At 54.9% G+C, this 41,460-nt stretch carries 39 protein-coding genes; 27 read left to right on the top strand and 12 right to left on the bottom strand.

What is annotated here, in order from left to right:
• Positions 1-51: 51 nt before the first annotated feature.
• Positions 52-1,089 carry an AraC family transcriptional regulator gene (locus tag CQ007_RS18075; RefSeq protein ID WP_105647237.1) on the bottom strand — a complete coding sequence of 346 codons (1,038 nt, stop codon included), beginning with the start codon at positions 1,087-1,089 and terminating at the stop codon, positions 52-54.
• An 81-nt stretch (positions 1,090-1,170) separates the two neighbouring features.
• Positions 1,171-1,719 (bottom strand): hypothetical protein, encoded by a 549-nt coding sequence (locus CQ007_RS19265; protein ID WP_256582333.1) that lies wholly within the window; start codon positions 1,717-1,719, stop codon positions 1,171-1,173.
• On the opposite strand from CQ007_RS19265, the gene CQ007_RS18070 reads away from it, so the two are divergent.
• The 5 genes from CQ007_RS18070 (at position 1,607) to CQ007_RS18050 (ending at position 6,888) form a co-directional block, all read left to right on the top strand.
• The gene (locus CQ007_RS18070; RefSeq protein ID WP_371919843.1) at positions 1,607-3,376 is read left to right on the top strand and encodes a DUF1302 domain-containing protein; all 1,770 of its coding nucleotides are present in this window, start codon (positions 1,607-1,609) and stop codon (positions 3,374-3,376) included. The genes CQ007_RS19265 and CQ007_RS18070 overlap by 113 nt on opposite strands.
• 27 nt (positions 3,377-3,403) lie before the next feature.
• A complete protein-coding gene (locus CQ007_RS18065; RefSeq protein WP_105647239.1) occupies positions 3,404-4,768 on the top strand; it encodes a DUF1329 domain-containing protein in 1,365 nt (454 codons plus the stop codon).
• 176 nt (positions 4,769-4,944) lie between these two features.
• A complete protein-coding gene (locus CQ007_RS18060; RefSeq protein WP_105647235.1) occupies positions 4,945-5,874 on the top strand; it encodes a ZIP family metal transporter in 930 nt (309 codons plus the stop codon).
• Between the two features lie 78 nt (positions 5,875-5,952).
• Complete coding sequence (locus CQ007_RS18055; protein WP_218278916.1) at positions 5,953-6,309, top strand: helix-turn-helix transcriptional regulator; 357 nt, start codon at positions 5,953-5,955, stop codon at positions 6,307-6,309.
• Positions 6,310-6,363: 54 nt separating this feature from the next.
• Complete coding sequence (locus CQ007_RS18050) at positions 6,364-6,888, top strand: type II toxin-antitoxin system HipA family toxin (protein ID WP_218278915.1); 525 nt, start codon at positions 6,364-6,366, stop codon at positions 6,886-6,888.
• A 275-nt stretch (positions 6,889-7,163) separates the two neighbouring features.
• Here CQ007_RS18050 and CQ007_RS18045 read toward each other — a convergent pair whose 3' ends face one another.
• Complete coding sequence (locus tag CQ007_RS18045) at positions 7,164-7,574, bottom strand: PA2817 family protein (protein ID WP_105647233.1); 411 nt, start codon at positions 7,572-7,574, stop codon at positions 7,164-7,166.
• 225 nt (positions 7,575-7,799) lie between these two features.
• Between CQ007_RS18045 and CQ007_RS18040 the strand changes: the two genes are divergently transcribed.
• Together CQ007_RS18040 and CQ007_RS18035 are read left to right on the top strand one after the other, a co-directional pair.
• Positions 7,800-8,081 carry a type II toxin-antitoxin system Phd/YefM family antitoxin gene (locus tag CQ007_RS18040; RefSeq protein WP_105647232.1) on the top strand — a complete coding sequence of 94 codons (282 nt, stop codon included), beginning with the start codon at positions 7,800-7,802 and terminating at the stop codon, positions 8,079-8,081.
• Positions 8,078-8,380: a type II toxin-antitoxin system RelE/ParE family toxin gene (locus CQ007_RS18035; protein ID WP_105647231.1), complete on the top strand. Its 303-nt coding sequence runs from the start codon at positions 8,078-8,080 to the stop codon at positions 8,378-8,380. The genes CQ007_RS18040 and CQ007_RS18035 overlap by 4 nt, the downstream gene beginning before the upstream one ends.
• Positions 8,381-8,489: 109 nt before the next feature.
• Here CQ007_RS18035 and CQ007_RS18030 read toward each other — a convergent pair whose 3' ends face one another.
• From CQ007_RS18030 to CQ007_RS17995, 8 genes are all read right to left on the bottom strand, one after another.
• The gene (locus CQ007_RS18030) at positions 8,490-8,870 is read right to left on the bottom strand and encodes a VanZ family protein (protein ID WP_105647230.1); all 381 of its coding nucleotides are present in this window, start codon (positions 8,868-8,870) and stop codon (positions 8,490-8,492) included.
• Positions 8,870-11,002: a YjbH domain-containing protein gene (locus CQ007_RS18025; RefSeq protein WP_105647229.1), complete on the bottom strand. Its 2,133-nt coding sequence runs from the start codon at positions 11,000-11,002 to the stop codon at positions 8,870-8,872. Before CQ007_RS18025 ends, CQ007_RS18030 begins: the two co-directional genes overlap by 1 nt.
• Positions 10,992-11,774, bottom strand: a complete 783-nt coding sequence (locus tag CQ007_RS18020; protein ID WP_105647228.1) for a capsule biosynthesis GfcC family protein — start codon at positions 11,772-11,774, stop codon at positions 10,992-10,994. Before CQ007_RS18020 ends, CQ007_RS18025 begins: the two co-directional genes overlap by 11 nt.
• Positions 11,771-12,424 (bottom strand): YjbF family lipoprotein, encoded by a 654-nt coding sequence (locus CQ007_RS18015; protein ID WP_105647227.1) that lies wholly within the window; start codon positions 12,422-12,424, stop codon positions 11,771-11,773. Before CQ007_RS18015 ends, CQ007_RS18020 begins: the two co-directional genes overlap by 4 nt.
• Before the next feature lie 10 nt (positions 12,425-12,434).
• Complete coding sequence (locus CQ007_RS18010; RefSeq protein ID WP_371919842.1) at positions 12,435-13,466, bottom strand: polysaccharide biosynthesis/export family protein; 1,032 nt, start codon at positions 13,464-13,466, stop codon at positions 12,435-12,437.
• 161 nt (positions 13,467-13,627) lie between these two features.
• A complete protein-coding gene (locus CQ007_RS18005) occupies positions 13,628-13,888 on the bottom strand; it encodes a hypothetical protein (RefSeq protein WP_105647225.1) in 261 nt (86 codons plus the stop codon).
• 95 nt (positions 13,889-13,983) lie between these two features.
• Positions 13,984-16,203: a polysaccharide biosynthesis tyrosine autokinase gene (locus CQ007_RS18000; RefSeq protein WP_105647224.1), complete on the bottom strand. Its 2,220-nt coding sequence runs from the start codon at positions 16,201-16,203 to the stop codon at positions 13,984-13,986.
• Positions 16,204-16,230: 27 nt separating this feature from the next.
• Positions 16,231-16,668 carry a low molecular weight protein-tyrosine-phosphatase gene (locus CQ007_RS17995; protein ID WP_105647223.1) on the bottom strand — a complete coding sequence of 146 codons (438 nt, stop codon included), beginning with the start codon at positions 16,666-16,668 and terminating at the stop codon, positions 16,231-16,233.
• Positions 16,669-16,907: 239 nt separating this feature from the next.
• Between CQ007_RS17995 and CQ007_RS17990 the strand changes: the two genes are divergently transcribed.
• From CQ007_RS17990 to CQ007_RS17920, 15 genes are all read left to right on the top strand, one after another.
• Complete coding sequence (locus tag CQ007_RS17990) at positions 16,908-18,308, top strand: MBL fold metallo-hydrolase RNA specificity domain-containing protein (RefSeq protein ID WP_105647222.1); 1,401 nt, start codon at positions 16,908-16,910, stop codon at positions 18,306-18,308.
• 187 nt (positions 18,309-18,495) lie between these two features.
• Positions 18,496-19,029, top strand: a complete 534-nt coding sequence (gene rfaH, locus CQ007_RS17985) for a transcription/translation regulatory transformer protein RfaH (RefSeq protein WP_256582331.1) — start codon at positions 18,496-18,498, stop codon at positions 19,027-19,029.
• A 267-nt stretch (positions 19,030-19,296) separates the two neighbouring features.
• Positions 19,297-21,126, top strand: coding sequence for a glutamine--fructose-6-phosphate transaminase (isomerizing) (gene glmS / locus CQ007_RS17980; protein WP_105647220.1), 1,830 nt, complete (start codon positions 19,297-19,299; stop codon positions 21,124-21,126).
• A 456-nt stretch (positions 21,127-21,582) separates the two neighbouring features.
• Positions 21,583-23,100: a lipopolysaccharide biosynthesis protein gene (locus tag CQ007_RS17975; protein ID WP_105647219.1), complete on the top strand. Its 1,518-nt coding sequence runs from the start codon at positions 21,583-21,585 to the stop codon at positions 23,098-23,100.
• A gap of 63 nt (positions 23,101-23,163) precedes the next feature.
• Positions 23,164-24,150: a polysaccharide pyruvyl transferase family protein gene (locus tag CQ007_RS17970; RefSeq protein WP_105647218.1), complete on the top strand. Its 987-nt coding sequence runs from the start codon at positions 23,164-23,166 to the stop codon at positions 24,148-24,150.
• A 334-nt stretch (positions 24,151-24,484) separates the two neighbouring features.
• Positions 24,485-25,252, top strand: a complete 768-nt coding sequence (locus CQ007_RS17965) for a glycosyltransferase family 2 protein (RefSeq protein ID WP_105647217.1) — start codon at positions 24,485-24,487, stop codon at positions 25,250-25,252.
• The gene (locus tag CQ007_RS17960; protein ID WP_105647216.1) at positions 25,252-26,508 is read left to right on the top strand and encodes a hypothetical protein; all 1,257 of its coding nucleotides are present in this window, start codon (positions 25,252-25,254) and stop codon (positions 26,506-26,508) included. The genes CQ007_RS17965 and CQ007_RS17960 overlap by 1 nt, the downstream gene beginning before the upstream one ends.
• A complete protein-coding gene (locus CQ007_RS17955; protein ID WP_105647215.1) occupies positions 26,505-27,665 on the top strand; it encodes a glycosyltransferase in 1,161 nt (386 codons plus the stop codon). Before CQ007_RS17960 ends, CQ007_RS17955 begins: the two co-directional genes overlap by 4 nt.
• Before the next feature lie 50 nt (positions 27,666-27,715).
• Complete coding sequence (locus CQ007_RS17950; protein WP_105647214.1) at positions 27,716-28,825, top strand: EpsG family protein; 1,110 nt, start codon at positions 27,716-27,718, stop codon at positions 28,823-28,825.
• Positions 28,826-29,016: 191 nt separating this feature from the next.
• A complete protein-coding gene (tviB, locus tag CQ007_RS17945; RefSeq protein WP_105647213.1) occupies positions 29,017-30,282 on the top strand; it encodes a Vi polysaccharide biosynthesis UDP-N-acetylglucosamine C-6 dehydrogenase TviB in 1,266 nt (421 codons plus the stop codon).
• Between the two features lie 2 nt (positions 30,283-30,284).
• Entirely contained in the window at positions 30,285-31,319 is a 1,035-nt protein-coding gene (locus CQ007_RS17940; protein WP_105647212.1) for an NAD-dependent epimerase/dehydratase family protein, read from the top strand.
• A gap of 45 nt (positions 31,320-31,364) precedes the next feature.
• A complete protein-coding gene (locus CQ007_RS17935) occupies positions 31,365-32,501 on the top strand; it encodes a glycosyltransferase family 4 protein (protein ID WP_218278914.1) in 1,137 nt (378 codons plus the stop codon).
• Positions 32,491-33,447, top strand: a complete 957-nt coding sequence (locus CQ007_RS17930; RefSeq protein WP_256582330.1) for an SDR family oxidoreductase — start codon at positions 32,491-32,493, stop codon at positions 33,445-33,447. The genes CQ007_RS17935 and CQ007_RS17930 overlap by 11 nt, the downstream gene beginning before the upstream one ends.
• Before the next feature lie 4 nt (positions 33,448-33,451).
• Complete coding sequence (locus CQ007_RS17925; RefSeq protein ID WP_105647209.1) at positions 33,452-34,468, top strand: glycosyltransferase family 4 protein; 1,017 nt, start codon at positions 33,452-33,454, stop codon at positions 34,466-34,468.
• On the top strand, positions 34,468-35,040 hold the full coding sequence (locus tag CQ007_RS17920) for an acetyltransferase (protein ID WP_105647208.1): 573 nt from the start codon (positions 34,468-34,470) through the stop codon (positions 35,038-35,040). Before CQ007_RS17925 ends, CQ007_RS17920 begins: the two co-directional genes overlap by 1 nt.
• A 51-nt stretch (positions 35,041-35,091) precedes the next feature.
• Here CQ007_RS17920 and CQ007_RS17915 read toward each other — a convergent pair whose 3' ends face one another.
• Complete coding sequence (locus CQ007_RS17915; RefSeq protein WP_105647207.1) at positions 35,092-36,363, bottom strand: DUF2235 domain-containing protein; 1,272 nt, start codon at positions 36,361-36,363, stop codon at positions 35,092-35,094.
• A 202-nt stretch (positions 36,364-36,565) separates the two neighbouring features.
• Here CQ007_RS17915 and CQ007_RS17910 point away from each other — a divergent pair, with 202 nt between their 5' ends.
• From CQ007_RS17910 to pgi, 5 genes are all read left to right on the top strand, one after another.
• On the top strand, positions 36,566-36,985 hold the full coding sequence (locus tag CQ007_RS17910; RefSeq protein WP_105647238.1) for a nucleotidyltransferase substrate binding protein: 420 nt from the start codon (positions 36,566-36,568) through the stop codon (positions 36,983-36,985).
• The gene (locus tag CQ007_RS17905) at positions 36,982-37,317 is read left to right on the top strand and encodes a nucleotidyltransferase domain-containing protein (RefSeq protein WP_105647206.1); all 336 of its coding nucleotides are present in this window, start codon (positions 36,982-36,984) and stop codon (positions 37,315-37,317) included. The genes CQ007_RS17910 and CQ007_RS17905 overlap by 4 nt, the downstream gene beginning before the upstream one ends.
• A gap of 201 nt (positions 37,318-37,518) precedes the next feature.
• Positions 37,519-38,406, top strand: a complete 888-nt coding sequence (galU, locus tag CQ007_RS17900) for a UTP--glucose-1-phosphate uridylyltransferase GalU (protein ID WP_105647205.1) — start codon at positions 37,519-37,521, stop codon at positions 38,404-38,406.
• 10 nt (positions 38,407-38,416) lie between these two features.
• Positions 38,417-39,712: a UDP-glucose/GDP-mannose dehydrogenase family protein gene (locus tag CQ007_RS17895; protein WP_105647204.1), complete on the top strand. Its 1,296-nt coding sequence runs from the start codon at positions 38,417-38,419 to the stop codon at positions 39,710-39,712.
• A 115-nt stretch (positions 39,713-39,827) separates the two neighbouring features.
• The gene (gene pgi / locus CQ007_RS17890; protein ID WP_105647203.1) at positions 39,828-41,444 is read left to right on the top strand and encodes a glucose-6-phosphate isomerase; all 1,617 of its coding nucleotides are present in this window, start codon (positions 39,828-39,830) and stop codon (positions 41,442-41,444) included.
• The last annotated feature ends 16 nt before the right edge of the window (positions 41,445-41,460 follow it).

The raw sequence follows: 41,460 nt of genomic DNA, 5'->3' as shown, positions 1-41,460 counted from the left end.
CTCTCCCCTCGCGGGAGAGGGCTGGGGAGAGGGGGAGCTCCACCCAACAATTCAGCTCCCCGCCGCCCCCTCCACCACCTGCTGCCGAAAACTGGTAGGACTCATATTGGTCCAACGCCGAAATGCCCGCGTAAAGCTGCTCGGATCCAGAAAGCCCAGCTCATAAGCAATGCTGGTCAACGACAGCTGACCCTCGCCGATCATGCGTATTGCCGTCTCCCTGCGTACCTCATCGACCAACTGCTCATAAGACGTTCCCTCCTGGCTCAGCTTGCGCCGCAGATGCCGGGGGCTGATGTTCATTGGGCAGGCGATGCGCTCCACGGAGATATCACCGGAGCCCAGCAGCAACTGCACCCGCCGTTTGACCTGCTCGACCAGGTCATGTGACGGCAAGCTGGCCAACATGTCCTGCAGTGTCTCGGTCAGTCGGGTGCATATAAAGGTATCGGCCGTCAGCAGTGGTCTATCCAGCAGCGCCAGGGGCATGGCGATGGAGTAGGGGGCACCGCCGATGATTTCATCGCATTCCAGCAGGCGGCGGCACAATTCCAGGTCACCGGCCGGCCGCTGCAGCGTCGCGCGCTTGAACAGACCCTTGCTGGAGGTATCCAGTTGCCCCAGCAACTGCCCGAGAAAACCCAGCAACGCTTCAACCTGTTGCATATGCGGCTGGCCCGCCGGGGTGAGCTGCAACAGTGCCTCATCCGGCTCGCGGCGCAGCTCCAGTCTGACCTGGGTACTGATGATCGGGAAGAAGCGGATCAACTGATCGATGGCCGCCCCCACCGTAGCGCAGGCGCTGGCCGACAGATTGAGCAGGCTGAAAACCGCTGGCGAAAAAATACGATTGAGCCGCAGCCCGAACAGATCGTCGCCCGCCAGGCGGCTGGCTTCATTCCAGATCAGGTTGCAGTTGGCTTGTTCGATGAACGGGTTGCTGGAAAGGTGGCTGTTGGTCAGGTTGTACGCAAGGCTGGACTGTGCCAATTCGACACCATAGTGCGCTAATGCTCGATCGATGACAGCGATCCAGTGGCCATGCTCGCGAATTCTGGTTTTCGGCTGCTCTCTCAGGCTTTCCAGCATACTGCTCCCTCAAAAGCGTGGAGGTATGACAGTTCAATCTTCTGTCTCACCGGCCTAGGCTATAATGGCGTGACTTGTCAGTCAAATGCTTGAAATCAAGTTTCGCAAGGCGAAATTATAAGGTGCACGGGCTGTGGCGCCAGAAGGGTGGCCACCCGTTCGGGTGATATGGAAGGGTGACTGGCTGCTCGCATCAGATTTCCTTATCCAGCGGTAGGCTATCCCGCGCCGACCTTCAATCCAGAGCATTTGTTGTATCAAACAAATGTTTGATTTGCAAACCTTGAGGGGGGGCTTTTGCAGGGAGGTCAAGCTGACTTCAAATGACTGATGGGTCGGATTCGTTTGGTGAATGGCCGTCCAGGACAAATGATTTGGCCATTTGGGGCAGGTTGTTTTGATGGCGCTCATGACAGACTCGGCAATGTCCTGAACGTGTCTCTTGATACACAGGTTCATGTCACCCAAACGGAGCAGCACAATGACAAAAAAAATGCATGCTTGGTCGCTCGCGGCCTTGCCCCTGGCTATCGGATTGGCCAGTTTCTCAGGTTCTGCAAACGCAGTTAATTTCAATATCGGGGAAATCGAAGCGCAACTGGACTCGCAGCTGTCGATCGGTGCGAGCATGTCGACCGCAGGGCGGGACAAGCGTTTGTACTATCTGCGCACTGAAGGTGGTGAAGCTGCCGCGCGTACCTCTGATGATGGGCGCCTGAACTACAAGAAAGGCGACGTGTTTTCCAAGATTTTCAAGGGTTCCCACGATCTGGAAATGCGCTACGGTAATTCCGGCGCGTTCATTCGTGGCAACTACTGGTACGACTTTGAAACCAAAGACGGCAGCCAGCGCTTCTATGATATCGACGACTCCGGTCGTCACCCGCTGCAGAAGGGCTCCGGTATCCAGCTGCTGGACGCTTTCGTCTACCACAACTATTCCATCGGCGATAACCCCGGCAACGTCCGCCTGGGCCGCCAGGTCGTCAGCTGGGGTGAAGGTGTCTTCATCCAGAACGGCATCAACTCCATCAACCCGATCGATGCTTCTGCCTTCCGCCGTCCTGGCGCCGAGGTAAAGGAAGGTCTGCTGCCGGTTGAGATGCTGTATATCTCCCAGGGCCTGACTGAAAACCTGAGCATGGAAGCTTTCTACCAGCTCAAGTGGCACGGGACTGTGGCGGATAACTGCGGTACTTTCTTCTCCACGGATACTGTAGGCCGCAACTGCGTTGATCGCCTGGTTTGGTCGGGGGAAGACTTCCCGCAAGGTGGAGACTTTGACAATACAGGGCTCGGTACCGTGCCCTATATCGTGCGTGCGCGGAAAGACAGGGAAGCAAGTGATAGCGGTCAGTTCGGTGTGGCCTTCCGCTGGTTTGCACCTGCGTTGAATAATACCGAATTTGGTTTCTACGCGATGAACTACCATAGTCGCAACCCCCTGTACTCCAACGTGAAAGGTGGGGTTGCCCCTGGTGACCTGGTTGAGGGCATAGATGGAGCACTCGGCTCAGCTGGCTACTTCTTCGAGCATCCTGAAGATATCCGTCTGTATGGCATCAGTTTCGGTACCGATATCGGTGGTATGTCTGTTGCCGGTGAACTCAGCTTCCGCCCCAATATGCCGATCCAGATCAATACTGGTGACATGAGCCGTACAGCTTTGCCGGATCACGCCGCCGTTAAACCGGATGGCAACTACGACAATACCTACCGTGAAGGTGTCTACGCTCCGGGCACAGAAATTCGAGGCTACGATCGCAAGAATTTCTGGCAGGCTTCCATGAGCGCCGTGCATTTCATCGACCGCGTGATGGGTGCCAGCCGGCTGTCCTTGATAGGTGAAGTGGGTGCCAACTATATCGGTGGTATCGGTTCGGGTAATGGCAGCACCAAGTACGGTCGTGACTCCCTGTTCGGTCAGAGCCCTGATGCCAACGGTGTCTGCTCGTCCGATACGGCAGCTAACCCACACGGCAGCACCTGGTGTGAAAACAACGGCTTCTTCACCGACTTCTCCTGGGGCTACCGCCTGCGTGCGTCCCTGGATTACAGCAACGTGATCGCCGGTATCAACCTGAGCCCGAACATCGCCTGGTCGCATGACGTTGAGGGTTACAGCCCCAACTTCAACGAAAACGCCAAATCGGTCAGCCTCGGTCTGAACGCCGACTACGCCAACAAGTACAACGCCAGCATCAGCTACACCAACTTCTTTGATGGCAAGTACAACACCCTGGTTGATCGCGACTTCGCCGCCGTCAGCTTCGGCGTAAGCTTCTAAGCAGGTTTTGGAGAGAATAATATGCGTATGCAAAAAACAGTACTGGGTGCATGTGGTCTTGCTCTGAGCATGCTCGCCACCAGCGTAATGGCCCAAAGCCTGACCCAGGCAGAAATTGATTCACTGGGTACCACCCTGACGCCAGTTGGCGCTGAAAAGGCCGGTAACGCGGCTGGCACCATTCCCGAGTGGACTGGCGGCCTGCCGGTTGACGCAGGCAAGAAGCTGGAACGCAACTTCTGGGAAAACCCCTATGAAGGCGAGCAGGCGGAGTTTGTCATCACCGCGCAGAACTACCAGGAGCATAAGGACAACCTGACCCCTGGCCAGGTAGCCATGTTCGAGCGCTATCCGGACAGTTTCCGCATGCCGGTATACAAGACTCACCGCAGCGTCAGCCTGCCCCAGTCGACCTACGACCAGATCAAGCGGAATGCCGGTCAGGCCAAGCTGGTCAATGGTGGTGACGGTATCGACAACTTCACTCATGGCAGCTTTGCCTTCCCGATTCCCAAGGTCGGTGGCGAAGTGGTCTGGAACCACCTGACCCGCTATCGCAAGAACATCCAGCGCTCCTACGTGCAGGCGATGCCGCAGACCAATGGCTCCTACACCCTGATCAAGTTCCAGGAAGATGTAGCCTATCCGCAGTTCATGCCCGACGTGGATCTGGACAAGGCCGCCAACGTCCTGGTGTACTTCAAGCAGCGCGTTAACGCCCCTGCGCGCCTGGCCGGTAACGTTCTGCTGGTTCACGACACCCTGGATCAGCTGAAAGAACCGCGCATGGCGTGGGTATACAACGCTGGTCAGCGTCGTGTGCGTCGTGCTCCGCAGGTAGCCTATGACGGCCCGGGTACCGCCTCCGACGGTATGCGTACTACCGACAACTTCTCCATGTTCAGTGGCGCGCCAGACCGCTACAACTGGAAGCTGGTTGGCAAGAAGGAAGTCTACGTACCGTACAACAGCTACAAGCTGTCCGATCCGAAGCTGAAGTACAGCGATATCCTGAAAGCCGGTCACATCAACCCGGACCACACCCGTTTCGAGCTGCACCGCGTGTGGGAAGTGGAAGGTACCGTGAAGGATGGTCAGCGCCATATCTACGCCAAGCGTAACTTCTTCTTCGACGAAGACTCCTGGATGCTGAACCTGGCTGACCACTACGATGGTCGCGGCACCCTGTGGCGCGTAGCGGAAGGGCACATCGCCCACGGCTACAACGAACAGCTGCCGGGCTATGCCACCGAGACCCTGTACGACCTGCTGGCAGGCCGCTACATCGCTCTGGGCATGTACAACGAAGAGTCTTCCGCACCGACGTTCGGTATGTCGCCTTCGTACAACGAATTCACCCCGGCAGCCCTGCGCTCCTCGGGTGTTCGTTAACAGCTGATCACCTTGGGTGATTGAAGAAGGGAGCCTGCGGGCTCCCTTTTTTTGTCTCTGCACTTTCATCAGCGAGACCGATAGTCATCCTCAATGGTCCGCTTAAAATGAATCTAGCGTCACAGTTCCCTGTCAACTGATAGACTCAGATCATCTCCCTAGGCAAAGCAGCGATCATGGAAAAGACTCCCTCCCTGGCAACCGAATTGCGCGCGGCCTGGATCAGCCAGGCACAACGCAGCCCTTACATCTCCGCCGGACTGATCGGGTCGGTGCTGATCATCCTGTTGTTGATCCTGATCAGTGGCTTCAGCGCCCTGACCGGTGAAAACGCCATCAACGTGCGCTATGCGCTGCTGGGTGGGACCGCAGGGTTTGCCGCCACGTCCCTGGGTGCATTCATGGCACTGGTGCTGACGGACGTCTCCACGCGCCGCCAGGACAGCATGCTCGGCTTTGCGGCGGGCATGATGCTCGCTGCCGCTGCCTTCTCGCTGATCCTGCCTGGCATCGAGGCCGGTCAGGAGATTCTCGGCAACAACATGGCAGCGGCGGCGACCGTGGTTGTCGGCCTGGGGCTCGGCGTGGTGCTCATGCTTGGGCTGGACCACTTTACGCCGCACGAGCACGAAGTCATCGGTCATCAGGGGCCCAGCTTCGAGCGCATCAGTCGCGTCTGGCTGTTCGTGCTGGCGATCACCCTGCACAACATCCCGGAAGGCATGGCAATCGGCGTGGGCTTTGCTACAGGGGACATGAGCGTCGGGATACCCTTGGCCACCGCGATCTCCATCCAGGATATCCCGGAAGGGTTGGCAGTCGCCCTGGCGCTCCGAACCACGGGTCTGTCAGCCTGGGGCTCGGCGCTGGTAGCGGCAGCCACGGGGCTGATGGAGCCACTGGGTGCACTGGTTGGCATCGGCATGTCCAGCGCCTTCGCTATTGCCTACCCCGTGAGCATGGGTCTGGCTGCCGGCGCCATGATCTTCGTGGTCTCCCACGAAGTCATCCCCGAAACCCACCGCAACGGCCACCAGACCCCGGCTACTATCGGTTTGATGGTGGGGTTTGCGGTGATGATGTTTCTGGATACGGCGTTTGGGTGAGAGCTACTTTTTATCTTTCTTGAAAAGAAAATTTTTATGTTCTATAAATAGATCACTGAATGGCTCTGTGCTCTATTAATGGATCATGATGGCTTTATGGCAAAACCTGTTGCACGCACATATTCTCGCTATAGCCGGGATGCTGCCCGACTGCTCGGGTTAATGATACGTAGCGGACGCATTGAGCGTGAGCTGACGATAGCTGAATTGGCAGAGCGTGCAGGTGTATCACGCGGCTTGGTTCATCGCGCTGAACAGGGCGATATGGGGTGTGCAATAGGTACGGTTTTTGAGCTTGCAGCTCTCGTCGGTGTATCACTTTTTGAAGCGGATCAGTCCGTGACAGCCTTGCACATTGCAAACGCAGAAAAAACCCTTTCTCTGTTGCCTCGCAGTGTTCATCCTACCCGAAAGGACGTAAAGGATGACTTCTAGAAAGGTAGTCGGCGAGAACAGACACCTACAATAGCCGGCTGGCAACGTCGGCTGATGGTCTCAGCGCTGACCCTGTTTGGCCTTGATGAAATGATGGCGCGATATGCGAGCTATGAAGAGCTCACGGATATCATTCGTCAACGCTTTGATGAACCAAAAGCGACATTGCGGGAGCTGTATGGCCGTTTGGTCTTCAACATCCTCTGTGGCAATACGGATGATCATGCCCGGAATCATGCTGCATTCTGGGACGGCAAAAGACTGCAACTGACACCAGCCTACGATATCTGTCCGCAGAATCGGACGGGTAATGAGGCAACACAGGCGATGCTGATCACTGGTGAGAACCGAATGAGCAATCTCGCTGTTTGTCTGGATGCGGCCCCCAAATTTTTGCTGAGCAAACCTGAAGCTATCGAAATTATTCAGCATCACATCGAAACCGTTCGTGCGGGCTGGGATAGCGTTTGCGATGAGGTGGGATTGAACGAAGTGGACCGCAAGCTGTTCTGGGGGCGGATGTTCCTCAATCCCTTCATTTTCGAGGGCGCGCCGGCGACCATATCGCGGTTGGCATAGGCTTAGCCAACTGCAATGCACACCAGGCGCCAGCGACTATTGGTTTGATGGTGGGGGCTGCGGTGATGATATTTTTGGATATGGCGTTTGGGTGAGGGCGAACTGCTTCCCCCTCTCCCCAGCCCTCTCCCACGAGGGGAGAGGGGGAAGGCCGTGCGGACTGAGGTTATTCTTTATGAGCCCAATAAATAGGAAAATCAGCCGCAAGCACTAACAAGCTCCCTCTCCCCTCGTGGGAGAGGGCTGGGGAGAGGGGGAAAGCCCCCAATCACCCCTCAACCCACCGGCTTACTCATCAACAACTGCCGAGCCTGCTCCCAATTGAACTCCTCGCCCCGAGCTTCCGCCTCGGCCTGGTGTTCATCCAGCAGCTGATACTGGGCAATCTCCTCGTCAGGCATGTAGTGCAGGCAGTCACCGCCGAAATACCACAGCAGATCGCGTGGGATCATATGGGCTACCTGAGGGTAGCGGCTGATGACCTGGCAGAGGATTTCCTGGCCGGCATACAGCGCCTCCTGGTCGCCCGCTTCCAGCTGGGCTATCAGTTCCTCGAAGCGCTCCAGAAACAGAATGCTGCTTTCCTCAGGCACCTGCGCCATCAACACAGCCTGCGCCCGCAGGGTATCGTACAGGCTGTTCAGCAAAGCCAGATGGTAGCGGTGGTAGGGCAGGTTGGTATTCATGATGGACTCCTGGGCCGGGGTAGTGAGGGCGGCAGTCTAGCAGAGCTGGCGAGAACGGTGGAGTTTGCTCCATGGCCTTGAGCTGGGATTACCACTCATCCAGTGGGAAATTCCGATCAGGCATGCTTGATGAGTAGGTTATGTGCCTGCCGCCTCGCCAGCGATTGCATGTTAAATTTCCTGAGAGTACAGTAGAACGTACTTCTACTTGTACGGTGTATCGCCATGTCAAAGTTTAGAGTTGATGAAGATATTCGCCCTTTGTCGGATTTTCGGGCAGGAATTGCATCATTTGTGAGGCAGATAAACGAGACCCAGCGTCCTATGATACTGACGCAACGTGGCCGTGGAGTGGCGGTGCTGGTCGGTGTGCATGAGTATCAACGCATGCAGGAGCGCTTGGAACTGCTCGAAGATATCCATCGTTCGGAGGCGCAGATTGATGCCGGCGAAGGTGTTCCTCATGCTGAGGCAAAGGATATGATTTTGAGGAATTTGCGTCAGTGAACCTGGAATGGTCTCCGCTTGCACTTGAACGCGTCAGTGAAATCGCCAGCTATATCGCTTTGGATAAGCCTTCAGCGGCAGAGGCGTGGGTGGACGGATTATTCGAATCGGTGGAGCGCTTAAAGTCGCATCCGATGAGTGGGCGTAAGGTTCCTGAGGTTGGTATTGAGCGAATTAGAGAAGTCGTCTACGGTGCCTACCGAGTAATTTACGGCGTTGATGAGCGCACCCGAAAAATTTCTGTGCTTACGGTTCGCCGAGGCAGTGAAATGCTTAGGACGGAAGAGCTCGAAGTGTAAAGTGCAGGTTGGTATTCATGGTGGACTCCTGGGCCGGGGTAGTAAGGGCGGCAGTCTAGCAGAGCCGGCGAGAACGTTGGAGTTTGCATCCCGCCATGTCCGTCGTCCCTTACCTGCGCACCGGCCGACACTGCCAAGCCAGAATCACCAACAGGCCAGCCGCGACACCCACACTATTGGCGTAGATATCGTGAATATCCGCCGAGCGGGTAGGGTGGAAGGACTGCACGAACTCCACCGCCAGGCCCACAGCAAACATCAGCACCCCGCGCAGCCACCACCGCCAGCGCGGAAAGGCCATGTAGCTCAGCAAGGTACAGACGAACAACCCGCCAGCATGATAGAGCGAGTCCACCATGCTGAACTTGAACGGCGTGGGCGGGGGGCCGGGGCGCATACCGAGGTACATGCCCAGAAACAGAACCGAGAAGAACAGGATCCTGTAGAACGGCCGATAGCGAGCCCAGTGACGGAAGAGGGCTAACTGCATCACTCTACCATGCGCCCGAACCCATCATTGAACCACTCGATATCCCGCGCCCCGGTCATGTTATACAGGCTGTACTGCCTGCTCAGCCGCGCGCCACCATCCCGGGTGGTCGGGTTCCAGGCGATGGTGCCGCTGGAAGTGGATGACTTGGCGAAGAAGGCATCGAACGGGAAGGTGAAATAGATACCCTTGTCGAAGCTACCTTCACCGAACTCCTCCGACGAGACATTGGTCTTGGTCGCCCAGGCACCCACGATCACGCCACTGGAGAAACGACGCGACAGATCCAGCGTTGCACCGTAGTCACCGGCCAGGTACCGACCAGCGCTACCCTTGGCCAGGATGTCCCAGAACCTGGTCTGGGAATAACCGGTGATATGCCCGGTCCAGGTCGAATAGTCACGGAAGTCGAAGTCCTGACGGAAACCGCGCTGTTTCACCCAGTTGGCATCCACGCCAATGGCCCAGCCGGCATCGAACGGACGATAGAGAACCTCGCCACCCACGCCGCCGAACATGCTTTCCAGCAGACCACCATAGGCCATGGCATACACATCGCGATCCAGACGCTTGGTGTAGGTGTACTGCAGGTTCTCCAGCACCACGTCGGAGGTCACCAGGTACTCACGGATATAGGTCCGCACCCTGGGCATGTTGCTCGAGCCGCGGTGCTCGAATTTGTCGAAGTTGTTGATCAGGTTCGCACCCAGCGTACCGCGCACCCAGTTGTTGCGGTTGAAGCGGTACTCGGCATTGGCCCGCGCCAGGAACTGATAGAGGATGAACCCGTCCGGCCCACCCATATTCTGCTTGTAGCCCAGTGACAGGCCCCAGTCGAACGGATCCAGCTCGGGGGTATGCACCACGTCCTTACTGACCACGCTGGGCGTCGCATTGACGATACCGCGGCGCAGGCCTTGGACGTCGGTGCTGTTGTCCTCGTAATCACGCAGGCTTTGCGGCTTGATGCTGGTTTCGCTGACCGCCATGCCCCGTGGTTTGTTGACCAGGGTGTACCAGTCGTAGCTGCCTTCGCCCAGGCTGTTGTCCAGAATGCGGGAAGCGCGGGTCACACCCTCGGCCTCGTCACGGAAGGTCCGCTGCTCACCGGTGATGATGACTTCCCGATCCTTGATGGCGATTTCTTCCACCTCGAAACCGGCATTGTCCTTCAGGCGGCTGCTGACATCAGCCCAATCCACGCTCTGGCCGGCAACCCCGGCCGGCAGCTGGGCCCGTGGTTCAGGCGCTGGATCAAGAAACTTCTGCGGCCCGCGTCCGGTCATGAGGTTGGTCTGGAAGGAGATACCGATCATGGCGGTGTTGCCGCGTTCCCAGCCAGCGCTGATATCGATACCGTCTCTGACCTTGAACACCGCGCCCAGGTTGATCCGCGAATCCGCCGCGTCAAAGCTCGGATCACCCGGCTCGGAGCGGTAATCGTTCCCGTCGAATTCCACCTTAAGGCGCAACCGGTCCCAGGGGGTCTGATACTCCACGCCACCGAAGAAGGCGGCAGGGCCACTGAAATAGGTGCTGGTGTTGAAGTTACCACCGCGGTCACCTTCAGCCCGGCCGGCACGCTCCTTATCACGCAGGCCGCCAAAGGGGTTGCTGATATCACCCCGGTTACCGTGATAACCCCAGGCCATACCCAGACTCAAGTCCAGGTCCCAGAAGCGCTTGTTGGCGACCAGGTATTCGCTGGAGAACAGACCGGTACCGGCCATGTCGATAAAACCCACAGCCAGCTGCGGCATCCAGTAGGACTCCTGCCACAGGCGGAACTTGGCATCCATGGCCTTATCCTTCAGGCTCTGGTCGCCGCTGAAGGATTCGTATCGGCTATAACGACGGTTGTTCAGCGTGGTATAGCGCAGTGTACCTTCCAGCCACGGCAATGGCGTGACGGAAATACTGTAGCGGCTATAGGGTGAAACCCGGTTGGCATTGAAGCTGAAATTGCCTTCATCGGCAAAGCGCGCCGTGGGGGTCTGCAACAGGCCTACGCCACCAAAATCACTTTGGGTAGTGCGGTAGCGGTCGGCGTAGGCATTGTGCGGCAGAATGGCCAGGGCGAGCAGAGCTGGGGCAAAGAGCGCCGCCTGCCGGCAAACGAACTTACTCGGCATAGCGGCCTCCCAGCTGATACTGGGTCGCCAGGAAGTTGGCAATATCATCATTCAGGTCGGCGGTATCCGGTGAAATGTCGCGAGGGTTCAACGGCACATACAGAATGCCGCCAACCGCGATGTGGCCCTGCTGCTGGTTCCAATGGGCCATGCCGATCCGTTCTGCAGCGCCATCCGGCTGGATGATATACAGATAGTTGCGATCAGCAGCCGGGTGGGTAGGGCACTCGCGCAGATAGTCCTTGATGCTCAAGCCGGCATCGAAGCTCAACTCGCAGTCACTGGCTACGGCACCCATGACTTTCACCGAGTTTGGGCGGGTCGGGTATAGCAGCTTATCGCCGGCCTCAAGCAGATTGTTCTTGCTCTTGACCAGCAACTGGAAGGGATTGAGCTCAGCCTTGACCCGTCCGGTAACCGGCAGCGGTTCGACAAAGGCTTCCAGCCGTTCGATCAACTCTCGCAACTGTGGGTCGTTTTCCGCCTGGGCATACATCTTGTTGATGCGCAGATCGAACAACACCCCGGCTTTGAGCCGTTGCTGAGGTTCGATGGCGCTCTGGCGCAGCAGGGCAGCGCCGAGCGGCCAGGCATCAGCACGCACCTGGCCGGCTACAGCAGCATCACGCAGGCGAGCACCCTCGTGCCATTGATATTCACCGGGCTTGAGTACAGCGCCGCTGATGGAGATCGACTGGGCATGGGCCGCAGACATCCCCAAACCGGCCAGCACCGTGCCAGCCACGACAAGGCAACGAAATAAGCGGTTCATGGCTGGCCTCCTGCGGTTTTGGCCAGCGTCAGATGCAAGGGCGGCAAATCGGGAGCGATATATTGGGTACTGCGCCGTACCAGCCCAGTGTCTGGTTCAACCCAGTATTGGTTGGTAGCCTTGAAGCCCAGCTCAGGCATGCGTATCACTTCGTCAATACGCAGCAACTGGTGGCTTTCACCCATGAACTCGACCTTCTCCAACCGGCCACGCTTGTAGCGGGCATGCTGGCGCAATCCGGTGCGGTGCAAGGCGGGGTAATCCACAAGGCGCGTCACTTCAAGACCATCGGCTACCGTATGCAGCCCGGCTGCAAATGGATCTGCAGTCACCAGCGGCGCGATGATATCGGCGGGCATACCGGCGGTCTGGGTGACACGGCCGTGGTGGGTGAGCAGCATCTCCGTCACCCCGTGCCACTCCACCAGGCCGCTGTAACCGCCGTTGCTGATCAGCATCGCCTCGGCCACGCCCAACTGAGCCAGCAACACGGGGGCACTCACTGCCCTGACACGCTCCACGGTAATCGGCGACTCAGGTCCGGTAATGGCCAATCTCATGGTTTGCAATGCATCGCCGGTCAGCGAATTGCAGCCGGCGAGGCCAGCCATGGCCATGCCCAGTACTACCGCAGGCAGTATGGTCTTCACTGGGCGCCCCTTAGTTATTGCTTCTTATTTCATCATCAGTTCTGGCACCGGTATAGAGAATGGTGGCAGTGGGCAGCAACTGGCTGATTACACGGTTCCAGCGGGTGATACCGGCGGCGCCAACGAACACCACATCCTGCGGCTGCATCTCGAACCGGTTGGCAAGAATGAATGCCGACGGCGATTGGGCGTTAAGTTGGAATACGGTGGCCTTCTCGGTTTCCAGGTTGTCGATGCCGCGGATGACGTAGATTTCCTTGCCGCTGGAGCTCAATGGCGACGGGCCGCCAACGGTACCCAGCACTTCGCTCAAGGTCATTTTGCTGGTGCGATAGGGGATGGCGCCAGGCCGGGTAATCTCGCCCATCACCAGGATTTTGCGGGCGTCGTTCACCCCCATATGCACCTTGTCGCCTGGCTTGAGATAAACCTCGCCAATGCGACTGGTGTTGCTGGTTAGACGGTCGTAGTCCAATTGATAGGTTTGACCATCGCGGATCAAGGTCAGATTGGACAAGTCAGCGCGCTGAGGGTCGATATCTGCCTGGCCAATGGCCTGTAGCAGCGTCAGACGCTGAGCATTGACCGGCATGATCCCCGCGTTTTGAAAGGCACCACTGAAATAGATCTTCTGGCTGTTGTACTCAAGAACGTTAACATCAACCTGCGGTTGTTCGATATAACGCGCCAAGCGCGTAGCGATGATCTCGCGCAGCTCTTCCAGGGTCTTGCCGGCCACATGCACATTGCCGATAAAGGGATAGAACAGGGTGCCGTCATCGCGCACTACCCGGGCGTTGGCACTGGTAGGCTGCTGCTGACCACCAGGGATGGTCAGTTCGGGATGATCCCATACGGTAATGAACAGCGCATCGTTTGCGCCGATCCGGTAATTTTCAGGTATGTAGTCGAGCAGTTCCTGGGGGATTGTGAGTCCGTTCCTGACGGCCTGATCCTGAGCAATCAGCTTGGGAGTGATCTGGACCATTTCCACCATGCTGTTCTCGGCGGAGTCCTGGCTGATCAGGCGATCAGTATCCATATGCATGCCTGGGGAGAACATGCAGGCCTGGAGGAGAAGCGTGGAGGCGCCCAGAGCGACAAGCGGAAATCGGATCATGATGGTGATTCTTCCGTGGGGTAGGTAAAAAAAAGCCACCTAAAACAAGGTTTCAGGTGGCTCGTTCAGCCGCTACAAACTGGTCAGTTGGTAGTGGTAGAAGTGCTGGTGCTGGTGGAAGTACCGCTGCCGCCGCCACTGTCGGAAGCTGCTGCTGCTGCCAGGCCCACTGCGGCTACGCCCAGTGCAACGCCGCCGTAGCTGCCCAGAGTACCTTCAGCGCCAGTCGGAGTGGTCGCAGCGGTGCCTGCTGCTGCTTCGTTCTGTACTTCTTCCTGCGCGAAAGTCATACCGGAGGCGAGCAGAAGACCACTGGCCACCAGAGCGATTGTTTGTTTTTTCATGTCTCGACTCCTTAAGATTACGTTTACCGGATTATACCGACTTGATTACCCATGGGAACCCTTACGAGTATAATGGTTCCGTATTGCAAATCTATTTATTTGGCATCCGATTTATATTCGTACTGATAATAACCGTAATTGCCATAGCCGTAGGCGGAAGCTTTCTTCTGCACCGCGTTGAAGATCGCGCCCTTGATCTCAATGCCATTATGGCGGAAGCGCTGTACGGTCAGCTCCACTTCCTTGACCGGGTTCAGGCCGAAGCGGGTGACGATCAGGTTGGTCCCTGCCAGGCGGCCAACCAGAGCAGCATCGGTGACTGCAAGAATCGGTGGCGTATCGATGATGACCAGATCATACATACCGCTCAGCTGATTGAGCAGGGTCTGGAAATTAGCGTGCATCAGCAATTCTGAAGGGTTCGGCGGGATCTGCCCGCGGCTGATAAAGTGCAACCCTTCGACCTCGCTCTTGCACACCACGTCAGCGAGGGTATGAGTATTTGCCAGCAGGGCAGACAGGCCCGGCTCCGGCTCGCGCCCAACCAGCTTGTGCAAATAGCCCTTGCGCATATCGCCGTCGATCAGCATGACCTTCTGTCCGGACTGGGCAATGATGGCCGCGAGGTTGACCGAAACAAAGGACTTGCCCACCCCGGGGCTGGGACCGGAGATCATCAGCACGTTGTTCTTGGCTTCCATCATGGCGAAGTGCAGGCTGGTGCGCAGGCTGCGCAGAGCCTCGATGGACAGGTCCGCAGGGTTAGTGGCAGCCAGCAGGTTCGAGCCTTGAATATGATTGGCCTTGCCCTTGAAGCTGCGCTCCATGACTTCCTGATCCTTACTGAAGGGAACAGAGGCATAGACGGGTAGGCCCAGTTGCTCGATCAGCTCGGGATTCTCGATGCCGCGGTTGAGTGCGTGACGGAGCAGAGCGATGGCTATGCCAAGCATGCCGCCGAGCAAGGTAGCAATTATCACGATAAGCGCTTTCTTGGGTTTGACCGGTGCACTGGTATCTACTGCTGCATCATCGATAATGCGTACATTGCCGACAGTGCCTGCACGCATTACATCCAGCTCCTGAGATTTGTTCAGCATCTGGGTGTATATTTCCGTGCTGACCTGAACGTCGCGGGTAAGGCGCAGTAGCTCCTGCTGCGTTTCCGGCAGATTGCCGACAGCCTTCAACATCTGATTGCGGCGGCTTTCCAATTGTCCCATCTGGCTCATCAGAGCTTGGTAACTGGGATGGTCCCGAGTGAAACGGCGTTGCAGCTCTTCACGTTTGAGGGTCAGTTCAGAAATAGCTGCTTCAATTTCAACCACCTGGTTGAGGATGGACTGGGTTTCAATGCTGATATCCACCGACCCGGCGCTGGCTTGGTAAGCATTGAGGGCGCTCTCGGCTTTTTCCAGATCCCGGCGTACCTGGGGAAGCTGTTCGGTCAGAAACTCCAGGCTCTGCTGTGCTTCGGCAGACTTGCGCTCGACATTCTGGCGTACGTAAAGACGGCTCACTTCATTCAGGACGTCCATCGCATAATCGGGTTTGGTATGCTCCAAGGCAATGGACAGAATGCCAGAGTCCTTGCCGCGCTCGCTGGCACCGATGGAGCGCTGGAAGTCGAGAATGGTACCCAATCTGCCGCGTTTAACCACCTTGAAGTCCGTTCCTGGGCGAGCGACCAGCGTTGCGACCTGCATCTTGAAGTCGTCAATGGCAGTTGGCTCTCCGACTGTGCCGGTTAATAATTCATCGCCATCCTTGCTGTATAGGGTGTAGCTGCCACTTTCACCCGCGATCAAGGTGAGGGGCTCACCAAGATAGGCTGCAGGTACTTCGAGTTGGAATATGTCCAATTGCTCGCCGCCCCAGGCATAGCTACCAAAACCGAGCGGTGAAGGTGCCACGGGCTTATCCGCCTCAGGCTGGAAGCGTCGGTGCAGGAAAGGACCTATCACCGGAAACAGTTTTGGTTCGGCCACAATGGTGAGCTTGAGGTTGTCCACTGCCTGACCAATCACTTGGCGAGACTTGAGCAGCTCTATTTCAGTAACTGCAGGTGATGCAGTAGAGAATAGCTCGCTGTCACCCAATAAGCTGCCGACGCCGGAAGACTTCTCCTCAATCTGGATCATGGCATTTGCCTGATAGACAGGAGTGCTCAGAATGGCATAGGCAATGCCAATGACAGCAAAAAAAGCCGTACAAGTGAGGATGATGGCTTTGTTATCCAGCAGCGCGCCCAGTAGCGCCAGAAGGTCGATTTCATCACTGGTTTTCGGTGGCGCGGCGGTGGGCGTGTTCTGCATCAGGTGCTCTCTATAACGGAAATGACATCACTTGAGGTAAGGCAGCCAGGCGTCGGCTGACTCATCAAGAAGCTTGAGTACGTGTTCAAAAGCGGGGCGCTGCTGACGGTAGGGGTCAGGCACTTCCCGGTTATCGGACCACTTGCCGAACAGAAAAGTTTTACCGCGTGCTTCGGGTGCCATGGCATGGATGGACTGCAGGTGCTTCTGTTCCATGGCGAGGATCAGATCCGCTTCACGCAGCATCTCGACGGTCAACTGCCGAGCCTGATGTTCGGAAAGGGAGTGCCCAAGGGTGGTCAGGACCTCAGCCGCTGTGGCATCAAGGGGCTTGCCAACCAGGGCGCCCAGGCCTGCCGAGCTGACTTGAATACTCCTGCCGGCCAGCTTGGCCTTGAGCAGCGCTTCACCGGTTGGGCTGCGGCAGATATTGCCCACACAAACAACCAAAATAGATTTAAACATGCAGTTCTATCGCGTCCATGGTATGCGGGCTATCTGGTAAAGGGCGCAACTTTAGATATAACGCCCTGTAACGTCAAGGAAGGCGCCGAATTATATATGTCACCGTGATATTTCAATGACATGGCGCAAATCTTCATATCCGTTCATTGAAAAACCTGTCCCGAAGTGTGCCACAAGTCACGGCAGCAGTTTGCATTTCATAGCATGCTCATCCAATTCTAAGGCAAAAGGGCTTCGCCATGACCTACCCGAAAGTCGAGCATCACGGCGCCACCCATGGCGTCACCGGCTCCTGCCATCAACTGCACCTCACGCCTGATGCGAGTATCCTGATCGACTGCGGCCTGTTCCAGGGGGCTGAAGCATCAGGGCGCGGCGCCAAGGCCAATGAACTCAACATCGAATTTTCCTTGGCTGGCGTCCAGGCTCTGGTTCTTACCCATGTGCATGTCGATCACGTGGGCAGGCTTCCGTGGCTGATTGCCGCAGGCTTTCAAGGACCGGTCTATTGCACAGAGCCTTCAGCCATGCTGCTGCCCACCGTGCTGGAAGACGCCTTCATGGTCGGTATCCAGCGTGACGCCCAACTCGCCGAGCGCTTTATCAAGCGGGTCCAGCCCATGCTGTATGGCAAACCCTACCGTGAATGGATAACCATCGTTGAGCGTACAGACCTTGTCTGTCGCATTCGGTTCCAGCGGGCTGGTCATATTCTTGGTTCTGCTTGGGTAGAATGCGATGTACGGTACCCCCAGGAAAAACGCAGCCGCCGAATCATCTTCTCGGGTGATCTGGGCGCGCCGCATGCGCCGCTGTTGCCACCGCCGGATATTCCCTATCGTGCAGATGTGGTGGTATTGGAAAGCACCTACGGTGACCGCTTGCACGAAGACCGCCGTACCCGTCGCCAGCGCTTTCAAACAGCTCTTGAACAAGCGCTGGCGGATGGGGGCACGGTATTGATCCCGGCCTTCAGTATTGGGCGGACCCAGGAGCTGCTGTATGAGCTCGAAGAGATCATCACCAGCCAGCAAGGTGACTGGAGCGAGATGCCGGTCATCCTGGATGCCCCTTTGGCGACGCGTTTCACTGCTCTCTATCGGCAACTCAAACCTTATTGGGCAAAGGAAGCGTTGGCCAAAATAGCCAAGGGCCGCAAGCCGTTGGGTTTTGAGCAATTATTGACGGTCACTTCTCATGGTCAGCACCAGGCCATGGTCAATCGCCTGGCCCATACCCGGCAACCCGCCATCGTCATTACCGGCAATGGTATGTGCAGTGCGGGCAGGATAATCAACTACCTCAAGGCGATGATCGAAGAGCCAAGGCATAACATCATCTTCACCGGTTATCAGGCGCAAGGCACGCCAGGCAGGGCTATTCAGCAGTTCGGTCCTCAGGGTGGCTATGTGGAGCTGGAAGGGGAGCGGTTTGATATCCGGGCAGGTATCACCACCCTAGGTGGCTATTCAGCGCATGCCGATCAGGCGGGGCTGGTACGTTTTATCACCCGTATGCGCCACTGGCCGGAGGAGATTCGCTTGGTGCACGGGGAACAGGATGCCAAGCGAGGTTTGGCCCAGGCGCTACTGGCTGAAGCCCGGCGAAATAAACGCACGTTTGAAATTGTTATTCCTTAATGCTCTGGTGTTATAGCAAAAAGACTATTGTAAATACCCAAAAACAGGGAGGTGATCAGGTAGCTGTCTCGGTTATGATAACTGTTCTTATCCTTAGGGCTGTCAAGACTTGTAAGCAAAGGTAAAGCCTCGGTAATATCGCACCCCTTGTGATGGGCCGCACGGCATGTAGGACATGTCTTATCCGATGAGCCACGCAAGCGACAGGAAAGGAATGGCTGTGCCTAAAGATTCTGTGGTAGCACAATGGTATCTAATTCAAAGCAAGCCAAGACAAGAAGTCCGTGCTGAAGAGAACTTGCGCAACCAGCATTTTGCCTGTTACTGCCCCCTGCATTCCGTCGAGAAGATCCATAAAGGGAAGAGGACTGTCACACAACAGCCATTATTCCCTGGGTATCTTTTCATCAATCTCTGCAAGCTGACCGATAACTGGCACAGCATCCGCTCCACTCGGGGCGTGCAGCGTCTTGTCACCTTTGCCAATGAACCCCTTGCTGTACCGGATGAGATTATTCATGGCCTGCAGTCGCGCCTAATGGATGTTGGCGATAAGCCACTATTTGAGGCGGGCACGCAAGTGACTATTACCGAAGGCCCATTCAAGGATCTGGATGCCATTTTCTGCAAAGCGGATGGCGAAGAGCGCGCAATCATTCTGCTCAACTTACTGCACCGGCAGCAACAGATACGCGTGCCGCTGAAAGCGTTGAAAATCTGATTCGAACATTTTGAAACAACTGCTGTCTCACTAGCGCCGTGGCGTCAACGTCCCGGCGTCAACAATTTGATTTGGTATGTCCTCAAGAAGACGACATTAAATCTTGGGGCGGTAGCGTGCCAAAAATTGGATTTGGGGTGTAGCGTCCCCGCGCTACGCCTTGTAGGAGCGCCGCCTCGGCGCGATGGCGTCCAAAGGACGCCCACCTTTTGTATCACCGAGCATCGGCTCAGCGATCAACGAACAATGTAAAAGCAGGAAAACCCTATGTGCGGAATAGTAGGTGCAGTCGCTAAACGCAATATCACCCCCATCCTTATAGAGGGGCTACGCCGCCTCGAATACCGCGGCTATGACTCTGCTGGCGTCGCAGTTCTTGCCAGCGGCAACGGCATCAGACGCACCAGAGCGGTAGGTAAGGTCATCGAGCTGGAAAATGCTCTGGAAGCAGAACCCGTCCATGGCCATTTGGGTATAGCTCACACCCGTTGGGCCACCCACGGTAAACCGGCTGAACGTAATGCCCACCCGCATATCTCCGAACGTCTGGCCATCGTCCATAACGGCATTATCGAAAATCATGGCGCACTGCGTAAAAAACTGATCGAGCTCGGCTACAACTTCACCTCGGAAACCGACACTGAAGTAGTTGCCCACCTGCTGGCACATCACTACGCCCAAAAGAAAAACCTACTCTGTGCCTTCCGCACTACCCTGGCTGAACTTCATGGTGCCTACGCCCTCGGGGTGATCCATCAGGACGAACCCAATACCCTCTACTGCGCTCGTATGGGTAGCCCATTGGTAATAGGTGAGGGTAGCGAGGAGCGTTTTATCGCTTCTGATCCATTGGCTCTTTTGCAAGTGACGGACCAGTTCGTTTATCTGGAAGAAGGTGACCACGCCCGGCTGACGATGGAAAGTCGCGAAATTTGGAACCGTCAGAACCAAGCGGTGGAATACCCGATACTACGCTACGAACACGCAGCGCACAGCTTGGAAAAAGGCGAGTATCGTCACTATATGATCAAGGAAATTTATGAGCAGCCCGCCGCTATTGCCAACACGCTGGATGGCACCCTTGCCGAAGACCACGTGCTGACAGCCGTGCTGGGTCCGGAAGCGGAAACCCGTCTGGCCGATATCCAGAACATTCATATAGTTGCCTGTGGCACCAGCTACCACGCCGGTTTGGTAGCGCGTTACTGGATTGAGGAGCAGGCCGGTTTGCCTTGCCAGGTAGAAGTCGCCAGCGAATACCGCTACCGTCAGGTCGCCGTACCAGCCAATACCCTTCTTATTACTATCTCCCAGTCCGGTGAGACCGCAGACACCTTGGCCGCACTGCGCTACTCAAAGGAACAGGGCTACCTGGCCAGTTTGGCCATCTGTAACGTGGCTGGCAGCTCTTTGGTGCGCGAGGCTGACTGGCGCCTGCTTACCCAGGCTGGACCGGAAATTGGCGTAGCCTCCACAAAAGCTTTTACAACCCAACTGGTCGCCCTGTTGTGGCTGACTACTGCCTTGGCCCAAGTCAATAACCGCGCGCCCGAACTGATCAGCGCAAACGTGCGTGCGCTACGCGGCCTGCCGGTCTTGGTTGAGCAGGCTTTGAGCCTAGATGGCCAGATCGAAGAGTTAGCCTCCACCTTCGCCAATAAACATCATGCATTGTTCCTTGGTCGCGGCACTCACTACCCAATCGCCATGGAAGGAGCTCTTAAGCTCAAAGAAATCTCCTATATCCATGCGGAAGCTTACGCTGCAGGAGAGCTTAAGCACGGCCCGCTGGCACTGGTCGATGAGGACATGCCAGTGGTCAGCATTGCCCCCAGTGACAGCCTGCTGGAAAAACTCAAATCCAACCTGCAGGAAGTGCGCGCCCGTGGTGGTCAACTGATCAACTTTGCTTGCGAAAGGGCAGAGCTGGACAACGGCGAAGGTATAACCCACATAGAGCTGCCTTGGGTCTATGAAAGCGTATCGCCCATCATCTACACCCTGCCGCTGCAACTGCTTAGTTATCATGTGGCACTGGTAAAGGGCACAGACGTAGACAAGCCAAGAAACCTGGCCAAATCCGTAACGGTGGAATAACCAGCTGCTCGACGCTCCCTTTCCAGGGAGCGTCGAGCGCCAGTTTGATGAGAAAGGGCGAAGCCCTGCCGTGATACATGGACAAGCTAAAGAGGTGGTTTGGAGCAGGAAGAGTTGACCGAGCGGGTAGATGGTAGCTCAAGCGGACCGGAGCAGTTTGCCGAGTTTCTTGAGTTGTCAAAACAGACTGCCTCAGCTAAATCGAATAAAATGAGTTTCTTATGGTCACCCGTATAACTAGCGGGGTGGTATCACTGATTGCGTATCAGCAGCCTGCTGAAAGAAATCAAGGCCATTCAACTACTTGCTGGATACCCCCCCCCGCTACCTCCTGTTTAACATCGGCAACAACCAATCCATACAATTGTCACGCGTTATTCAGAATAAAAAACGGCAAGCAGTATAGAACCAATCCACTAGAATTTCTTAATTAACCTTCATCACTTCAGTGAAACCATGTTAGCGACCAACCACAAGCGCATTCTACGCAACACGGGTATGCTCTACATCCGCATGCTGCTAGCCATGGCGATTGGCCTGTACACCTCCCGCGTGGTGCTGGATGTATTGGGGGTGGAAGATTTTGGTACCTACCACGTAGTGGCCGGTTTTGTTGCCTTGCTCGGCTTTATGCAGGGCGCCATGTCCACCGCCACCCAGCGCTACTTTGCTTTTGACCTGGGCCAGAATAAAGGTAACGACCTGCGCGGTCTGTTTAACACGAGTCTGCAGGTGCACGCATTGTTGGCCACCTGCATTGTCCTGATAGCTGAAACCCTAGGTTATTGGTTTGTCAGCACCCAGCTGACCATTTCGCCAGACAGGTTGCAAGCCGCGCTGCAGGCTTATCACCTGTCGGTTGCTGCCTTTGCCGTCAGCGTGATGACAGTACCCCTGATCGCTATGCTGATGGCCAATGAACGTATGGGTCTGTTTGCCCTGATGAGTATGGCCGATATCCTGCTCAAATTGGTAGCGGTATTGCTTTTATCCTACTTGGCCTACGACAAACTGAGTATGTACGCCGCCTTGTTGCTGGTTGTGGCGCTGATCACCTTCAGCGGCTACCTGCTGATCAATCGGATCATTTTTTCCTCTGTACGCCTGCAGTGGGGGTTTAATGCAGTAGGCTTTCGTAGCATGTTGGGTTTCACTGTTTGGAATACATGGGGCAACTTGGCGGCGGCGCTGTCGGAGCACGGCAATAACGTCCTGCTCAATATCTTCTTCGGCCCTGTCGTCAATGCCGGCCGCAGTATAGCCACGCAGGCCAACGGAGCGCTGAACCAGTTTGTGACAAACGTACAGGCGGCGGTTAATCCGCAAATTGTTAAGCTTTATGCAAGCGGAGATCGTCAGAAAATGCACGACCTAGTGCAACGGGCATCAAGATATAACTTCTTGATCTTGTTGGTTTTGGCGATGCCTGTACTTTTCTATACTCAACAGTTACTGGAAATATGGTTGGTGGAGCCTCCGGAGTATGCCGCGTTGTTTCTGCGGCTAGCAATCATCGTATCCTTGATTGACTCTATATCAAGACCGCTGATGACATCAGCGCAAGCTACGGGGAAAATTCGTCTATACCAGTCGGTAGTCGGGGGTATATTGCTTATGAATATGCCTGTTTCTTTTGTTTTAATAAAGGTGTGGTACCATCCGGCACTAATTATGCTGTCTGGGATTTTGGTTTCATTAATCGCGTTGGTCGCCCGTCTAGTTATACTAAAACGCTTGACAGGGGTGTCGGTCGATATCTATGTAAGGATTGTGATCTGTCGGGTCGTTTTGGTTGGTGTTGCGGCTGGAGTTCTAAATTATTTTATGGTTTTGCAAGCAAATTCCGATATGCTACTTTTTTTTGGGCTGGTCGGGAGTTCACTAGGCACGTTGTTAATGGTTTGGGTTATGGGTTTGGATTCAATTGAAAAAAAGTTTTTGGTTGGTATGTTGGGGCGGGCTGTAAGAGGGTAGTTTAACTTTGTCGGCCTGCAGGGCCAAAGGCAAAGTATTTAGATATACATAGCGAGGTTGTTCATGGGTTTTTTTTATAAATCGATAGTTGATGGAAGGTTTTTTAAGGCTTTGGCGAGAGCCGTTCTTCCAGTGGGGCTTGCTAATAGGATTAGGCGTAAAGTTTATGCAAATAAAAATATAAGGCTGGTATTTGGGTTGAATGAGGTAGTTTTAAATTGTAATGGACTCGGGCTGAAAGGTGTTATTCCAGTTGTTTACTGGGATGGGCTGCCTAATTTTGGCGATATGATAGGGCCTTATCTGATCTCAAAAATTACTGGTTATCCGGTTTTGAATATAATTGACTCAGCTGAGCCGGGATTTATGACTGTTGGCAGTATAATGCATCATATTAATAGAAGAGGGATGATTGTTTGGGGGAGTGGATTAATAGAGCAGCCTACAGAGCAGTTGATGAGATTGATAAAAAAATATGAGCCTGAGATTTTGTCTGTGAGAGGGAAAGAAACCGCAGGCTGGCTAAAAAAGGCCGGCGTTAAAGTGTCTAACCTAGATGCTCTAGGTGATCCAGCCTTGATAATGCCTTTGTTTTATACGCCGAGTTTGAGGGAAGTTGGGGGTTTGGTTACTGTCTGTCCTCATTATACTCATAAGTCTAGGTTCCTTGAATGCTTTTCAGGGATAGATGGGGTGGGGGTTGTGGATGTGCAAAGAGACTTGGAGTATGTTGTCGATAGTATCAGCTCCTCGAAAGTATGCATCTCAACATCACTGCATGGTCTCATAATATCGCAGGCTTATGGTGTGCCTTGGGTTTGGCTAGAGGTAGTGGATAATAATCTCAGGGGCGACGATTTCAAGTTTAGAGATTTTTTTTCCACGCTGAATGAGTCTCAAGTTGTGCGTGTTCGTGTTGCCCAGCATGAGCTGGCAGGCCTTGATCTTCATGTTATTGCATCTAAAGCAGTGCTTCCGGATAAGCGGTATAAAGAAGAATTGATACTTGGTGCGCTTAAGACGCGATTAGCTAGTCTAGGTGAACCTTAAATAGGTGAGGCGTTGCTGTTTTATTCTTGAGTTTACTCTGTCGCGGCGGGAGACGTCTATGACCCCTTCGGGGGGGGGCGTAAAGAACATTTTCAGTGCGGATAAGTTCAAGGCGAATTTTGAGTGTGAACACTTCTGTTAGCGAGGCCGCCTGGGCTGTTGGTGTTAGCTTTGCTGCAGGTTAGAATCTATTGGTCTGGGTCTGTTTGTTGACCTTGACGAGTAACTGGCGGCACCCTGTTGGATGCGTAAGATTGAAGGTTGAACCTTATCAAAATCGTAAAGTTAAATATTGCATTGCGACGAAGTGTCTACTTTAAAGGAATCCTCCCCGATGCTTAACCCTACCTTTTCGGTCGTTATCCCTACCTGCGATCGACCTGAATATCTTCGTGAGGCTGTGAGTAGTGTCCTCGCACAAACACTGCCTGCTCACGAGATTATCATCGTTGATAACGGCCGGGAGGCTGTTGATTCTGCGCAACTGCCAGTAAGTGAAAAGTTGCAAGTAATCCGTGCGTTACCACGCTTCGGCGTTGCCCAGGCCCGTAACTTGGGCGCGATTCTTTCAACTGGCGACTATATAGCCTTTCTGGATGATGATGACGGCTGGGATGCGGGTTACCTGCAGTCGGTTCTGCTTACTGTGGAGGAAAGTGGTGCAGAAATTGTGCTCGGTCGTCTCCGTGACGGTAAAACGGGTACCCCGATTAGTGGTAAACAAGCAAGCTTTAATGGTCGAGACGATTTGATTCGCCAGATCCTCCGTCGCAACCCTGGGGCAGTAGGTAGTAATACCATAGTTAAAAGAGCATGCTTTGCTGAGACGGCGGGGTTTGATCCTTTAATTACAACAAATGAGGACAAGGCGCTGATTTTCGATTTGCTGAGTAAAGGAGCGCAAGCTGTTCGCGCACAGGATGCATGGGTGCAGTTTCGTAACGATGGAGAGGGGCCCCGTCTGACTGATCTGCACAAGCGTATTGAAGGGAGAGACCGCTTTTTCCGCAAATATCGGCACCAGATGAGTACTGGCGACCGCCTATTCAATATGATTCAGCTTGTTCGGCTACGCCTGCAGCATTGGTTCAGGAGGTCTTGATGGGTGTCAAAACTTTGGTTAGGCGCTTGCCTGGTGTTGTGAGCGGGGTGAGACTGGGTAAGCGCATGGTTGCGATTGCCCGGCGAGGGAAGATGGGGGCATACGCTGGAGCGCCCAACGGAGAGCACGGCTTAGGTATTCTGGCGCTGCCGGATAGTCGTCACAGATTTGTCGGGTATTACGACCATAGCCCCTTCAAGCCGGATGATGAACGGCTGCTGCTGGTTCACTCCACTCGCCATCCAGCGTGGCGTCGTCCATCAGCCGCTGTCCCTGTTTGTATCGAACTCATCAACCACCAGGACAGCACAGTCGTGTGCGAACTGGGTGAGTCTTATGCTTGGAACTGGCAGCAAGGCGCGCGTGCGTTGTGGCTGAACGCTGAGACAATCATTTTCAATGTTTACGACTCGGCTATGGATCGTTACAGGGCGCGCATGGTGCGTTGCGACGGCACGCATCTGGCAGATCTCACCATCCCTGTTCAAGAAATCGATAGCCAAGGTCGGATCTATGGTCTGTCCTACGAGGCGTTGGCGGCAGTCCGTCCTGATTATGGCTACCGCAACCGGCAGCCTGGCTCACATGAACTTGCTGGCAATGCGATTGAGCAGTTTGATCCGTCTACGCATATGCATAATGTGTTGATCCGCCTGTCGACACTGCAGAAGCAGGCTCAAACCAGGCATGGCAGCCCTATCATGCAGGCGAAGTTAAACCATGTGATGGCCAGTCCAAATGCAGCCCGTTTGGTTTTTCTGTTTCGGTATTTTGTGGGTGGGCGGCGGATAACAGATCTCTATGAGATGTCTACTAATGGAGGCCCGGCCCGTTTGCTTGTGGCAGACAGCGGTGTAAGCCATGTCTGCTGGTGGGGAGATGATAAAGTGATCGCCACTATGATGGGAGTGGGTGGGTTTGGCTACTATGTTGTGCCTATTGACGCTGCGGAACCGACGTTGATGTGGGCGCAGCAGGATGGGCACCCGAGTTGCGTCGATGAGCGATATTTGTTAACGGATACCTACCCTGATCGGTATGCGCTCCGACGCCTTTTGATGCGCTCCGTTGATACCGGAGGGCTTACAGAGCTGGGGGCCTTCCCTGAGCCATTGTTTTACCAGGGGGAGACCCGCTGTGATCTTCATCCTTCATTGAGCCCTTCCGGTCGGTATATTCAGGTGGATTGCGCTATTGGGCACCGCCGGAGTGTTGCTATTTTAGCTAATCCGTTGTTTGGCGGGGGCGGCGCATGAGTCAAAACAATGTTGTCATCGCCTTGTTAGATAAAGCCTGGCCACCGCAGCACTCTTTTGTGGATGGCATGCTCACAGACGTAGCAGCCCAAGAGGCTGACCTGAAAATACGGTTATGCGTTTCGCGAGTAAGTAAAAATGATCTTCAACCAAGGCCATATCGTGGAGTCGCCTGCATACCTGGGCTGCATCCTCGCCGAGGAGGTGGTCGTCTCAAGAACTTGTGGGCTGCTTTGTGGCTGATTCATTACCAAGCTCGCCGCGAGAAACAACGAGGTAATCGCGTTGTTCTGTTTGTACGCAATGACCCAATTTATTTGCTAGCTGCTTTGTTGGTGCGTTCTCGAGTGGACCGGCTGGTATTCCAGAGCAGCTTCCCCCACGAAGAGTTCAGCGGGCATGCCGTTAAGCGTCGTATTGCCAGAATGTTATACCGCATAGCAGGCCGTGGTGTGGATGTTGTGACCGGTGTCAGCCCTGAAGGTGTTGCTCGGGCACAGCGTTTGTGCCCATCGGCAATGGCGGGTGGGCATATCCCCCTGCTGGCAGATTTCCCGCCAGCCAGTCAGAATCGTAATGAGCGTACTTGCCCAAAGGGCGGCCCCATTTTTGTTTATATCGGTACCCATAATACCGGACGCGAGTTGCCGACGGTTATGGCTGGCATTGTCCGCGCCGTGGCGAAAGGGGCTGTGGCGCAATTTCGTTTTGTCGGCGCAACGGAAGCGGATGAAAACCGCCTGCGCCAGGTAGAGGGCGTTGATGGTCTTATCGCTCGGGGCATCCTATACCTGGAACGCCCTGTACCACGGCAGGAAATTCCATTAATACTGTCTAACTGTGATGTAGGTGTAAGCCTCATACCGCCGAGGCCGGTGTATTATGAATCTTCCCCCACCAAACTTGCGGAGTATATGGGAGCAGGTCTTGCCGTGCTGGCAAGTAATGGCATACCTATGCAGGAAAGGTTTGTAAGCGAGTCTCGTTCTGGCATTCTTGTCGCATGGGGGGAAGACACAATAGCTGAAGGGATTTGCATTTTGAGTAAGGACTTTGAAGCTATTAAAAAATATGGTGAAAATGCCGCTTTTTTTTCGACAAGGTCATTGCAATACCGGTTTTACATTTCCGGGTTTCGTCAGCTTTTGGGTGTCTAGTGAGGCTACGAAGTTGAATAATAATCTGTATAACTTTGTTGGTTGAAGCTATGTATAGTTCTATTTTGTATCTGACTTTATTTTCTGGTTTGTTGGTCTTGTCAGTTTCGGTATTTAACGTGAGAGAGGTGAAGGCCGCCTCGCTCGGCCTGTCGGTCTTTGTGGCTTCCTTGTACTCGCTTTTTATTGCAATTCGGCCAATTGAGTTTGGGACTGATACTGAAGCGTATCTTCGGGCGTATAATGGTGCTACCGGTTTGCTTGGGTTTGAGGTAAAAAATAACTTCGAAATTGGTTATAATCTGCTTATGTCTTTTTTTAAGCAGATAGGAGTTGGTTTTCCTTTGTTTGTTTTTTTTTCGAGCGTTATTTTTCTGCTTATTATAGTAGCTTACTCTAGAAAGCTGAAGGTCAATGAGTTTTTTGTGATCTCCTTTGTTGTTCTTAGTTCTGCATTGCTGAGCTTGTACACTAATATTTATCGCCAAGGATTGGCTTTAAGCTTTGTTGTTGCAGCGTCGTATTACCTTTATAAGTCAAGGTATTTCGGTTTTTTGATCGCTGGTGTTGCTGCTTCTCTTTTTCATGTGACTTCTCTGGCGTTTTTACTTATTTTGGTGTCTGCGAAAATACTTTGTAATAAAGGGGGGTATGTTGCACTTCCTCTTTTGTTTGTTTTCTTTTTTGGTGTTTTTTTTATTTACTTGAATATCGATTTTGTTTTGTCTGTTTTTGAGTTTTTGGGAGTTTCGGGTAAGAGCTACAATAGGCTTGAGATGTATATCTCGGACGACAGTTCGTCTGGTGTTGGTGTTGGGGTTCTGCTAAGTGGGATGTTGGTTGTTCTGTCAGTGTTGATGTTGCGTAAAGTGGGGGGGCGCGAAAGGGTCGAGTTAGGTGGGGTTGAGTATGATGTGGCATTTATTAGGTATATTACTTATATTTGCCTTAATTCGTTGTTGTTTTATGTTGTTTTTAGCGGGTTTGGTGTTATTTCTAGAGTTTATGCTTATTCTATTTTTTTTGAGTCTGTTCTTCTTTTTTTTGTGTTGTCTTTTTTGTTTGGAAGAGGTTCCATTGTAAGTATTATTGCAATGCTGGCTTTGTTCTTTGGAGTGGCGGGTAAATTCCTGGTTCCTCTTTACCTTTCTCTTGGTTGATGTTTTTTTTGGTGTTGTGGTTGTATGGTGGTTTTGAAGTGCGCTGGTGCTTTAAGCTGAACAAAGGAGGCTGCTAAAATTTGTTGTGGCGTTGGGCTGTGAGAGCTGGAGAGGTTGTTCAGTATTTTAAGCTCGATAAGCTTTGGTGAATAATTTAAATCAAATTTCTATTTTAAATAAATGGTGCTTTTATGCAACTAAACCTCGCCATCATCGGCCTAGGCTACGTCGGACTTCCCTTGGCTGTTGAGTTCGGAAAAAAGCGCCCCGTTGTGGGCTTTGATATCAACACCCGCCGCATTGCCGAGTTGCAATCCGGTCAAGATTCCACTCTTGAGGTGAGCGAAACGGAGTTGAAAGAAGCCATTGGTTTGAGCTGCACAGCCAATCTGAACGATCTGCGTAACTGCAACTGTTTCATCGTCACCGTGCCGACACCGATTGATGACTATAAGCGCCCCGATCTGACGCCGCTGATTAAAGCCAGTGAAACCATTGGTCAGGTACTGAAAAAAGGCGATATTGTGATTTACGAATCCACGGTCTATCCGGGCGCAACTGAGGAGGACTGCGTGCCAGTGCTGGAGCGGGTGTCTGGTTTGAAGTTCAACCAGGATTTCTTTGCAGGCTATAGCCCAGAACGTATCAACCCGGGGGATAAAGAGCACCGTGTTCACAACATCATGAAGGTGACATCCGGTTCTACGCCGGAGATTGCCGAGGTGGTGGATCGGCTGTATCAGGAAATCATCGTGGTGGGTACGCACAAAGCCTCCTCAATTAAGGTGGCCGAAGCGGCGAAGGTGATTGAGAACACCCAGCGTGATGTGAATATTGCACTGGTCAATGAGTTGGCGTTGATTTTCAACAAGATGGGCATTGATACCCAGGCAGTGCTCGAGGCCGCTGGCACCAAGTGGAATTTTCTACCATTTCGTCCGGGTCTGGTGGGGGGGCACTGCATTGGTGTTGACCCCTACTATCTAACGCATAAGGCGCAAGCCATTGGCTACCATCCGGAGATGATTCTGGCCGGGCGGCGCATCAATGATGGCATGGGGGAGTACGTGGTTAGCCAACTGGTTAAGGCAATGGTCAAAGCGTCGATTGGCGTGGCTGGTGCCAAGGTTCTGGTGATGGGGCTAACCTTCAAGGAGAACTGCCCGGATCTGCGTAATACCCGTGTGGTGGATATCTTTGCCGAGCTTGAAGATTATGGTGTTGAGCCGGTTGTCTATGACCCCTGGGTGAGTGTGGCCGAAGCACAGCATGAATATGGCATTACACCGGTCAGCGAGCCACAGGCGGGGGCCTATGATGCCATTATCTTGGCGGTCAGTCATGAGCAGTTCCGGGAGTTGGGCGCTGCTGGTATTCGTGCCCTGGGTAAAGACAAGCATGTGCTGTATGACCTGAAGTACCTGCTTGCCGCCGATGAAAGTGACTTGAGGTTGTAACCATGACTGCGTATCAAAACCTATTGGCGGCCCTCCCGCAGCAACCCAAAACTTGGCTGGTCACCGGCGTAGCCGGCTTTATCGGCTCCAATCTGCTGGAAACCCTGCTCAAGCTGGATCAGCGCGTGGTGGGGCTGGATAACTTTGCCACCGGCCACCAGCACAATCTGGATGAGGTGCAGGGGGAGGTGAGGCCGGAGCAGTGGGCGCGCTTCAATTTTCTAGAAGGCGATATACGCAATCTGGATGATTGCCAGCGTGCCTGTGAGGGAGTGGATTACGTGCTGCATCAGGCGGCACTGGGCTCGGTGCCGCGCTCAATCAATGACCCCATCACCACTAATGCCACCAATATTAATGGTTTTCTGAATATGCTGGTTGCCGCTCGCGATGCGGCTGTCAACAGCTTTACCTATGCCGCGAGCAGCTCTACCTATGGTGACCACCCGGCACTGCCCAAGGTTGAGGAAAATATTGGCAAGCCGCTGTCGCCCTACGCCGTGACAAAATATGTGAACGAGCTGTACGCCGATGTGTTTGCCAAAACCTACGGTTTCAGGTGCATTGGGTTGCGCTACTTCAATGTGTTCGGTAAACGCCAGGACCCTGAGGGTGCTTACGCTGCTGTTATCCCCAAGTGGACAGCTGCGATGATTCAACGGGAAGAGGTGTTCGTTAATGGTGACGGCGAAACCAGCCGTGATTTCTGTTACATCGACAATACAGTGCAAGCCAACCTGTTGGCCGCCACGGTAAGTAATCCTGAAGCGAATAACCAAGTGTACAACGTTGCAGTGGGTGACCGCACCACTCTCAACCAGTTATTTGAAGCTATTCGCACGGCGCTGGTAGCCAATGAGATTAATCCTACTGCGGCGCCGAGCTATCGCGACTTTAGAGCAGGGGATGTGCGGCACTCCCAGGCGGATGTGAGCAAGGCCGGTAAGCTGCTTGGCTATGAGCCTGATTACCGGATCGCAGAAGGTATTGAGCTTGCCATGCCTTGGTATATAGCCAACGTGAGCGAGCGGAGCTGAGTATTTCTGCATATATTCATTAGCTAGGCTCACAGCGGAGGACGCGTGAAGAAAGTTTTACTCATGGTCGTTAACGATGCGTCATTTTTTATTTCACATAGGTTGCCGGTTGCGGAGGCTGCTCGCTCCTCGGGTTACACGGTGTTCATCGCGACCATGCCAGGTGCGAAAGTTGCGGATATTCAGTCCGAAGGTTTTGAGCATTATATGTTGCCCTTTTCACGTAGTGGTAAGAATGTATTTTCAGAGATCAGGGCATTTTCCTCTCTGGTTCGCTTGCTGTGGCAGGTGAAGCCGACTTTGCTTCACCTTGTTACTATCAAACCCGTCCTTTATGGTGGTTTGGCTGCAAGGTTGGCCCCGGTAGGTGGTGTGGCAAGTGCGGTATCGGGCCTTGGTTACGTATTTATGTCTTCTGGCAGAAAAGCAGTGATAGTGCGTAATGTTGTATCTATCATGTATAGCCTCGCATTTGGAAAGAAAAATCTACGTGTCATTTTTCAGAATCCTGATGATCGTGATGTGCTGTTATCTGCTGGGGCATTGGATAGGTCTAAGGTGAAAATGATCCGTGGGTCTGGGGTTGATCTGTCTTCTTATCAAGCTTTTCCTGAGCCTGCCAGACTGCCTATGGTTTGCTTTGCTGCGCGGTTACTTCGTGATAAGGGTGTGTATGAATATGTTGAGGCTGTGAGCCTGCTTCATGAGAGAGGAGTACAGGCGACTTTCAGGCTCGTTGGTGATCCAGACCCCGGTAACCCAACTTCGATTACCAGTGAAGAAATTGAAAGGTGGCGACAGGAAGGGCTGATGGAGGTGCTTGGCTATCGTAAAGACATTGCTGAATTGTTTGCTGACGCTCATTTAGTAGTGCTGCCATCCTACCGGGAGGGTTTACCTAAGGTATTGCTTGAGGCAGCGGCTTGCGGACGGGCGGTGGTTACTACTGATGTTCCTGGTTGTAGGGACGCGATTGATCCGGGCGTGACTGGCCTGCTTGTGCCAGTAAAAAACGTAATTGCGCTGGCAGATGCGATGCAGAAGTTAATTGAGGATAGCGCATTGCGCCAGAAAATGGGCGCGGCAGGCCGTGCCATGGCCGAGCGTGAGTTCGCTATTGAAAACATTGTTCAGCAGCACTTGGATATTTATGCCGAGCTGGAGAGCAATATTGGAAAATAAATCTATTTTTGTAACGGGTGGCACGGGCTTTATCGGTCAGAAAGTGTTGAACTTGCTGAACAGGAGAGGATATACAATGACGGCAGCGGTTCGGGACACATCCGCTGCTATATTACCAGTTCCCATTTTTCAGTTTGATGAATTGTCTGCCGATCAGCCTTGGGCGAGGGGGGTAGCTGGACAGGAAGTGGTCATTCACAGCGCTGCACGTGTCCACATCATGAGCGATCAGTCTGCTGATTCGCTGGGTGAGTTTCGAAAAGTTAATGTCGATGGTAGCTTGAGTCTGGCACGGCAGGCTGCTGAGGCTGGTGTTAAGCGCTTCATCTTTATCAGCTCTATCAAGGTGAACGGGGAAGGCACAGAGCCAGACAAACCCTATACGGCTTTTGACACTCCTGCGCCACAAGACCCTTACGGTGTCTCCAAAATGGAAGCAGAGCATGGGTTGCGCGAGATTGCCAAAACCACCGGAATGGAGGTAGTCATCATCCGTCCTGTGCTGGTGTATGGGCCGGGGGTAAAAGCCAATTTTCGCAGCATGATGAGTTGGTTGAGCAAAGGTGTGCCGTTGCCGTTAGGAGCGATTCATAATAAACGTAGCTTGGTTTCCCTGGATAACCTCGTGGATCTGATAGTGACTTGCATTGACCATCCGGCTGCTGCGAATGAGACCTTCCTGGTCAGTGATGGAGAGGATTTGTCTACCACGGAAATGCTGCGTCGTATGGGGCAGGCGCTGGGCAAGAATGCGCGTTTGCTGCCTGTACCTGCCGGGCTGCTTGAAGCCGGTGCTGCCATGTTGGGCAAGCGTGCGGTTGCGCAGCGTTTATGTGGCTCTCTGCAGGTTGATATCCGCCATACACGTGAAACCTTGAACTGGAGTCCGCCTGTGTCGGTTGATGATGGTTTTCGCGCTGCTGCTTCTGCCTTTCTGAACGAGTAATCGCATGTCTTTATGGATTTTGTTGCCAGGTGTTTTTAGTGTTGCTTTGCTATTGACCTGGATGCTGCGCCGTTATGCCTTGTCTCGCAGCCTGATGGATATACCCAATGCGCGTAGTTCGCATTCAATTCCTACGCCTCGGGGCGGTGGTGTAGCTATTGTCCTGGCCTATCTGGCTGTGCTGCCGCTGATAGGTCATCAAGGTTGGTTGAGTTGGCCGTTGGTCATTGGGCTGATGGGAACGGGCGCTTTGGTAGCAGTGATCGGTTTTTTGGATGACCACGGCCATATTGCGGCGCGCTGGCGGCTGTTGTCTCACTTCATGGCGGCAGCCTGGTTGTTGGCCTGGCTGCCGGAGCTGCCACGATTGGCGTTGCTGGGTACGAGCTTTGATCTTGGATTGATCGGTTATGTGCTGGCAGCGGTGATGTTGGTGTGGCTGCTGAATCTGTACAACTTCATGGATGGTATTGATGGTATCGCCAGTGTGGAGGCGATTACCGTTTGTGTGGGGGGCGGGCTGCTGTATGCACTGGTAGGAATACCGATGTTGGCCACCGCACCCTTGCTACTGGGTGCTGCTGTAGTAGGGTTTCTGGTCTGGAACTTTCCGCCTGCGCGTATCTTCATGGGGGACGCGGGCAGTGGTTTTCTGGGGGTGATGCTCGGCGGGCTGGCCTTGCAGGCTGCGTGGGTGGCTCCGCAGTTGCTTTGGGCCTGGTTGATTCTGTTGGGCGTATTTGTGCTGGATGCCACCTTTACCCTGCTGCGCCGGCTGATGCGTGGGGACAAGGTGTATGAGGCTCACCGCAGTCATGCCTATCAATATGCGTCGCGTGAATACGGTGCCCATCTACCGGTTACGCTGGCGGTGCTGGCAATCAATGTACTTTGGCTGCTGCCCTGGGCCTGTGTAGTGGCGCTTGGTTATATCGATGGGTTGTTGGGCTTGTTGATTGCCTATCTGCCATTGGCTGTGCTGGCAGTAAAATTCAATGCTGGCCAATTGGAGAAAGCGTGATGGCTCGTACTCTGCTTGTATTGGGTGCAGGTGGTCATGGTAAATCCGTGGCCGAGGCGGCTTTGTTGGGTGGGCAATGGAATGCTGTGCTCTTTCTTGATGACGCCTGGCCGGATGTGACCGAGGCATTGGGTTGCGAGGTCCGGGGCAAGGTTGCAGATATTGCGCAGTTTGCAAGTTGTTGCGAGGGTGCCATAGCTGCGGTGGGTAATAATTCAGTACGTGAACATTGGATTGGTCTGATTGAGCAAGCGGGAATTGAACTGGTTTCCGTCGTGCATCCCAAAGCGTGGGTTAGCCCCAGCGCAATGGTTGGTGCTGGCACTGCCGTGATGGCCGGTGCGGTGGTCGGCACCGTGTCGAAGGTGGGCAAGGGGGCGATCATCAATGCCAATGCCACGGTGGACCATGATGTGGTGATGGAAGAACTGTCCCATATAGGTGTGGGCGTGCAACTGGCTGGCGGTGTGCGGGTTGGGGCGCGGGCTTGGTTGCAGGCGGGTAGTAGTTGCGGATATCACGTGGTGGTGGAAGCGGGGGTGAAGCTGGGGCCAGGGACGGTGTTGGCGTAGCGCAGGCGCGCTACACCCCATTGAGGCCGCTGGTATTTTCTGTGCTCTGATTCAGTTGTTGGTGGGCCAGGGCACTTGCTCTGGTGGTATCAGCTCACCGTCCCAGCCGACTACCGGAATGGTTTTTCCTGGTGCCTGCTTGATCACTGCAGTCAGGTTCGGTGGCCGATAGGGTGCCGGGGCAATGTCTTTGTCCACTGGCGCGTCGTGCTGGACATGCTCCAGTTGCCAGCGCTGCAGGGCGGAGATGTGCAGGCGTTCATTGACGGTTTCTTCTTCTGGGTTGGGTGAATTGCGGCGGCTGTTGGTGAGGCTGACGTTGTTGCGGATCAGGCCATCGAGCTTGCCGGTTGCTGGTGTGATCACGTCGCAGATTGTGCGCAGGTAAGGGTAGGTATGGCTGAGCATGGCGCGGTACAGCAGCGTTCGGCTTTCGATGCCTTTGCCGTTTATGCGTGATTCTATGGGTTGTTGCAGATCCAGCGTGGTGTCGTGGGGTTCGATGGCGAGGCCGGTGTGGGTGCGCAGGCGCTTGATCATCCAGTCGAGGGTGATGTCCGAGAGGTCGCTGTCGGGGTAGGAGCCGCCTATGTTGGAGTGGACGCCGGGAAACCAGACCTGTTCGACTATCTGACCGGGTGGCAGTGCCTGATTGATGGGTTTTTCCCACAGGGTGGGTGGGAAGGCGGCGCGCTTTTCATCGATGGCCAGGGCGTGCAGTGCTATATCGACGTGCGGCCCCAGGCGTACGTCATGGAAGTACCAGCGTGAGGCGAAGGACAGGTTCTTGGCCCAGTCACCTGGTATGCCCAGTGAGCCGACGGTGTCCCATACGCCGACGCATTTGATCCGGATGTTTTCGTGGCGCTTGAGGTTGTCGATCGCGGCTATGGCGGTCTTTCTTGCTTCGTTGTTGTCGTATTTATCCGAGCGGCGAATGTCCAGCAGCTGTTCCAGAGGACCGCCGAGGCAGGATGGGTGGAATATGCCCGCCAGGTTGAGCAGTCCCGCGAGGCTGCGGGCAGTGTAGGCTCCCCTGGAGAAGCCGAAGAGGTAGATCTCATCACTTGGCTGGTAGTTGTTGCCGAGGAAGCGGTAGGCGTCGATAACATTGTTATCCAGCCCGGCGCCGCTGAAGCCGCCCCGCACTTTTTCTCCCTTCGCTGTCCCAACGCCGCGTCCGTAATAGAGAACCTGGCTGGTGCCATCGTCTGCGACTGCCGGGACCGAGCGCAGGAGCTTGACGATGTTGGTTACCTTGTCGCTTTTGTCGTTGGAATTCCAGGTGCCGTCCAGGCACAAGACCAGTCTTCTTTTGGGCATGACTTTCTCCTTGTCATTGAGGGGGGAATTATTCTGTATAGCTCATTTGGTGTTTTTTGGGGGAGGCGTAGCGCCCGAACGCGGACCGGGGCGCTACACCCCTGGCATTATCTCTACGTTAAGTCACACTAAGTGTAACTTTGTGTGGAGGTGGGGTAGTGTGCGCCTCATGCTTGCCTCGACAATTTTTGGGAGAAGAGTGATGGATGGTCAAGACATTCGCTGGGTGCAGCGTTTGGCAAACTTCAAGCGGGCGCGAGCTCGGCTGGTTAGCGCGGTGGAGTTGGCGCATTCCCGGGACCTGAGTGACTTGGAGAAGCAAGGAGTGATTCAGGCGTTCGAATTCGTCTTTGAACTGGCCTGGAATGTGATGAAGGACTACTTTCTCTATCAGGGCAACCCAGGCATAACAGGGTCCAGGGACGCTATCCGTAATGCCTTCAAACATGGGCTGATTGCTGATGGGGAAGGCTGGATGGAGATGATCAAGAGTCGTAATCAGTCTGCCCATACTTACAACGAGTCTGTTGCCAACGAGATCACCGATAAGATCCTGAATAGCTATCATGATTTGTTCGCTCGGTTCGAGACGGATATGCAGAGTAGGGCCGAGGCAATATGACAACCTTGCTATACGGTCTGCCTGACGAGGCGATTGAGCAGTTGACGCAGGTATTCAACCAGTGGCCGCAGATTGATGAGGTTCTGCTGTATGGCTCGCGTGCCAAGGGAAACTATCGACCTGGATCGGATATCGATCTGACGATCAAGGGAGAGATGCTGGATCTGTCGATGCTGTTGACGATAGAAAACCAGATCGATGATTTGTTGCTGCCCTGGACGGTGGATCTGTCACTGCTGCACCGGATTGACAATGCGTCGCTTGTTGAACATATCGAGCGTGTTGGGGTTCCCTTTTATGTCAAGCATGATGCGGCCTTGACACAGGCGTAGCGCTCGAACGCGAACCGGGCGCTATACCCCATGACTGTTGTGATGGTTGTACGCATCTTGTTTGGCTAACGATTCCCTCCCGTTGCCAGTCGCGTCATATCGTTTCTGCGAAGCTGGGTTTGGGTACAGATTCAGTCTGAACTCTTTCTGCGCTACGCTTTCTTATTTTCTGAAAAAACTTATTGAGAATCAGGAGTTACCGTGAAGGTCACTAAAGCTGTTTTGCCGGTTGCTGGGTTGGGTACGCGCTTTCTTCCGGCCAGTAAGGCGATCCCCAAGGAGATGGTCACGGTGGTGGACAAGCCGGTGATCCAGTATGTGGTCGAGGAGGCATTGGCGGCTGGGATCAATGAGATCGTTTTGGTGACGCATTCCAGCAAGAAGGCCATCGAGGATCACTTCGATGTGAACTACGAGCTGGAGGCAGAGCTGGAGCGCCGGGGCAAGAAGGAACTGTTGCAGGTGCTGCGCGACATCGCGCCGCCGGAGCTGAAAGTGACAGCGGTGCGTCAGGGCCGTGCACTGGGCCTGGGCCATGCGGTGTATTGTGCCCGCCCGGTGGTGGGTGACGCACCCTTTGCGGTACTGCTGCCGGATGTGCTGGTGGAGCAGGGTACGGGTGCCACCAACGATCTGGGTTTGATGACGCAACGCTTTATCGAGACCGGCGGCCATGCCCAGATCATGGTTGAGCCGGTACCGGAGGAGCTGGTCAGCCAGTATGGGGTGGTGGATATCAGTGGCATTGAGCTGCAGGCCGGTAATCATGCGCTGATGACCCGGGTGGTGGAGAAGCCGCCGCGTGAAGAGGCGCCTTCCAACCTGGCGGTTGTCGGCCGCTATGTATTGCCGGCGCGTATCTTCGAGCTGTTGGCCAATACCCAGCCGGGCGCCGGTGGCGAGATTCAGTTGACCGATGCGATTGCCGAGCTGATGAAAGGGGAAGGTGTCGAGGCTTGGCATATTTCCGGCCGTTCCTATGATTGCGGCAGCAAGCTGGGTTATCTGGAGGCGACCGTCGCCTATGGTTTGCAACATCCGCAGTTGGGCGCTGATTTCCGGGCGATGCTGGCGCGTTACCAAGGCTGAGGATTGATCCATGTACATTGAGGTGTATGGCGATACGCTGTGCGCACTGGTCAGCTCTGCGGCGCTGGCATCCACTGGGCATCAAGTTACCTTGCATGTGCCTGCCGGCCCGATAGCCGATGCGCTGGACGGTGAGGAATTTCCCTTTCGTGAGCCGGGTCTTGCCAGTCTGATGGCCGAGCAGAAGCGCTCGGGTCGGTTGATTGTGGCGGGACTCGATGCCTTGCCGGATGAGCGCTGTACGGTGCTGTGGCTGGCCTTGTCGCCCGATGCCCTGGAGTTGGCGCACCGGTTGGTGAACTCCTTGCGGGCGGATATCGACCCGGAATTTCTGGTGGTCAATCAGTCGACCTTTCCGGTTGGCAGCACTGAGGCGTTGCAGGCCTCGCTGTTGAAGCGACCGGGGGCGGATTCCCGTCATGGGGCAGTGGTGAGTATTCCTGACCTGCTGACCGAGGGTGCGGCCTTGAATGGCTTTACCCGTGCCGAGCATTGGATGGTGGGTGCGGACCTGCCCTGGGCCATACGCCTGGTAGCGGAGATCCTGCGCCCGTTCAACCGCCGCCGCGATGCGATCATGCAGATGCGCCCGCGGGAGGCGGAATTCACCAAGCTGGCGATCAACGGCATGCTGGCTACGCGCCTGAGCTATATGAACGATATGGCCAATCTGGCGGACAACCTGGATGTGGATATCGAGCGGGTACGCCAGGGGATGGGGGCGGACAAGCGGATTGGTGAGGCTTATCTGTATCCCGGTTGTGGCTTTGGTGGCCTGAGCTTCTCCCGTGATGTGATGAGTCTGGCCAGTACGCTGCAGCACAGCGGTCTGCAGGCGCAGTTGCTGGAAGAAGTGTTGCAGATCAACGAGCGCCAGAAGGAGGCGTTGTTCCGCAAGTTGTGGCGGCACTATGACAATCACCTGGATGGCCGCAAGGTGGCGATCTGGGGCGTGGCATTCAAGCCCGAGTCCTCGCGCATCGACAACGCGCCGGCGCTGAAGCTGATCGAGGCGCTGTGGGCCCAGGGTGTGCAGGTGCATGTGCATGATCCGCGGGCACTGCCGGCGCTGGCGGAGTGGGCTGGCCAGCGGGATGACCTGGTACTGCATGACGATCCCTATGCGGCGGTTGCCGGGGCGGATGCCTTGATGCTGGTGACCGAGTGGAAGTCGTTCTGGAGCCCGGATTTTGCGCGGATGAAGGCCGAGATGCGCCACCCGCTGGTGCTGGATGGACGCAACGTGTGGGACCCGGCGTATATGAAGCGTAGTGGGTTCACTTATTACGGCATAGGTAGGCGCTAAGTTGGGTTGTCGCGCACCTGCGCGACGACAAGGGACGCCTCAGGCGTAGCGCTCGAACGCGGAGCGGGGCGCTACACCCCGTGGGGTTGTTAGAACTTTTACTAAAGGCAGAATTATGATCTGGCGCGTTCTGGCGGACCACGCCGATAGCATGAAGGAACAGCATCTGGCCCAGCTGTTCGCGACGGACCCGCAGCGTTTCGAGCGGTTGCATTGCGAATGCGGGCCTTTGCTGTTCGATTATTCCAAGCAGCGGTTGACCGAGCAGACGCTGGCCAATCTGTTCCAGCTGGCCAAACAGAGCAAGCTGCAGGAATGGATCGGCAAGCTGTTCAATGGCGAGTTGGTCAACTGTACCGAGGGCCGGCCGGCCATGCACTGGGCGCTGCGGCTGCCGGCGGAGGCCGAGTGCCGGGTTGGGGGCGAAGACGTCACCGCCCAGGTGCATGAGCAGTTGGGGCAGATGGAGCGCATCGTCAACAAGATTCACTCTGGTCAGTGGCGCGGTGTGACCGGTGAGGTGGTGACCGATGTGGTCAATATCGGGGTGGGTGGCTCGGATCTGGGGCCGCTGATGATCAGTGATGCGCTATGTGACAGTGTCATGCTCACCTCATCACGCCTGAACATGCATTTTGCCTCGACCATGGATGGTAGTCAGCTGTCGCAGTTGCTGCGCACGCTCAATCCGCACTCGACGCTGTTCATCATCTCCTCCAAGTCGTTCACCACCATCGATACCCTGAGCAATGCCGATACCGCCCGGCATTGGTTGCAGCACACGCTGGGCAGCAAGCCGGGTGTGCTGCATTGCCATTTCCTCGGGGTGTCTTCCGCTGCGGCGAAGATGACCGAGTGGGGGATCAGTGAGGAGCACCAACTGCGGATCTGGGACTGGGTGGGGGGGCGCTACTCCCTGTGGTCGGCGATTGGCTTGCCGATTGCGCTGACGGCGGGGATGGACGGCTTTCGCCGCCTGCTGGCCGGGGCGCATTTGATGGACGAGCATTTCAAGTCGGCTCCCTGGGAATCCAACCTGCCGGTGCTGATGGCGATGATCGGCGTATGGAATACCAATATCTTGGGAATTAACGCCCAGGCGATACTGCCCTATGATGGGCGATTGAAGCATCTGCCGCTGTATCTGGAGCAGCTGGAGATGGAGTCCAACGGCAAGAGCGTGACCCGTGAAGGGAAGCTGGTGGAGCACCATACCTGTCCGATCATCTGGGGTGATGTGGGGCCGAATGCCCAGCATGCCTTCTATCAACTGTTGCACCAGGGCACCGAGGCGGTGACCTGTGACTTCATCATGCCGGCGCGGCGTTATCACGAAACCCGGGACGAGGTAATGGAAGAGCTGGTGGCCCAGCATGAGCTGGCGTTGGCCAACTGCCTGGCGCAGTCGCGGTTGCTGGCGCTGGGGGACGCTGCGTTGAAGGACCCGGAGAGCATGCCGGTCTATCAGCGTTATCGGGGGAACCAGCCGAGTTCGACACTGCTGCTGGACGAGCTGACGCCCTACAGCCTGGGTGCGCTGATTGCGATGTATGAGCATAAGGTGTTCGTGCAATCGGTGATCTGGGGTATCAACCCGTTCGATCAGTGGGGGGTTGAGATGGGCAAGCGGTTGGCGGTGGATACGCTGGCAAGGATTCGGGGGGAGACGCAGGAGTTGGAGGGGGCGGATTCTTCGACGGCCGGGTTGTTGAGGCGGATTTTGGGGGAGTGAAGGGGCTCCCCCTCTC

It is taken from the genome of Pseudomonas sp. MYb185, assembly GCF_002979975.1.
GTDB lineage: Bacteria > Pseudomonadota > Gammaproteobacteria > Pseudomonadales > Pseudomonadaceae > Halopseudomonas.
The sequence above is the reverse complement of the archived record's forward strand: the minus strand, read 5'-3'. Positions and strand labels throughout refer to the sequence as shown.

Bases quoted from the DNA above. Each gene is read 5' to 3' on its own strand.
- CQ007_RS18045 (WP_105647233.1), bottom strand. From the start codon at position 7,574: ATGAATACCAACCTGCCCTACCACCGCTACCATCTGGCTTTGCTGAAC.
- CQ007_RS18055 (WP_218278916.1), top strand. From the start codon at position 5,953: ATGGATCATGATGGCTTTATGGCAAAACCTGTTGCACGCACATATTCT.
- CQ007_RS18030 (WP_105647230.1), bottom strand. From the start codon at position 8,870: ATGCAGTTAGCCCTCTTCCGTCACTGGGCTCGCTATCGGCCGTTCTAC.
- CQ007_RS17990 (WP_105647222.1), top strand. From the start codon at position 16,908: ATGACCTACCCGAAAGTCGAGCATCACGGCGCCACCCATGGCGTCACC.
- CQ007_RS18060 (WP_105647235.1), top strand. From the start codon at position 4,945: ATGGAAAAGACTCCCTCCCTGGCAACCGAATTGCGCGCGGCCTGGATC.
- CQ007_RS17940 (WP_105647212.1), top strand. From the start codon at position 30,285: ATGACTGCGTATCAAAACCTATTGGCGGCCCTCCCGCAGCAACCCAAA.
- tviB (WP_105647213.1), top strand. From the start codon at position 29,017: ATGCAACTAAACCTCGCCATCATCGGCCTAGGCTACGTCGGACTTCCC.
- CQ007_RS17995 (WP_105647223.1), bottom strand. From the start codon at position 16,668: ATGTTTAAATCTATTTTGGTTGTTTGTGTGGGCAATATCTGCCGCAGC.
- CQ007_RS17955 (WP_105647215.1), top strand. From the start codon at position 26,505: ATGAGTCAAAACAATGTTGTCATCGCCTTGTTAGATAAAGCCTGGCCA.
- CQ007_RS18000 (WP_105647224.1), bottom strand. From the start codon at position 16,203: ATGCAGAACACGCCCACCGCCGCGCCACCGAAAACCAGTGATGAAATC.
- CQ007_RS18025 (WP_105647229.1), bottom strand. From the start codon at position 11,002: ATGCCGAGTAAGTTCGTTTGCCGGCAGGCGGCGCTCTTTGCCCCAGCT.
- pgi (WP_105647203.1), top strand. From the start codon at position 39,828: ATGATCTGGCGCGTTCTGGCGGACCACGCCGATAGCATGAAGGAACAG.
- CQ007_RS17975 (WP_105647219.1), top strand. From the start codon at position 21,583: ATGTTAGCGACCAACCACAAGCGCATTCTACGCAACACGGGTATGCTC.
- CQ007_RS17925 (WP_105647209.1), top strand. From the start codon at position 33,452: ATGTCTTTATGGATTTTGTTGCCAGGTGTTTTTAGTGTTGCTTTGCTA.
- CQ007_RS18065 (WP_105647239.1), top strand. From the start codon at position 3,404: ATGCAAAAAACAGTACTGGGTGCATGTGGTCTTGCTCTGAGCATGCTC.
- CQ007_RS17920 (WP_105647208.1), top strand. From the start codon at position 34,468: ATGGCTCGTACTCTGCTTGTATTGGGTGCAGGTGGTCATGGTAAATCC.
- CQ007_RS17905 (WP_105647206.1), top strand. From the start codon at position 36,982: ATGACAACCTTGCTATACGGTCTGCCTGACGAGGCGATTGAGCAGTTG.
- CQ007_RS17950 (WP_105647214.1), top strand. From the start codon at position 27,716: ATGTATAGTTCTATTTTGTATCTGACTTTATTTTCTGGTTTGTTGGTC.
- rfaH (WP_256582331.1), top strand. From the start codon at position 18,496: ATGAGCCACGCAAGCGACAGGAAAGGAATGGCTGTGCCTAAAGATTCT.
- CQ007_RS17895 (WP_105647204.1), top strand. From the start codon at position 38,417: ATGTACATTGAGGTGTATGGCGATACGCTGTGCGCACTGGTCAGCTCT.
- CQ007_RS17960 (WP_105647216.1), top strand. From the start codon at position 25,252: ATGGGTGTCAAAACTTTGGTTAGGCGCTTGCCTGGTGTTGTGAGCGGG.
- glmS (WP_105647220.1), top strand. From the start codon at position 19,297: ATGTGCGGAATAGTAGGTGCAGTCGCTAAACGCAATATCACCCCCATC.
- CQ007_RS18075 (WP_105647237.1), bottom strand. From the start codon at position 1,089: ATGCTGGAAAGCCTGAGAGAGCAGCCGAAAACCAGAATTCGCGAGCAT.
- CQ007_RS18050 (WP_218278915.1), top strand. From the start codon at position 6,364: ATGGTCTCAGCGCTGACCCTGTTTGGCCTTGATGAAATGATGGCGCGA.
- CQ007_RS18005 (WP_105647225.1), bottom strand. From the start codon at position 13,888: ATGAAAAAACAAACAATCGCTCTGGTGGCCAGTGGTCTTCTGCTCGCC.
- CQ007_RS18020 (WP_105647228.1), bottom strand. From the start codon at position 11,774: ATGAACCGCTTATTTCGTTGCCTTGTCGTGGCTGGCACGGTGCTGGCC.
- CQ007_RS17965 (WP_105647217.1), top strand. From the start codon at position 24,485: ATGCTTAACCCTACCTTTTCGGTCGTTATCCCTACCTGCGATCGACCT.
- CQ007_RS19265 (WP_256582333.1), bottom strand. From the start codon at position 1,719: ATGCTCGCACCGATCGACAGCTGCGAGTCCAGTTGCGCTTCGATTTCC.
- CQ007_RS18010 (WP_371919842.1), bottom strand. From the start codon at position 13,466: ATGGATACTGATCGCCTGATCAGCCAGGACTCCGCCGAGAACAGCATG.
- CQ007_RS17915 (WP_105647207.1), bottom strand. From the start codon at position 36,363: ATGCCCAAAAGAAGACTGGTCTTGTGCCTGGACGGCACCTGGAATTCC.
- CQ007_RS17910 (WP_105647238.1), top strand. From the start codon at position 36,566: ATGGATGGTCAAGACATTCGCTGGGTGCAGCGTTTGGCAAACTTCAAG.
- CQ007_RS17970 (WP_105647218.1), top strand. From the start codon at position 23,164: ATGGGTTTTTTTTATAAATCGATAGTTGATGGAAGGTTTTTTAAGGCT.
- CQ007_RS18040 (WP_105647232.1), top strand. From the start codon at position 7,800: ATGTCAAAGTTTAGAGTTGATGAAGATATTCGCCCTTTGTCGGATTTT.